Raw genomic sequence first — 56336 nt, 5'->3', positions numbered from 1 at the left:
CTGCAGCACGCCCGTCCCGGCGAAAAAGTAGAAATCGACGACACCCCTCTTCCCCTTGCCCAGGTCACCGGGCAGTAGGCAGGACGCAGACTTTATGCCGCAATTCTTTATCGACCGCCCGGTGTTCGCCTGGGTGGTCGCGCTGTTTATCCTGTTGGCCGGCGCGCTGGCCATCCCGCAGCTGCCCGTCGCGCAGTACCCTAACGTTGCCCCGCCGAAAGTCGAGATCTACGCGGTGTACCCGGGCGCCTCGGCGCAAACCATCGACGAAAGCGTGGTCAGCCTGATCGAGGGCGAGCTCAACGGCGCCGATCACCTGCTGTATTTCGAATCCCAGAGCAGCCTTGGCACCGCGACCATCACCGCCACTTTCCAGCCCGGCACCGATCCGGAAATGGCTCAGGTCGATGTGCAAAACCGGCTCAAGGTGATCGAGTCACGCCTGCCACAAGCGGTGACCCAACAAGGTTTGCAGGTCGAGAAAGTATCGGCCGGCTTCCTGCTGCTGATCACCCTGACCTCCAGTGACGGCAAGCTCAATGACGTGGCGCTCAGCGACTATCTGGCGCGCAACGTGATGAACGAGATCAAACGCCTGGACGGCGTCGGCAAGGCTCAGCTGTATGGCGCCGAGCGGGCCATGCGGATCTGGATCGACCCGCAGAAACTGATCGGTTTCAACCTGACCCCGGCCGACGTCAACGCGGCGATTGTCGCGCAGAACGCCCAGGTCTCGGCCGGCAGCATCGGCGACTTGCCGGCTCGCACCACCCAGGAAATCACCGCGACGGTGCTGGTGAAAGGTCAGTTGTCGACCCCCGAAGAGTTCGCCGACATTGTGCTGCGGGCCAATCCCGACGGTTCCACGGTGCGCGTGGGTGATGTGGCGCGGGTCGAAATCGGCAGCCAGGAATACCAGTTCTCGACCCGCCTCAACGGCAAGCCGTCGACAGCGGTCAGCGTGCAGCTGTCGCCCGGCGCCAACGCCTTGAGCACCGCAACGCTGGTGCGCGAGAAGATGGACGAGCTGGCGCGCTACTTCCCGGCCGGTGTGGAATACAAGATTCCGTACGACACCTCGCCGTTCGTCAAAGTCTCGATCACCAAAGTGGTTTACACCCTCGGCGAGGCGATGCTGCTGGTGTTCGCGGTGATGTTCCTGTTCCTGCAGAACATCCGTTACACGCTGATCCCGACGTTGGTGGTGCCCGTGGCATTGATGGGCACTTTTGCGACCATGATGGCGCTGGGTTTCTCGATCAACGTACTGACCATGTTCGGCATGGTGCTGGCGATCGGCATTCTGGTCGATGACGCCATCGTCGTGGTCGAGAACGTCGAGCGGATCATGGTCAACGAAGGTCTGTCGCCCAAAGAAGCAACGCGCAAAGCCATGAGCCAGATCACCGGGGCGATCATCGGTATTACCCTGGTGCTGGTGGCGGTGTTTATCCCGATGGCGTTCATGCCGGGCTCGGTCGGGGTGATCTACCAGCAGTTCTCGCTGTCGATGGCCACATCGATTCTGTTTTCGGCGTTCCTCGCCCTGACACTCACCCCGGCACTCTGCGCCACGCTGCTGAAACCGATCGCCAAAGGTGAACATCATGCCAAGGGTGGTTTCTTCGGCTGGTTCAACCAGCGCTTCGAGCAGATGACCGAGGGTTATCAGCGCTGGGTGGTCTACGCCCTGAAACGCAGTGGTCGTTATCTGCTGGTCTACGGCGTGCTGTTGATCGGCCTGGTGTATTGCTTCAGCCGCCTGCCCTCGTCCTTCCTGCCGGTCGAAGACCAGGGCTACACCATCACCGACATTCAACTGCCACCGGGCGCCAGCAAAAACCGTACGGTGCAGGTGGTCGAGCAGATCGAAGCGCACAACGCCACTGAACCCGGTGTCGGCGACAGCACGGTGATTCTCGGCTTCAGCTTCTCCGGCAGCGGCCAGAACGCAGCCCTGGCGTTTACCACGCTGAAGGATTGGTCGGAGCGCGGCAGCGATGACTCGGCGGCCTCGATTGCCAATCGCGCCAACGGTGCCTTGAGTCAGATCAAGGATGCCGTGGCTTTCTCGATACTGCCGCCTCCGGTTGACGGCCTCGGTACGTCGAGCGGTTTCGAGTTTCGCCTGCAAGACCGCGGTGGCCTGGGTCATGCGGCGCTGATGCAAGCGCGCAGTGCCTTGCTGGCGGCTGCCGAGAAAAGCCCGATCCTGATGAACGTGCGCGAAAGTGCCCTGGCGGAAGCGCCGCAAGTGCAACTGATCGTGGACCGCAAACAGGCCAATGCCTTGGGCGTTTCCTTCGCCGATGTCGGCAATGTGCTGTCCACCGCCGTCGGCTCGGCGTATATCAACGACTTCCCGAATCAGGGGCGAATGCAGCGGGTGGTGGTTCAGGCTGAAGGCGATCAACGCAGTCAGGTTGATGACTTGCTGAAGATCCACGTGCGCAACAATGCCGACAAAATGGTGCCGCTGTCGGCGTTCGTCCAGGCCACATGGACTCAGGGCCCGGCACAGTTGACACGCTACAACGGTTACCCGGCGATCAGCATTTCCGGTGAACCGGCACCCGGTCACAGCACCGGCGAAGCCATGGCGGAAATCGAGCGCCTGGTCGCCCAAGGCCCGGCGGGGTTGGGTCAGGAGTGGACCGGGTTGTCGTTGCAAGAGCGCTTGTCCGGCAGCCAGGCACCGATGCTGCTTGGCTTGTCGTTGCTGATCGTGTTCCTGTGTCTGGCGGCGCTGTACGAGAGCTGGTCGATTCCGACTTCGGTGCTGCTGGTGGTGCCGCTGGGGGTACTCGGCGCAGTGCTGGCGGTGACCTTGCGCGGGATGCCCAACGACGTGTTCTTCAAGGTCGGGCTGATCACCATCATCGGGCTGTCGGCGAAAAACGCGATCCTGATCATCGAGTTCGCCAAGAGCCTGTACGACGAAGGCCATGACCTGATCGACGCCACGGTGCAAGCCGCACGCTTGCGTCTGCGGCCAATCATCATGACCTCGCTGGCGTTCATCCTTGGCGTGGTACCGCTGGCGATTGCCACCGGCGCCAGCTCGGCGAGCCAGCAAGCGATCGGCACGGGGGTGATCGGCGGGATGATCACCGCGACCATGGCGGTGGTGTTTGTGCCGGTGTTTTTTGTGGTGGTGATGAGGTTGGTGCGCAAGCGACATAAGAACATCCAGGCGACAACACCAACCTAATGTGGGAGCGAGCCTGCTCGCGATAGCGGCGTAAAAGCCAACATGGATGTTGGATGTCACGGCCTCATCGCGAGCAGGCTCGCTCCCACAGGGGTTATCGTCCGCCTGTTGACTGTGGTCACAACAGACCGTGCTGGGCTAAGGTGTTGCAAAGCCCTGACGTATCGAGCCTCCATGCCACACCTCCTGCGCACCCACCCTCGCCTGACCGCCGCCGCCCTGCTGGGGGTAGCGGTCAGCCTCCTGGTTCCGGCCAATTCCGTCACCAGCAAGATTCTGATCGGCTGGAATGCCGGCGTCTGGACCTACCTGATGCTGATGTTCTGGCTGACCATCCGCTCACGGGCCGATGATGTAAAACGCATCGCCGAAGTCGAAGATGAAAACGCCGGCATGGTGCTGTTCATCGTCTGTATCGCGGCGATTGCCAGCCTCGCCACCATCACCCTGGAACTGGTCGGCAGCAAGGACCTGGAGACCAGCCGACGGCTATTGCACTACGGCTTCACCGGGATGACGGTAATCGGTTCGTGGTTGTTGGTCGGGGTGATCTTCAGCGTGCATTATGCCCGGCTGTTCTACACTTGGGATGGCCAGGAGCCCGCGCTGCGTTTTGCCGAAGGCTTGAAAAACCCCAACTATTGGGACTTCCTGTATTTCTCGTTCACCATCGGCGTGGCCGTGCAAACCGCCGATGTCGGGGTGGCCACACGCAGTTTGCGCAAGATCGTGCTGGCCCAGTCACTGATCGGTTTTCTGTTCAACACGGCCATCCTTGGCTTTTCGATCAATATCGCTGCGGGGTTGTTCAGTTGATGAAAACCGGGGGAAGTCATAATGACTTTCAACTAGCGGTTATAGGCTTTTGAAATAACACTTCATACGCATAAAACCTCTTGATAACAACCCACACAAAACACCCACTGTAAACTGGTATATCTGACAGTTTACAGAATGACGCTACTGAGCTCTGATGAGTTAATCCATGAGTTAGCGATGGTTACCTATTTGTGGATTCTTTGTTAATTGCCAGGGAGAAAGCGATCATGAGCGTAGCCGCAAAAAAAACCAGCACAGAAGATTACTTCGACGTCACGCTGGAGAATGCCCCCACATTCAAGTCCAGCGTGACAGCACTGCGCAGCAGCACAAGCCCGAACCGGGGTGAAACCTGGGTGGTAGAAGCCACTGAAAAAGACAGCGATGAAAAGCGCTTGAGGGTGTTTCTGATCGTGTTCTCCAAGACACTTTCAGACGGGAGTCATCAAGTTGGTGAAGACAAACCGGGCTTCGTCACCATTGAACTCGTTGATTATACAGACCCACAAAATCCTACCAGTAGGTTAGCAACATCAGGGAATACAAACTTCCAACTCGATGTCGCAAAGAGCACATTCTCAGGCGACTTTAACGTGCAGATCGAAGTGAAAGGCGTCAGTACTCTCTCCATCACGGCTGATGGAAAATTCGATACTTTGTTAACCAGCGCAAACCGCTGAGCACAAAAAAGCCCTGTCTCGATAGAGACAGGGCTTTACGATAGGGACGGCGATAAATAAATACCCGCCCTATTAGAACTTGACCTGAAAGCCCACCGTCCCGCCAATCGGCATTTCGATGCTCTTGCCTTTCATGTACTCGACCTCGGCGTGTGCACTCCAGCGATCCGACAGTTTCATGGCAACCCCCGTTCCCACTTCAAAGCGCGAACCGGAGAGATTACGGCTGAACGCATTATCGTTGACCTTGAACTCATCGCTTTTGGAAAACTCGTGGGCCAGCGCCGCCCGGACATAAGGCTTCAGCGTGCCACCGCTGGCCATCGGCATGTCACGACCTGCGGTCAGCCCGGCCTTACCCACGAATGACCAGGTCCGGTCGCCCTTGGCTTGCATGCCGTTCTCAAGTTCATAATCCTGGCCCTGAATGTATGCGGTCGACCAGCGAGTGAAGGGCTCGATGAAATAGCCAGACTTGAGTTTGATGTTACGGCCGAACTCCACGGAGCCGCTCACCCCGGTGTTGCCATAATCACCCTTGGCCTTCGTACCATCACTCATCGCAACGTCCGCCTTGTTCTCGAAGCGGTTCAGCTTAAGGGTGCTATCGACGTAATACCCGAGTTCACTCAACCAGGTCAGGTAGCTGCCCAGGGAGTAGCTGTCGACAGTGCCGGAACTGCCGTGGTTCAAAGAGAGGTTCGACTGGCTATAACCGGCCATCACCCCCAGCAACCACTGACCGTCGCCCAACGGCGTATCGACACCCAACGCGAAGCCTTGCTGCGTTTGCCGATAACTATCGCCGAATGCCCCACCGACGTTGTACTTGCTGCCAAAAGCGCGGCTCCAGGCCCCCGACTTGCCGGGGTTGAAGCGCACTTCGCCCATGCGTGTACGCAACAAGGCTTCTTCGCCATACAAAACGGTGCGTGGCGCGCCAAACAAGGCACTGACGACCTGAGTGGAAGGACTGACGCTACGCTTGCTCGGATCGAGGAACCAATCGTTGCCCGAGGCACTTTTACTCAAGCCATAGGAATAGGTCCCCAGATCGACCTCATTGTTGGCATTGGCCAGCGAAAATCGCGCATCGCCACCTTGTTGTGTGCGCACCACGGTGATCGGCTCACCACTGGCCGGATCGACACCGCTGCTGGTGATCAGCAGTCGATGATCGCCGGTAGCGGTGCCCATGACCTTCAACAGATCGGTCTCACCCGTAGTGAAGTGGGTGCGCATGATAAACAGGCCGCGGCCCGACAGATTGGTGACATCCAGTTGTTTGTAGTCATTGCCATTATCGGCACCAAACCTGACAGTGCCCTCGGTGTGCAGGTCGCCGACCTGGCTGTTGCCGGTCATGGCCCATTCGGATTGATGATCGATGCCGAGCGTGGCGACGTTCTCCAGGCGCCCGGTCAACAGCGAACCTTGCTGCAACTGCACATTAGCGGTGCTGCCCGCCTCGGCGATCACATCACCCGTCAGCGAGGCCTGGTTGAAGTTCAGGTTGGCGGTGCTGTTACCGGCCACCTGAACATTGCCTTCCAGTGCACTGCTGCCAACATTCATGTTGACCGACGCCGCTCCCGCCACTTCAAGAATAGTGCCGTTGCCGCCCTTGAGGGTCGAACCGTTAATGACATGAATGTCAGTAATGGTGTTCGTTGCCCCGGCATTGTCCACAACGATCGCAGAACCGGTTTTGCCTTCCGCGCTTGAATTGTCCAGCACCAGTTGGCTGCCTTCGCCCGGGACTTCAACCTTGACCGTCACACCGTTATGGCCACCGATGATGTGAGTACTGTTGCTGGCTGAAGCGGAACCGCTGAAAAGACTCAGCCCGGTACTCGTAGCCCCGGCTCCTTCAACCGTCGAGTTCGAAAGCGTGAGCGTGCTGAAGGCGGTGACTCGCGCCCCGAGTGTCTGCCCGATAATGCGGCTACCCGTGACCGTGGCGGTAGAGCCTGTAGGAGTGCCTTGCTCGTGTGCGACTTGCAGGCCTGTATTGACGCTGGAGACAGTGCTGTCGGTAATGGTCGCGGTGCTGTTGACCAGCTCCACGCCCCCCCGACCGCCATTACCGTTTACCGAAGCTTTGTCCAGGTTTACGTGAGAACCGTCCTCAGCAGAAATTTGCCGGGTGACTCCCCCGTTGACATTGACAGTCGATTGCAAGGCGTTGATGTCAAGCGCCTCGGTACCCTTGATGACGTTCAATACCGAGTTACTTGCCAGCGACCACGCTTGCGCACCCTCTGACGGAATGACGGTCCAGCTCTCGTCCACCAGATCCCGAGCATCAGCCTCGAAGGCTACAAGCGAAATCATGGCCAGCGAAGGCGCACCCAATGCAATGGCAATGGGCCTCAAATTGAACCGATACTTCATGAAATATCCACCTGATATATTTTCAAATCCTACGATTGAATGATGTCGGCGGGAGAGCCCACCGCAAGAGGAGGCAGAGACTACGGATACAATCGCCAATCGTATGTAGGAATAATCTTTTTCCTATATGGAATTCGTCTTACTCATTTTGAAAAAAAGGGCGGATGTATCCGCCCCCAAAGGTATTGATTCAATCAGCGGCGACGATTGGGAGTCCCTTCGCAATAGTTCTCATCAGAGAGCAGCGTTACCTTCTTCCGGTTCCTGTCAGAAGGTACCGGTTCGCCAGCCACAGGCACTTCGAACCAGACGGTGAGAGAACCGGATGGCAGTCCGGATGCTTGCGTTGGTTGAATGGGCTTGATGTATTTCAAGTACGGAATATTGATCACAAACTCTCCACCCGGTTCACTGCCTTGAATCTGGTACGGCATCTTAAACTCGGTTCCTGGTATTACGTCTGTCCCATCCAGTTCTTTTGCACCATAAGAATGAACAGTAACAATAGTACCTGCTGGCATATAAGCGGAAATGATTTTAACCGTCACAGGCAGCCAAATATCCGAGGTACCTTCATTACCGTCAAAACTCAGGCAATTGACATCACCTTTAGCATTGAGCGGGAATGTAGGTTGAAGGAACGTAATACGTTCTTTTTCGACTTCAACCTCTTGCGGCTCCGACGACATCGTATTTCGGCCATCGACATACTGAATGTCCCACGACGCGTTGTGAAATCCAGGACCGACACTTTCAATGATTGAAGCGGGAATTTGCCGCTTGATTTCAGTCTCCCCACCCCTCAGTAAGATAGGTCCTATCTTGTGCCCTGCGTAGATTAAAAAGCACTGTTCATTCGCCTCTGGCTCCCAAGTGTCACCCGTTGCTCTCATCGGGGTACTGATCCAGACGGGGCCTTTCAGATCTTCTGCCGTGATTTTGTTGGGGGTCAGGGAATCCCCCATAACGGTCACTTTGGCCATTTGTTTGCTGACCAGATCTGGAAGTTCATCACCCTTATCCGGTCCGGCAGTAACGAAGTCAATGATAGCGTGGGTATCCATTGAAGTACGTGGAGGAGCACCGCGACGTATGAACTCGTAATACGCCCTCACCTCTACTTCGATATCAGAAGTACCAAACAAGGGTTTAAGGTGTTCGTGGTAGTACAGTTCGAACTGTAGCCGCGACTGGCCACCCAAATCCTGTTCACCGACAAAGATCGGGATCCCCCCCGTCATGGGCGCAAGATAGAGTTTGATTATATCGGTATTCAGGCCATTATCCGGGCGCGGCACCTCGGCATAGACACGCCCCGCGAGGTCTTTCAGGTCAAGTGCATCCGGTTTGATTGCAGTCGGAATCTCGACGGGTTTAAGCACGGCATCAGGCTGGATTCTTACCGTGATTGTACGTTCAAGAGAAACCAGACTGAAATTCCCAACAAGGTCTTTCAATCGGTAGAACAGATACCACGTGCCATTAGTCAGAGGAACGGGAATGTCTGCTACCGGAAATCGTACCTGGCCGCTAGGAGGCAATGGAATCTTGATGACTTCCTTCGGAGGTGCTGTTTGTGAATAGGTATCATCGAACCAGACTTCGACTTCATCATCCTGTCTATAATAGCTAAAGGCCGTTGAAATATTACATTCGACGTGAGTGTTGCGAAGTAACCAGTCGCTGTCCAGGTCCTTGCCGGGCGCAGGGTTTGTAAACGTGGCCCTTACAGGGTTGCTTACGACACCTGTTTGCTTGTTCTTATAGGGTTGGAATCTGTCAACCTTTATCGATAGATACTGCGGGGTCGTTGGGTTTAGAGTGTCCCCGTTTATAACTCTGATGCCTATTTCCCAATCCGTGGCCGACTTACTGGCATCGTCGTCCAGCAACTCACTGGAAAGAAATTTGACCTCTAACGGCCATTTACGATCAGCAATTGGCCCAAGATTGCCAGTGCCCACAGTCTTCGTCGTACCCGTACGCGGGTTACGCAAGCGAATTTGATAGGAGTCGGCAGTATGGGGTGTAGTAGAGTCATATGACTCCAGCTGGACAAGAATATCCGTCAGATCGAACAATGCTTTCGGTACATGATTTTCGAGCAGCAGACCATCCATAAGCGTCTTGCCTGCGAGCGTACCGGGATCATCCAATCTTAAAAACCGAAGTTCATCTCGAGATTTTTCCGCCAGTTCCCGTTTACCAAGGCTCAACAGGCCCAGATTTTCTTTAGCCGTCATTTCATGTACTCCATCACTGATTAGCTAATTTTTTGCGCTCAAGCCAATTCATGCCCAAGAACACATTACCGTTGCCCCGCTATTTCATTGCCGGCGCAATACCGAAGCGGGTCTCCACGTTCGCAAGACTTCTGGAGTCGTGACTCACCAAGCGTTGTTCAAAATTAAACGCCCTATCCCCGACACCGGCTACTGTCAGATCTGACAGGTCTAACGACCGTCTGTCGGTATAATCCGACTTTTCCTACAATTTCCTTCGTCGATGAGCTTGACGTTCACGTGCGCCTGGTGTCTTCTGAAACCGGTTTCAGCGCCAGCCACAACAACTCAAACAACAAGGCTTCATACCGTGACTACTTTTTCCGCCGCCCAGCGCGGTCGCGTCACCATGCTCGATGTTGCCGAACACGCCAGGGTCTCGAAGGCCAGCGTGTCGCGCTTTATTGGCGAAGACCGGGCCTTGCTGTCCGAGGCCACTGCCAAACGCATCGAGCAAGCGATCAGTGAACTTGGCTATCGCCCGAACCAGATGGCGCGTGGTTTGAAGCGTGGGCGTACCCGTCTGATCGGCATGCTGGTGGCCGATATCCGCAACCCCTATTCGATTGCCGTGATGCATGGCGTGGAAACCGCCTGCCGTCAGCACGGCTACAGCCTGGTGGTGTGCAACACCGACCGCGACGATGAACAGGAACGCCAGCATCTGGCGGCACTGCGCTCGTACAACATCGAAGGCTTGATCGTGAACACCCTTGGCCATCACCTGGATGAGCTGCGCGAGTTGCACCGTGAACTGCCGATGGTGCTGGTGGATCGCAAGGTCGATCTGCTGGACAGCGACCTGGTCGGGCTGGACAACCCGGCGGCGGTCGAGATGGCCCTGGATCATCTTGAAGCACGCGGCTATCGCGACATTGTGTTGGTCAGCGAACCCTACGACGGCACCAGTTCACGGATTGAGCGGGTCAACAGTTTCAAGGCGCAGCTCGAGCAGCGCACGCGGCTGAGCGGTGCGGTGGTTGAGACCGGCAACGAGCTGAGCGCACGGCTTAAATCCTTCCTGGCCACACCCGGCCCCGGTCCGAAAGCGCTGTTTTGCGCCAACGGTATTGCCGCGTTGGCCGGCACCCATGCCTTGCGCGAGTTGGGTTGCAGGTTGTTTGAAGACATCGGCTTGATCGCCCTCGACGACCTCGACTGGTACCCGCTGGTGGGCAACGGTATTACCGCCCTCGCCCAGCCAACGGCAGAGATTGGTGCGAGCGCATTCGAATGTTTGCTCAAGCGCTTGCGCGGTGATGACGGGCCGGCGCGAACGCTGGATTTTGCGGCGCGGTTGATTGAGCGTGGGTCGACGCGACTGAACCTGGCGTGATGCTTCTGGCCCCATCGCGAGCAGGCTCGCTCCCACAAGAGCACCACCGCGATTCCATGTGGGAACGAGCCTGCTCGCGATGGGGCCCTCAAGATCCCCCCATAAATCAACGATCAGCTATTTTTTTGAACAAAAATGAAACCGGTTTCAGAGGTGCAAAACAATGAATGAATCACCCGTTTCCATCAGCCTTTCCAGCTACGGCGCCGAACTGGTACGCCAGCGTGGGCAGTTGGGTTTTGTCGAGTTGCTGGCCGCTGCCGGCGCTGATCGCATAGAGCTGCGTGAAGAACTGCTCACCGATGAAGTGCCGTCGCAAGTGGCTGCGGCCATCGAATACCACGGCTTGGGTTGCGTGTTTTCTTCACCGCTGGAACTGTGGCTGACAGGACAGGAGCAGCCCCATCCAGAATTGCCGGAAACCTTAAGGCGAGCCCGGGCATTTGGCGCCAAGTGGCTGAAGGTCTCGCTGGGGCACTTCACCGACACTCACTCCCTGTCGGCGCTGGCTTCCTGCCTGTCCCAGAGTCCGGTGCAGTTGCTGGTGGAAAACGACCAGACCTTGCAGGGCGGACGCATCGAGCCGTTCCAACGGTTTTTCAGCGCAATTGAAGCGCATGTGCTGCCAGTACAGATGACCTTCGATATCGGCAACTGGCAATGGCAGGACCAATCCGCCGCCAGCGCCGCGTGCCTGCTGGGCCGGCATGTCGGCTATGTGCATTGCAAAGCGGTCCACCGCCGTGCCGACGGCAAACGGGTCGCCATACCGCCCTCGCCCGGTGATTTGCAGGAATGGGAACAGCACCTGCAGCACATGCCCCAAGGGGTGATGCGGGCGGTGGAATATCCGCTGCAAGGTACAGACCTGGTGCAACTGACCGCCGAGCATGTCGCCACCCTCGCCCGCCTGGGTCAAGCACGGCTGGAGAGCGCTCATGTCTGAGATCGATATTCTGTCGTTTGGCGAAACCATGGCGATGTTTGTCGCCGAACAGAGCGGTGATCTGGCCGACGTTGCGCAGTTCCACAAACGCATCGCCGGTGCCGACAGCAATGTCGCGATCGGTCTGTCGCGACTGGGGTTCAAAGTGTCCTGGCTGAGCCGGGTCGGTGCGGATTCGCTGGGCCGGTTTGTAGTCGACACCCTGGAGCAGGAAGGTCTGGATTGCCGTTTCGTCGAGACCGACCCCGCGCACCCAACCGGTTTCCAGCTCAAGTCGCGTGCCGACGATGGCCGCGATCCTAGCGTCGAATACTTCCGCCGGGGTTCGGCGGCCAGTCTGCTGTCCGTGCAGTCGATCGTGCCTGAGCTGCTTGAAGCCCGGCATCTTCACGCCACCGGCATTGTGCCGGCGCTGTCCGGGTCGGCGCGCCAGATGTCCTTCGAATTGATGACGCGCATGCGCGAAGCCGGGCGCAGCGTCTCGTTCGACCCGAACCTGCGCCCGACACTGTGGGGCAGCGAACAGCAGATGATCGGCGAAATCAATCGCCTCGCCGCCTTGGCCCATTGGGTGTTGCCGGGCTTGAACGAGGGACGCTTGCTCACAGGTTTCGAGGCCCCGGCCGACATTGCGGCGTTTTATCTGGATCAGGGCGCCGAGGCGGTGGTGATCAAACTCGGCCCTGACGGCGCCTATTACCGTACCCGACATGATCAGGGTTTCGTACCGGGTGTGCCCGTGACCAACGTGGTGGACACGGTGGGTGCCGGCGATGGTTTTGCGGTCGGGATGATCAGCGCCTTGCTGGAGAATTTCAGCCTCCCCGATGCCGTGCGGCGGGCCAACTGGATTGGCAGCCGTGCGGTACAGAGCCGGGGGGATATGGAGGGTTTGCCTACTCGCGTTCAGTTATCCGCCGAGTTCGAGGCCGCCAATCGCGAGCAGGCTCGCTCCCACACTGGACCGCATGCACACACAGATTCTGTGAACACCACCGACCTACTGTGGGAAGAGCCGGGCGACGTTCGTCCGCTCGCGATGAGGCCCTGACTGTCACCGCATTACCTGAACCAGAACCGTTACCTGCTGCGACAAAAACAACAAGCTCAGGAGCACTGCCATGCAAACGCTGAACCTCGCCACCCGCCGCTGGTGGTACATCATGCCGATGGTGTTTATCACCTACAGCCTGGCGTATCTGGACCGCGCCAACTACGGTTTTGCCGCCGCCTCCGGGATGGCCGCCGACCTGATGATCACACCGGGGCTGTCCTCGCTGCTCGGTGCGCTGTTCTTTCTCGGGTACTTTTTCTTCCAGGTGCCGGGGGCGATCTACGCGCAAAAACACAGCGTGAAGAAACTGATCTTCGTCAGCCTGATCCTCTGGGGTGGCCTGGCCACATTGACCGGGATTGTCTCCAACGCCTACATGCTGGTTGCCATTCGCTTCCTGCTGGGCGTGGTCGAAGCAGCAGTGATGCCAGCGATGCTGGTTTACCTGTGCCACTGGTTCACCCGCGCCGAACGCTCGCGAGCCAATACCTTTCTGATCCTCGGCAACCCGGTGACCATGCTCTGGATGTCGGTGGTGTCGGGGTATCTGGTGCAGCATTTCAGCTGGCGCTGGATGTTTATCATCGAAGGGTTGCCGGCGGTGCTCTGGGCATTTATCTGGTGGCGCCTGGCCGATGATCGGCCTGCCGACGCCAAGTGGCTGAGCAACGAGCAGAAGCAAGACCTGCAAAGCGCGCTGGTCGCTGAACAGGTCGGAATCAAAGCGGTGAAGAATTACGCCGAAGCATTCCGCTCCCCCAAAGTGATCATCCTGGCCTTGCAGTTTTTCTGCTGGAGCATCGGTGTTTACGGGTTTGTGCTGTGGTTGCCGTCGATCCTCAAACACGGTGCGCAGATGAACATGATCGAAGCCGGCTGGCTGTCGGCGCTGCCGTATCTGGCGGCGGTGATTGCGATGCTCGGGGTGTCCTGGGGCTCGGACCGGATTCAGCGGCGCAAACGGTTTGTCTGGCCGCCGTTGTTGATCGCCTCGATCGCGTTTTACGCCTCCTATGCACTCGGCGCCGAGCACTTCTGGTGGTCTTACGCGCTGCTGGTGATTGCCGGCGCCTGCATGTACGCCCCGTATGGGCCGTTTTTTGCCATCGTCCCGGAGATCCTGCCGGTCAACGTCGCCGGCGGTGCCATGGCGCTGATCAACAGCATGGGCGCCCTCGGCTCGTTTGGCGGGTCATATCTGGTCGGCTATTTGAACAGCGCCACCGGCTCGCCCGGCGCCTCTTACCTGTTGATGAGCGCAGCCTTGATGCTCTCGGTGATCCTGACGATTTTCCTCAAGCCCGGTGCCAGCGACCGGGCCCAACCCTCGCGTGCGACGGCCCGGCCCGTAGCGGCACATTCCTGAATTGAACAAGAGACTGATCGGATGAAAAAGCAGGTCGTGCTGTACAAAAAACTCTCTGCGCCACTCATGGCCCGCTTGCATGAACAGGCCGAGGTGACGCTGATCGACAGCCTTGACGCCGAGGGCCTGAAGCGCTTGCGCGATGCGCTGCCCAGCGCTCACGGTCTGCTGGGCGCCAGCCTGAAGCTGGACGCCGAACTGCTCGACCTGGCGCCACGCTTGCGGGCCATCGCCAGTGTCTCGGTCGGCGTCGACAACTACGACATCGACTACCTGAACCGCCGACAGATCCTGCTCAGCAATACCCCGGACGTGTTGACCGAAACCACCGCCGACACCGGTTTCGCGCTGATTCTGGCGACGGCCCGGCGCGTGGTCGAGTTGGCCAATCTGGTGCGTGCCGGGCAATGGAACCGCAACATCGGCCCGGCGCATTTCGGCACCGATGTGCATGGCAAGACCTTGGGTATTATCGGCATGGGCCGCATCGGCGAGGCGTTGGCCCAGCGTGGGCATTTCGGTTTCGGGATGCCGATTCTCTATCACAGCCACAGCGCGAAACCTGCGGTGGAACAGCGTTTCAACGCGCAGTACCGCAGCCTTCCTGCGCTGCTGCAGCAGGCCGATTTTGTCTGCCTGACATTACCGCTGACCGCTGAAACCGAAGGATTGATCGGCGCCGGGCAGTTTGCGCTGATGCGCCCGGAGAGCATTTTTATCAATATCTCCCGAGGCAAAGTGGTCGATGAGGCGGCGTTGATCGAAGCGTTGCGCCAAGGGCAGATTCGTGCGGCTGGGCTGGATGTGTTCGAGCGTGAACCGCTGGTCTACGACTCGCCGTTGTTGCAGTTGAACAACGTGGTGGCGACCCCGCATATTGGCTCTGCAACCCACGAAACCCGCGAGGCCATGGCCTGCTGTGCGGTCGACAATTTGCTCGCGGCGCTGGCGGGTGAACGGCCGGCGAATCTGGTGAATGGTGTTGCGTGGAAAGCTTGAAGGTATTGGTGTTTGTTCGATAGCTATCGCGAGCAGGCTCGCTCCCACAGGGAATTTGTTTCGGGCATGAATTCTGTGCTCGACGCAAATAAAGTGTGGGAGCGAGCCTGCTCGCGAATAGGCCATCAAATCCAGCACACAGCTCCAGGCGGTTCAGGTCCGCCGGGCTTTCAACAGCTCCGTTGCACAGCGCACGATCCGGCGGCAGGCTTCGGCCAGCTGCTGTTGGTCGAGCACCAGGCCAATGCGGATATGCCCCGCCGCACTCGGCCCGAACGCTTCGCCGGCGAGCACCGACACGGCATAACCTTCCAGCAGTTTTTCGGCGAATGCCTGCGCACCGACCCCGGTCTGGCGTACATCGACCATCACGAACATCCCGCCGTCCGGAATCACCGGGCTGATGCCCGGGCAGTCGCCCAGGCGCGCGCACACCAGATCACGCCGCGCACGGTACTCGTTGCGCATCAGCGCAAGCTCCGGCAAATCAGCCTCCAGCGCCACACGCGCTGCGTTCTGCACAAAGTCGGGAATGCCAAAGAGCATGCACAGCGAAAGGTTCTCCAGGTGTTCAGTCAAGGGTTTCGGACCGATCACCCAACCAACTCGCCAGCCAGTCATGGCATGGGATTTCGACAGACTGTTCACGGTCGCCGTACGTTCGGCCATCCCCGGCAGGCTGGCCGGACTGATGTGCTCCCCCTCATATAACAGTTCGCTGTAGACCTCATCGCTGATCAGCCACAGGTCATGCTTGACGCACAAACGCGCCAAGGCCTGCCAGATAGGCAGCGACAGGCTTGCCCCGGAAGGATTGTTCGGACTGTTGAGCAAAATGGCGCGCGTCCTGGGAGTGATCCGTGCGGCGACGTCCGCCGGGTCAACGCGAAATCCGTTTTCCGGTCGCACCGCGATGGGCACCACCTTCGCCCCGCAGGCACCGAACACGCCTTCATAGGTCACGTACATCGGTTCGGCGACCAGCACTTCGTCACCTGGGTCGAGCAGGCATTGCACCACCGAATACACCGCACACTGCGCGCCCGGCAGCACCAGCACATGATCGGCATCGACCATCTGACCGCTGCGCCGGGTGTGACGACGGGCGATGCTGGTGCGCAGCGACCGCGTGCCGCGCACCTCCGAATAATGGGTATCGCCAGCCAGCAAGCTGTCGATGGCCGCCTGCACGATCGGCTTCGGCGTATCGAAATCCGGGTCGCCGACCGACAGCAGCAGGACATCGACGCCCTGCTCGCGCAACTCCAGCGCTCGGTAGTGAATCTGCCAGGCATCGGCTCCGTCGCCGGCGATTCGTTGGGTCAAGGCTGAATAGCGCATGTACATCTCCTGTCGCGCGAACTCCACATTCAACCCTATCTCAAATCACGAAACGCGCCACCATGGCATTCAAATCAACCGCCAGACGCGACAGCTCATGGCTGGCTGCGCTGGTCTGGTTGGCACCGGCGGCCGATTGCGTGGCCAGGTCGCGGATGTTCACCAGGTTGCGGTCCACTTCGCGTGATACCTGCGCCTGTTCTTCCGAGGCGCTGGCGATCACCAGGTTGCGCTCGTTGATCTGGTGGATCGACTGGGTGATTTGCTCCAGCGCCACGCCGGCCGCACGGGCCAGCTCCAATGTAGTGTGCGTACGCTGATTGCTTTGCTGCATGGAGTCGACTGCTTCGCCGGTACCGTTTTGAATCCCGGCGACCATTTTTTCGATTTCCTGGGTCGATTGCGCGGTGCGATGCGCCAAGGCGCGGACCTCGTCTGCCACCACCGCAAAACCGCGTCCGGCTTCACCGGCACGCGCCGCTTCGATGGCCGCGTTAAGTGCCAGCAGGTTGGTCTGCTCGGCAATCGCCCGGATCACATCCAGCACCTTGCCGATATCGCGGCCCTGCGTAGCCAGACCTTCAATCATCAGCGAGGTGCTTTGTACGTCATGGGTCATGGTCTGAATGGCGTTGACGGTTTCCACCACGCGGTCACGACCTTCACGGGCGGCCTGGGTCGATTGATTCGACGCCTCGGAGGTGGACACCGCGTTGCGTGCGACTTCTTCCACCGCGGCGGTCATTTCATTGACAGCGGTCGCGGCCTGTTCGATCTCGTTGTTTTGCTGTTGCAGACCGCGCGACGCTTCTTCGGTCACGGCGCTGAGTTCTTCTGCGGCAGCCCCCAACTGATTCGCGGAACCGGCGATCTGCTCGATGGTTTTGCGCAAGTTGGCCTGCATGGTCGACAAGGCACCGAGCAAACGCGCCGGTTCGTCCTTGCCGTCAATTACGATAGGTTTGGTGAGGTTACCGCCAGCAATCGACTCAGCTGCGGCGACCGCACGGTTCAGTGGTGTGACGATGCTGCGGGTCAGCAGCCAGGCCAGCAGCACCGTCACCAATGCGGCAAACACCGAAACCGCGATGATGCCGTTGGTAGCGAAAGAATATTGGTCGCCCGCTACAGCATCGGCCTCAGTTGCGCCCGCCTTGTTAATCGCGATCAATTTGTTCAGCTGCTCACCCATCAGATCGGTACCGTCCTTGATACGCGTATTGATCAGGTTGCGCAGTTCATCGAGTTTGTTCTGCCGCGACAGCTCCATCATCTGGCTTTGGGCTTGCAGGTAGCTGTCCAGGGTGGCAGCAAAGGTTTTATACAGCGCCGCTTCTTCCGGGCCGGCTGGCAGGGCTGCGTAGCTCTTTTGAGCTTGTCTGGCCTTGTCAGTGAGTACGTTGATGCGGGTTTCAGCGTCTTGCAGTCCGGCAGCGTCGCGGTTTACCAGCACGCGAAACGAGAGGATACGCAAGCGCAAGACGCTCTCGGTCATGTTCCCAAGGAAGGCGACGCTGGGCAGCTGATTGTTTTCCATGTCGATGGAGGCCTGGCGGATGATCGACATGCGGTTCACGGCAAAGATGCCAAGCACGATGACCAGCAATGCAATGAACGCAAAACCCAGGAACGCTCGAGGCGCGATATTCATATTACGTATGGACATAGGATGACTCTCGGGTGGTGAAGTCTTCGAGCATCCATGCAGTGAACGCTGGCAGGCAGAAAGTTGCGCCCAGCGTGCAGGTAGGCGACTTTTATTTGAGGGGTTATGCGCCTATACCCTGTATCGGCAGGGCTTTAGGTTTTATGGAGGGTTGAGCGAAATATATTTCTGGGCAGGAGAAGTGTTTCAGTGGTGAAACACTGCTCCTACCTGTGGCGAGGGAGCTTGCTCCCTCGCCACAAAGGACCGTGTTCAGTGCTTATGTACTGCCACGCGCCAGACGCGGGCGATGTCCCGGGCGCGATCCTGTAGCAGGCGCGGGGCGTCGGCGCAGGCTTGCTCCAGCGTCATCGGCCCGGACGCGAGGGCGAAGGCCGCGTCCACACCATGTTCGTACATCTGCTGGTAGCCCTCGCCAAGCGTGCCGGCAATCACGATCACCGGCACGCCCTGCTGCCGGGCGATACGCGCCACGCCAAACGGGGTTTTGCCGCGCAAGGTCTGGGCATCGAAGCGGCCCTCGCCGGTGATCACCAGGTCTGCATCGCGTACCGCCTCTTCCAGGCCGACCAGATCGGCAACCACTTCCACGCCAGCACGGAATTGCGCGCCAAGAAACGCCTTGGCCGCAAAACCCAGACCGCCCGCGGCGCCACTGCCCGATTCGTCACGCAGATCTTTTCCCAGCGCTTGGGCGCAGATCCCGGCGAAATGCCCAAGGGCCTGATCCAGTTGTTGAACCTGCTCGACCGATGCACCTTTCTGTGGACCGAATATCGCTGAGGCACCATGAGGACCGCACAGTGGATTGTTGACGTCGGCGGCGATCTCGAAGCGCACGCCGGCCAGACGCGGGTCCATTTCACTCAGGTCGATCCGTGCCAGTTGCGCCAATGCCAGCCCACCCGGTTTCAATATCTGCCCCTGAGCATCGAGCAGTCGTACACCCAGCGCCTGCAACGCACCGGCACCTGCGTCGTTGGTCGCACTGCCGCCAATGGCCAGGATGATCCGCTGAGCCCCTGCATCGAGTGCCGCGCGGATCAGTTCGCCCGTGCCGAAGGTGCTGCTGATGCACGCATCGCGTTGCCCCACCGGCACCAACTGCAGGCCGCTGGCTTCGGCCATTTCGATGATCGCAGTGTGATTGTGGGGCAGCCAGCCCCAGTGCGCGTCGACCTGTATACCGAGCGGACCCTGCACGCTGGCGCTGCGCAGCTCACCTTCGCAGGCAGCGAGAATCGACTCGACCGTGCCTTCGCCGCCATCAGCCATCGGGCACTTGACCAGCGTCGCGTCCGGCCAGACCTCGGCCAGGCCCAGCGCAATGGCAGTGGCCACGGCTTCGGCACTCAGGCTGTCCTTGAACGAATCGGGGGCGATGACGATTTTCATGTGAATTCTCCAGTTCCAATGGAGCCCATGCTGCCAGTTGATATGAACAATAACGCCGGTCCGCTGCACAAGTGCAACAGGGGTTTATTGTTCATTCTCACAAAACCCACAAGGATTGGCAGCGAAACAAAATGTTGTGAACTTTGCCGATCCATTGTGGGAGCGAGCCTGCTCGCGATGGCGATGTGTCAGTCGCCATGGATATTGGATGTGATGACCTCTTCGCGAGCAGGCTCGCTCCCACAGGGATTTATGTCGTTCACGGTTTGGCGTCTGTCTCGGGCAGCAGTTGCACGCCCAGGTACAGCGCGAGCATGCCGTCGAGGCGCAGCGGGTCAACGCCGCTGAGTTCGGCAATGCGCTCCATGCGGTAGCGTAGGCTGTTGCGGTGAACGCCCAATGCATCGGCACAGGCCTGGCTTTGGCCGTCGTGTTCGCACCAGCTTCGTAACGTCGCCAACAGTTGGCCGTTGCTGTCCTTGGCGATGACTTTGCGCAGCGGACTGAGCAACTCGTCCAAGGCATCGTCATTGCGATGACGCCAGAGCATGACCGGCAATCGATAGCGGTTCAGCATCAGCAACCGGGTTTTCGGCAGCACATCGCGCCCATAGGCCAGCAAGTCGCCGACCCGTCGATAGCAGCGGCGCAAGCCTTGCAAACCATCGGCCTGGCCACCCACGGCGACGCGCAGAATGTTCCAGCCCAGGCCTTCGAGTTTCTCCAGCAAGCGCTCGTTGTCCACTGCTTGCGTGGTCGGCCGGCACCACAGCAATGACGACTTGGCGGAACTCACGCACCAACTGTCGGGATAGCGTGAGATCAGCCAGGCACTCAAGGCCTCGGCGGTTTGCCCCGCTCCATGCTCCAGGCCCAGCTCGAACAAATAAGGCGTGCGCGACAGCTGCGGCTTGAGGCCCATTTGCTGAGCTTCGTCAATCAGCCGCGGCGAATCCCCGGCCTCGCTGAGCAGCAACGCCAGCAGGTCATCGCAACGCTGGCGACGCCATTGCTGTTCGGCCTGCTGGTTGCGCTGGCCGACCAGCATCTCGGCAGTCATGCGCACCAGTTCGGCATAGGTCCGCAGCTGCTCGGGTTCACCGGTAATACCCAACACGCCGATCAAACGCTGATCGAGCAGTAACGGCAGATTGATCCCCGGCTGCACGCCTTTGAGGTGCACAGCGGTCTGCGCGTCGATTTCCACCACCCGCCCATTCGCCAGCACCAGTTGCGCACCTTCGTGTCGGGTGTTGATCCGCTCCGGCTCGCCACTGCCGAGGATCAGCCCCTGGCTGTCCATGACATTGACGTTGTACGGCAGAATGGCCATCGCCCGGTCGACGATATCCTGCGCCAGGTCGTGATCGAGTTCGAACATGCGACGTAATCCTTGAAAACGTGCGGTGATTGATTGTTCACCCGCACAGGCTGTTGGCGCAAACCCTGTGCTCAGGCACAAAGACATCCGCGTAGGGGTGACCGAGACTCTCCAGACGACCAACGTTACCCTTGCCTCGCAAAAAATCATAATAAAGAGAGTCCCGCCATGTCACAGAGCGCCGCTGCCACCCTGGCCACCGATGACGATAAAAACGCCGTCTACAAGCGCGTTACCCTGCGCTTGATCCCCTTCATCTTTGTCTGCTACCTGTTCAACTACCTCGACCGGGTCAACGTTGGATTTGCCAAACTGCAGATGCTCGATGCGCTGAAATTCAGCGAAACCGTGTACGGCCTCGGGGCCGGGATTTTCTTCATCGGCTACGTGTTGTGTGGCGTGCCGAGCAACCTGGCGCTGAGCAAGTTCGGCCCACGGCGCTGGATCGCGCTGATGATGGTCACCTGGGGCATGCTGTCGACCTGCCTGCTGTTCGTCACCACGCCGACCGGGTTCTACACCCTGCGCCTGTTCACCGGTGCCGCCGAAGCCGGGTTCTTCCCGGGCGTGGTGCTGTACCTCTCGCAGTGGTTCCCGACCTTCCGCCGTGGCCGCATCATGGCGCTGTTCATGTCGGCGATTCCGGTGTCCGGCCTGCTCGGCAGCCCGTTCTCAGGCTGGATTCTCAACCACTTCGCCGCCGGTCAAGGTGGCCTCGCCGGCTGGCAGTGGATGTTCCTGCTGCAAGGCATTCCGACCATCACGCTGGGTGCGCTGGCGTTCTTCCTGCTCAGCGACAACTTCGCCAGCGCCAAATGGCTCAAGCCAGAAGAGCGTGCCGTGCTCGAGGCGGATCAAGCCATCGATTGGTCCAGCAAACCGAAAACCGCCACCGACTCGCTGCTGGCCGTGTTCAAGAACCCGGCAATCTGGGCGTTCGGCCTGATCTACTTCTGCATTCAAAGCGGTGTGTACGCGATCAACTTCTGGTTGCCGTCGATCATCAAGAACCTCGGTTTCGCCGATAACCTGGTGATCGGCTGGCTCAGTGCGATTCCGTACCTGCTGGCAGCCGTGTTCATGCTGATGGTCGGTCGCTCGGCGGACTTGCATAAAGAACGCCGCTGGCATTTGGTGGTGCCGATGTTGATGGGCGCGGTGGGTCTGTTGATCGCCGTGAACTTTGCGGCCAACCCGGCCATTGCGATTCTTGGCCTGACCATCGCCACCATGGGCGCCCTCACCGGCTTGCCGATGTTCTGGCCAGTGCCTACCGCCATGCTCAGCGCCGGCGCTGCTGCCGGTGGCCTGGCGTTGATCAACTCCATGGGCCAGATGGCCGGTTTCCTCAGCCCGTACCTGGTCGGTTGGGTCAAGGACAGCACCGGCTCGACCGATGCAGCGTTGTACCTGCTGGCGGGGGTGATTGTTTGCGGCAGCCTGTTGGCGCTGCGCATGACCCGCACCTTGCGCGCTTGATACCTGACAATCCCTGTGGGAGCGAGCCTGCTCGCGATAGCGGTGTAACAGTCCCCCTCAATGGTGAATGTTATGGCCTCATCGCGAGCAGGCTCGCTCCCACATTTGATCTGCGGTGTTCGATAATTCCGTTTGCCCCGTGCGGTTGTTCTGGTATTTGATTGAGCCTTTCCCACCGGTAAAAGGATTTCGCACATGACCTACCGCACACTGGGCCAATCCGGACTGCAAGTGTCCACCCTGACCCTGGGCACCATGATGTTTGGCGAGCAGACCAGCACCGAAGATTCGCTGCGGATCATCGAGAAGGCCTGGGATCAGGGCGTCAACTTCATCGATACGGCAGACGTCTACACCGGCGGCAGCTCCGAAGAGATCGTTGGCGAAGCGATTGCCGGCCACCGTCACGAATGGGTGGTGGCTTCCAAGGTCGGCTTCGGCCCGGTGGACGGTGTGCCGAATCGCAGCGGGCTGAGCCGCAAGCACCTGTTCAATGGCATCGATGCCAGCCTTTCCCGCCTGGGCACCGATTACCTGGACATCTATTACCTGCACCGCGAAGACCACAACACGCCGCTGGAGGTCACGGTGTCGGCCATCGGCGACCTGATTCGCCAAGGCAAGATCCGTTACTGGGGCTTGTCCAACTACCGTGGCTGGCGTATCGCCGAAGTAATCCGCGTCGCCGAGAAACTCGGTGTCGACAAACCGGTGATCAGCCAGCCGCTGTACAACATCGTCAATCGCCAGGCCGAAACCGAACAAATTACCGCCGCCAATGCCTACGGCCTCGGCGTGGTGCCTTACAGCCCGCTGGCCCGTGGCGTGTTGAGCGGCAAGTACGCGCCAGACGTCACCCCGGACGCCAACAGCCGCGCCGGGCGCCAGGACAAGCGCATCCTGGAAACCGAATGGCGGGTCGAGTCGCTGCGCATTGCCCAGCAGATTCAGGCATACACCCAAGAGCGCGGCGTCGGCATCGTCGAGTTCGCCATCGCCTGGGTGCTGAACAACTCTGCCGTCAGCTCGGCCATCGTCGGCCCGCGCACCGAAGCCCAATGGGATGCCTACACCAAGGCCCTGGCGGTGAAGATCACGGCTGAAGACGAAGCCTTCATCGACTCGCTGGTGACGCCGGGGCACTCGTCGACGCCAGGGTTCAATGACATGGGCCATTTCGTGTCTGGGCGTAAACCACGTTCCAACTAAATAAACACATACCCCTGTGGGAGCGAGCCTGCTCGCGATAGCGGTTTCACATTCAACATTGATGTTGGCTGGTAGACCGCCATCGCGAGCAGGCTCGCTCCCACAGTTGGTTTATGTTGATCATTCGGACAATATTCGGCTCTGAAACCACGTATCCTCTGCACCCGTTTCACGCTCACTCAATGTCTCGCGAGGACAGTTTGTCTAAAGGTATTGCTCTATCGGTGTCAGCCTCGGTGCTGTTCGCCGTCATGTATTTCTACACCTCGTTGCTGTCGCCCCTGAGCGGCGTGGAAATCTTCGGCTGGCGAATGCTGCTGACCGTGCCGTGCATGACCGTGTTCATGGTGGTTTCCGGCGAATGGCGGCGCGTGGTCGAGATCCTCCGTCGAGTGGGCAGCAAACCGGCATTGTTCGGTGGCCTGCTGGTTTCCTCGGCATTGCTCGGCGTGCAACTCTGGTTGTTCATGTGGGCGCCGCTGAACGGCCACAGCCTTGACGTTTCGCTGGGCTACTTCCTGTTGCCACTGACCATGGTGCTGACCGGGCGCATCGCCTATGGCGAACAGCTCTCGTACCTGCAAAAGATCGCCGCGTTTTTCGCCACCCTCGGCGTGCTCAACGAGTTGTATCAGGTGGGCAGTTTTTCCTGGGCGACTCTCTTGGTGGCCATCGGTTACCCGACCTATTTCGTGCTGCGCCGACGTCTGGCGTCGGACAACCTCGGCGGTTTGTGGCTGGACATGACGCTGATGCTGCCGGTGGCGTACGGGTTCGTGCACAGCGGTGAACAAGGCTTTGCCGTATTCGATCAACACCCGTGGTTGTCGCTGCTGATCCCCCTGCTCGGGGTGATCAGTGCTTCGGCACTGGTGGTGTACATCATTGCCAGCCGCTTGCTGCCATTCAGCCTGTTCGGGCTGCTGAGCTATGTCGAACCGGTGCTGTTGCTGGGGGTTGCATTGCTGCTGGGAGAAAGCATCAAGGCGGGAGAATGGCTGACCTACATCCCGATCTGGCTGGCGGTGCTGGTGTTGGTGTTTGAGGGCTTCAAGCATTTGATGCGGCATCGCCGCCCGTAAAGCACACAAAACAATGTGGGAGCGAGCCTGCTCGCGATGGCGTCTTCAGACTCAACATTGATGTTGGCTGACAGATCGCTATCGCGAGCAAGCCCGCTCCCACAGGTTTACCGTTGAGTCAGATTACTCAGTCGAGAGCACACCACGGCGAACCTGGTCGCGTTCGATGGATTCGAACAGTGCCTTGAAGTTGCCTTCGCCGAAGCCATCGTCGCCTTTACGCTGGATGAATTCGAAGAACACCGGGCCCATCAGGGTTTCCGAGAAGATTTGCAGCAACAGACGCTTGTCGCCCGCCTCGGACGAACCGTCCAGCAGAATCCCCCGCGCTTGGAGTTCGTTGACCGGTTCGCCGTGGTTTGGCAAACGGCCTTCGAGCATTTCGTAGTAGGTGTCTGGCGGCGCGGTCATGAAGCGCATGCCGATCTTTTTCAGGTGATCCCAGGTCTTGATCAGGTCATCGGAGAGGAAGGCAACGTGCTGGATACCCTCGCCGTTGAACTGCATCAGGAACTCTTCGATCTGCCCGGCGCCCTTGGACGACTCTTCGTTCAGCGGGATGCGGATCATGCCATCCGGGGCAGTCATGGCCTTGGAGGTCAGGCCGGTGTATTCGCCCTTGATGTCGAAGTAACGGATCTCGCGGAAGTTGAACAGCTTCTCATAGAAGTTCGCCCAATAGGCCATACGGCCGCGGTACACGTTATGGGTCAGGTGGTCGATGATCTTCAGGCCGGCCCCGACCGGGTGGCGGTCAACGCCTTCGATGAACACGAAGTCGATGTCGTAGATCGAGCTGCCTTCACCGAAACGGTCGATCAAGTACAGCGGCGCGCCGCCGATGCCTTTGATCGCCGGCAGGTTCAGTTCCATCGGGCCGGTTTCGATGTGGATCGGCTGGGCGCCGAGTTCCAGGGCGCGCTTGTAGGCCTTTTGCGAATCCTTGACCCGGAACGCCATACCGCATACCGACGGACCGTGTTCAGCCGCGAAATACGACGCCACGCTGTGGGGTTCGTTATTGAGGATCAGGTTGATCTGGCCCTGCCGATACAGGTGCACGTCTTTGGAGCGGTGGGTCGCGACCTTGGTGAAGCCCATGATCTCGAAGATCGGCTCAAGGGTGTTCGGGGTCGGCGATGCGAATTCGATGAACTCAAAGCCCATCAGGCCCATTGGGTTTTCGTATAAATCTGCCATGGTTGGCGCCTCATCATGATGCTTTTGGAATTAACGGAACGTTAGTTACAAGCACTGCTGAGAGCGGCGGGTGGCGCACAGGAGATACCTCGCACACTGCGGGCGAGAAAATCACCGTAGATCAATTGGAACCCAAATATCTTCATTGTCGACCCAAGGCTCTTGCGGGCGAGGCTTCTGCTGCCAGAAGACGTTATTCTTATATGCGTAACCGGATTCTACACAGCGTAACCTTGTTTGTCCGCCTTCTCTATAAAATCCCCCTTTTTGACGCCGGTGCAAGGGGTTTATTGCACAGGTAAATGCCCAGCAGAATCGCCCCGCCTCCCAGGTACATCGCCCCACTCGACTGCTCGCCCAGCAACAGCGCGCCAAGTATCACTGCCGTCAGCGGATTCAGGGCGATGAACACCCCCGAACGGGTAGCGCCGATTTTACGAATACCGTCGTAGTACCAAATGTAGGCCAGTGCCGAACCGAGTACCCCCAGGTACAACAGACTCAACAGCTGCGTCACCTGCAAATCGCCCAACACCTCAAGACTCACCTCGCCGCGTGCGGCGCTGGTCGTCCACAACATCAATGTGCCCAGCACAATCGAGTAGGTCACGGTGTGCAGCGGGCCCAACGCTTGGTTCAGGCCTTTGGAAAACAACGAATAGATGCCCCAACCCAACACGCAACCGAAAATCAGCAGATCACCGATCCAGCTGTTCGCGGCGCCGCCATCAAACACCGGCTGGTTGCGACTGAAAATGACCACCCCTGCCCCAGCGATGCAGATCGCGATGCCGCCAATTTTGACCCGACTCAAGCGCTCCTTGAACAGCAGCCACGACGCCAACCCGATGACCGCCGGATTCAGCGCCACGATCAGCGATGCCCGAGAGGCGTTGATGTAGTGCAAGCCGTAAAAGAAACACAGGTTGTAAAAGAAGATCCCGAAAAAACCCAGCACGCCCAACTGCAACCACTGCCTGAAGGTCGGACGCATCAAAGGGATGCGCGCCAGAGCCATAAACAGCAGCAAGGCCAGGCTCGCCAACAGAAAGCGCAGGCTCGCCGCGAATAACGGGCTGAGAGCGTCGGCGAGAAACCGGCCAGCCACGAAGGTCCCACCCCAGATCATCGTGACCGTGGCGAGTTTCAGGTAAACCGGAACATCTGAATCACGGGAGCCACTTTGGACAAGGCTTTTCATAAATTTCCACGCCGAGAAGGAAGTCGGATGACGTATTCTTTGCGTAATGCCTGATCATCGTAAAATGAGTAAATACTCATGACCCTGACCCAACTCGAGATTTTTTCGCTGGTGGCCGAGCTGCACGGTTTCACCAGTGCGGCCAACCGCCTGGGCATCACCCAGTCGGCGGTGTCCCATGCCATCAAGTCGCTGGAGCAGGAACTCGGTGTAGAGTTGCTCAGACGGCATCAGTCCCACATCGAGCTAAGCGATATCGGACAACAACTGCTGTTACGCGCCCGCGCCATGCTCGGGCTGGCCAGCACCTTGCGCCAGGAAGCAGCGGATGCTCGCGGAATGAAACGTGGCACGCTGCGTATCGGCTCATTCGGACCGACCTCGTCGATCAAACTGCTGCCGAAGATTTTGCAGCACTACCGTGCGGCGTATCCCGGAATCGAGATCCACGTTGACGAAGGCCCGGATCGGCAAGTGCTGCAATGGCTTGACGAGCGGCGTATCGATATCGGTTTTGTGGTGTTGCCCGAGGAACGCTTTGATACGTTTGCCCTGGTGGAAGACCAGATGGTCGCGCTGATACCGGCCACTCATGAACTCGCCCGACGCGACAGCCTGAGCTTGAGTGATCTGTGTCACGACCCGTTCATTCTCACTGAAGCCGGCTCTTCGGAGCTGGTTTCGCACCTGTTCAGCGCCGCCCGGCTGACTCCGGACATTCGCTATCGCAGCTCGCAGTTGCTCAGCACACTGGAAACCGTCAGCCGTGGCGACGCCTTGACACTGGTCGCCGAACTTTCGCTGCCGAACGCGGAACATGCGCGCTACGTGAAAAAGCCACTTTCACCGCCGGTCAAACGTCAGGTCGGCCTGGCAGTACTCGACCAGCGCCAGTCATCACCGGCGACCCTGGCGTTTATCAAGTTGGCCGCAAGCCTGGACTACCGTTGAAAAGCGCAAAGCCTTTACGCCATCTATCATGGCCCTTGTCTGTACTCTTTTTGAGAGGCAAGCCTGTGCCCTGCCTGCACTTGAGCTCCCTACTCCATCGTCGCAGGTTCCACACATGCCCTTGACCATCAAAGCCCGCCGCACGCCACGGACTCGCAACCTCATCACGCTGTTGATCGGCTTGGTGCCGGTGGTGCTGGGCTTCGTCATTCTGCATATGCAGGCCGGACGGGCGCTGGAGCAAAGCACCCACCAAACGGCCGAAGAAGCGGTGCGGCAATTCGATTTGATGCTCGATGACACCGCGCTGGCGGCACAAGAACTGCTGCCGCTGGCCGGACAGCCTTGCGCCGATGTCAAACTGGCCCTGCGCGAACAAGTCACGCGCCGGCCCTTCGTGCGTTCGACCAATCTTGTGTGGGACAACAACATATATTGCAGTTCACTATTTGGCGACTATCAGGCAGCGGTTGATCCTGGCGAGTACACACAAGGCAAGTTGTGGTTGATGAACGGCAACCCGGTCACACCCAATACCGCGGTGCTGGTGTATCGCCTCAGCGAAGGCAAGCAAGGCGCCCTGACCGCCCTTGACGGCTATCACCTGAGCAACGTCCTGCGGCTGATTGGTCGCCAGACTCTACTGTTACTGCAAGTCGGCCCCCACTGGTTATCTACCGATGGCCAGGTCCACGAGGGCACCTTGTCCGTATTGCCGGTAGCCCGAAGCAACCTTGCGTCTTCGCGGTATGCCTTTGAAGTAGAGGCCGGTTTTCCCGAGGGCGAAGTCTGGCGCTACATGAAAAGCGAATACCCGCCGTTGTTCAGCCTGCTGATCTTCTTTGGGGTGATCGCCGGGGCCGTTGGTCATTGGCTGCAGAAACGCTCGTCGTCACAGACTCATGAACTGCAACGGGCACTGGAAGCCAATGAGTTCATTCCTTACTTCCAGCCTGTGGTTCACGGTGATAGCAAAGAGTGGGCAGGCGTCGAGGTCCTGATGCGCTGGCAGCACCCAAAAGAAGGCCTGGTGCGTCCGGACCTGTTCATTCCATTCGCCGAGCATTCCGGATTGATCGTGCCGATGACCCGCTCGTTGATGCGCCAGACTGCCGCGTTGCTCGCCCCGCATGCGCCTATGTTCCATGAGCGCTTTCACATCGGCATCAACATCACCGCCAGCCACTGCCGTGACCTTGCGCTGGTAGACGATTGCCGCGAGTTTCTCGCCGCCTTCCCGCCCGGCAAGGTTGCGCTGGTTCTGGAGCTGACCGAGCGCGAGCTGATCGAACCCAACGCCATCACCCTTCAATTGTTCGAACAGTTACATGCGTTGGGGGTGATGATTGCGATCGATGATTTTGGCACCGGGCATTCAAGCCTGGGCTATTTGCGCCAGTTCAATGTGGACTTTCTGAAAATAGATCAGAGCTTTGTGGCGATGATCGGTGTTGATGCCTTGTCCCGCCACATACTCGACAGCATCATCGAACTCTCGGCCAAGCTGGACCTTGGTATCGTTGCCGAAGGTGTCGAAACCCTCGAACAGAGTGATTATCTTGCCCGTCACGGGGTGAACTTCCTGCAAGGCTACCTATTTGGGCGACCCATGCCGGCTACCGATTTCATTATTGCGTTGAACAGCCATTAATTAGCCACTTTGCGCGTTCCATGGACATCCTCAACAAAAGGATCCACGCCGCAAATTGCATCAAACAGCAACGCGCGTTACATCATGAAAAAGACGTGATTTACTCTGAGCAAATTAACTACTACAATTTTTCTTGCCTGCGCAAGATTGACAGGTGAGCCATTAACACCGAGTCGCTACAAGGCTCTTGGCTTATAGCTTTGTTGGCGGTTGGTATCAGCCAAACACACTATTGGAGTAAAGATATTGTCCAGACTCGCTGAATTTCGTGCCGCTGAAAAGGCCCTTCAAGAACAGCTCGCGCAGCTGGAATCGCTGAAGAACGACGCCGGGCTCAAGAAAGAAATCGAATTCGAAGAAAAGCTCCAGGGGCTGATGAAAACCTACGGCAAGAGCTTGCGCGACATCATCGCCATTCTCAACCCGAACCCAAAATCCGGCCTGCTGCAGGCCGCCGCACCGAAAACCCGCCGCGCCCGTGTGGTCAAGGTTTATCAAAACCCGCACACTGGTGAACTGATTGAAACCAAGGGCGGCAATCACCGTGGCCTGAAAGCCTGGAAGGAACAATATGGTGCAAGCACCGTTGACTCCTGGCTGCGCACTTAAGCTTTCCTGCGCCCCTCCAAAAGCCCTGCCTGTGCAGGGCTTTTTTATGCTCGCCTATACTTAATGCAACGATGATCGTCGATCTAGTTGGAAACGCCGGCCAAATACCACAGGCATCCGGTACAACTTTCTGCTTAATCCCTTTGGGTATTAAACAATATCCCTCGGCACGGCTAGCATGCAGACATCGCGCACTACTTAAGTCTCAAACTGTTTCGCGCATCGCGTATTTCATCCTGACTTGCGGCATAAGCCTCGGCTTGGCCTGCGTAGGAAAAAACATAGGCCTTATCGGCATCTAGCGCCGCGACTAATGTTTGCGACAACACATGTCGTCCATTCTGGGTGACCGTGCAGGTGGTTTCCAGCGCTTGCAGCCTGCTCAATGTAGCGGGATGAATTTTGTTGCAAACACTTTGATAACCGCCCCGAAAAAAATCCTTTTGCACGGACTTGCGCATTTCCAGCAGCACGCCTTGCAAATTGACTTCATGCCCCGGCTCAACCTGGCTCATGGTCAACTCCATGACCAGCACCGGATCACCGTTTTCATCGTTTTTCACCGCCCGCTGCCTTGTAACCTTCGCCGCCGTCTGAACGGCCACACCCTCTTGCGGCAATACCTGCACCTCCCAGCCACTGGGCCAGGTAATTTCAGGAAGCACAGTCTCGGCGCGGGCAACAGCCGACAACAGGCAGGTCAAAACAATCAAATAGCGATACGGTCGAAACATTGCACTCAACACTGACGGGGCGAGCGTTAAAGTCTGAGCCCCGCCACGCCGCCAGGCAATAGCTGAAGGTTTTGCTTTGGTGCAATACACAGCCTTGCGTATTATTGGCGTACTGCAAGCAAGTCCCATCAACGGCAAGCCAAGGGACAGCTCTTGTCTTGAGCGCCGTTTGCCCCACTTTTTTCCGGAGGGCCCATGAGCCTGCACGAACTGAACACCTTCCCCGGCGTTACCGCCCAACCTGACACTGCCACGCAGCAATTCGTCTTCAACCACACCATGTTGCGGGTCAAGGACATCACCAAATCGCTGGATTTCTACACGCGCATCCTCGGCTTTACACTGGTGGAAAAGCGCGATTTCCCGGAAGCCGAGTTCAGCCTGTATTTCCTGGCGCTGGTCGATAAGAACCTGATACCGGCCGACGCCGCTGCACGTACCCAGTGGATGAAATCGATTCCCGGCATTCTTGAGCTGACTCACAACCACGGCACCGAGAACAATGCGGATTTCGCCTACCACAATGGCAACACCGACCCTCGCGGTTTCGGCCACATCTGCATTTCGGTGCCAGACATTCGCGCGGCTTGCGAGCGCTTCGAAGCACTGGGCTGTGATTTCCAGAAACGCCTGAATGACGGCCGCATGAAGAGCCTGGCGTTCATCAAGGACCCGGACGCGTACTGGGTTGAGATCATTCAGCCGGCGCCGCTGTAAAACTCACTGAAAATCCAATGTGGGAACGTCGCACGGCCCTTCCCACACTTGAAATGCGCAAGACACAAAAAAACCCCATGATCACTCATGGGGTTTTGTGTTTTCAGCGTTGGCGTTTATGCCGGGGCAGACGTGCGGATCAGGTGATCGAAGGCACTCAGCGATGCCTTGGCACCCTCGCCGACCGCAATCACGATCTGCTTGTACGGCACGGTTGTTACATCGCCTGCAGCGAACACACCCGGTATCGAGGTCTCGCCACGGTTATCGACGATGATCTCGCCGCGCGGCGACAGCTCGACGGTGCCCTTGAGCCAATCGGTGTTCGGCAACAAACCGATCTGCACGAAGATCCCTTCCAACTCGACGCTCAATACTTCGCCTGACTGACGATCCTTGTAACGCAAGCCATTGACCTTCTGCCCGTCGCCGGTCACTTCAGTGGTTTGCGCACTGGTGATCACGGTCACGTTCGGCAGGCTGTGCAACTTGCGCTGCAACACCGCATCGGCACGCAACTGCACGTCGAACTCCAGCAGCGTGACATGAGCAACGATACCGGCCAGGTCGATAGCCGCCTCAACACCCGAGTTACCGCCACCAATCACCGCAACGCGCTTGCCTTTGAACAGCGGGCCGTCGCAGTGCGGGCAGTACGCCACGCCTTTGTTGCGATATTGCTGCTCGCCCGGAACGTTCATTTCACGCCAGCGCGCACCGGTCGCGAGGATGACGGTCCTGGCTTTCAGTGAAGCACCGCTGGCGAACTGGATCTGGTGCAGCTCGCCGTTTTTGCCCGGCAGCAGCTTGTCGGCGCGTTGCAGGTTCATGATGTCGACGTCGTATTGCTTGACGTGTTCTTCCAGCGCAACGGCAAGCTTCGGCCCTTCCGTCTCCTGTACCGAGATGAAGTTTTCGATTGCCATGGTGTCCAGCACCTGACCACCAAAACGCTCGGCTGCAACGCCGGTACGAATGCCTTTACGGGCGGCGTAGATTGCTGCCGAAGCACCGGCCGGCCCACCGCCGACGACCAGTACGTCGAAGGCGTCTTTGGCGCTGATCTTCTCGGCCTGACGCTCGATGGCGCTGGTGTCGATCTTGGCGATGATTTCTTCCAGGCCCATGCGACCTTGACCGAAATTCACGCCGTTCAGATAAATGCTGGGCACGGCCATGATCTGCCGTTCAGTGACTTCGTCCTGGAACAGCGCGCCGTCGATGGCGACGTGACGGATGTTCGGGTTCAGCACCGCCATCAGGTTCAGCGCCTGGACCACGTCCGGGCAGTTCTGGCACGACAGCGAGAAATAGGTCTCGAAGTTGAACTCGCCTTTGAGCGAGCGGATCTGTTCGATCACCTCGATACTGGCCTTCGAAGGGTGACCGCCGACTTGCAGCAAGGCCAGCACCAGCGAAGTGAATTCGTGGCCCATGGGGATACCGGCGAAACGCAGGTTGATATCGCTTCCTGGGCGGTTCAACGAGAACGATGGCTTGCGCGCATCGGTACCGTTGTCGAGCAGGGTAATTTGCTGGGAAAGACTGGCTACGTCTTTGAGTAAGGCGAGCATTTCCTGGGATTTCGCACCGTCGTCGAGGGAGGCGACGATCTCGATCGGCTGGGTGACCCGTTCCAGGTATGACTTCAACTGAGCTTTAAGATTGGCGTCCAACATACGGGCGATTTCCATTTTGTATACGGTAGAAAAAACAACGCCCGGGCAGATTCGCCCAGGCGTTTTTTGGGGCGATGCGGTTTACGTGTTTAAGAGCTCATCGCCCTCAATCGACTCACAGACTCAGATCTTGCCGACCAGGTCCAGGGACGGAGCCAGGGTGGCCTCGCCTTCTTTCCACTTGGCTGGGCAGACTTCGCCCGGGTGAGCGGCAACGTACTGGGCAGCCTTGATTTTGCGCAGCAGCTCGGAAGCATCACGGCCAACGCCGCCGTCGTTCAGTTCGACGATTTTGATCTGGCCTTCAGGGTTGATCACGAAGGTGCCACGGTCGGCCAGGCCGACTTCTTCGATCAGCACGTCGAAGTTGCGGGAGATCACGTGGGTCGGGTCGCCAATCATGGTGTACTTGATTTTTTCGATCGCAGGCGAAGTGTTGTGCCAGGCGGCGTGGGCAAAGTGGGTGTCGGTCGACACGCTGTAGATTTCTACGCCAAGCTTCTGGAATGCATCGTAGTTGTCAGCCAGGTCTTCCAGCTCGGTTGGGCAAACGAAGGTGAAGTCGGCCGGGTAGAAGAACACGACGGACCATTTGCCTTTCAGATCGGCGTCCGACACTTCGACGAATGCGCCGTTTTTGAATGCGGTAGCGTTGAACGGTTTTACGTGGCTGTTGATGATAGGCATCGTTGACTCTCCGTCAGGGTTGAGAAGTTGATGGAGTGAATCCTACGCACTCAACCGACGGATGGCTCATTGGCAAACCTGATGCTGGTAATTGGTTTTCGCTATTAGTCTGCACTATCAATAGAAGAAAACCATATCCATTCGCCAACAGCCTTTTCAGCGATCCGGAGCCCAAGTCGCATTGTGGGAGCGAGCCTGCTCCGGGCGGCGCTCCGACGATAGCGGTGTAACAGTCACCCACAATGGTGAATGTTATGGCCTCATCGCGAGCAGACGGAACGCCGCCCGGCTGCTCCCACATTTGATCTGAGACGATTAGCCGGCTACCGGTGTGCGCATGGTGACGAACTCTTCGGCAGCGGTAGGATGCACGCCGATGGTTTCGTCGAAATCGCGTTTGGTGGCGCCAGCCTTCAAGGCAATCGCCAGGCCCTGAACGATCTCGCCCGCTTCCGGGCCGACCATGTGGCAACCCAGAACCTTATCGGTCTTGGCGTCCACCACCAATTTCATCAACGTGCGCTCCTGGCACTCGGTCATGGTCAGTTTCATCGGCCGGAAACGGCTTTCGAAAATCTGCACCTCATAACCCTCATCCCTCGCCTGCTCTTCACTCAGGCCAACGGTGCCAATGTTCGGCAAGCTGAATACGGCCGTGGGAATCATCTTGTAGTCGACCAGACGATACTGCTCAGGCTTGAACAGCCGACGAGCCACCGCCATGCCTTCCGCCAGTGCTACCGGCGTCAGTTGCACGCGACCGATCACATCGCCAATCGCCAGAATGGAGGGCTCAGCGGTTTGATACTGCTCGTCGACTTCGACAAAGCCCTTCTTGTCGAGCGTGACCTTGGTGTTCTCCAACCCCAGGTTGTCGACCATCGGACGACGCCCCGTGGCGTAGAACACGCAGTCCGCCTGCAACTCGCGACCATCCTTGAGGGTTACGTTCAAACTGCCGTCGGCCTGTTTTTCGATGCGCTCGATGTCGGCATTGAATTGCAGGTTCATCCCGCGCTTGGTCAGTTCCTCCTGCAAATGCTTACGCACCGAGCCGTCGAAGCCACGCAGGAACAGTTCACCGCGATACAGCAAGGTGGTTTCGGCGCCCAGCCCGTGAAAAATCCCGGCGAACTCTACGGCAATATAGCCGCCACCGACCACCAGAACGCGCTTGGGCAGCGCTTTGAGGAAAAACGCCTGGTTGGAACTGATAGCGTGCTCATGCCCCGGAATCTCGGGGATCTGCGGCCAACCACCGGTGGCAATCAGAATATGCTTGGCGGTATGCCGCTCGCCGTTAATCTCGACCTCATGCGGGCCAACGATTTTGGCGTGGCCTTCATGCAAGGTTACGCCGCTGCCGACCAGCAGATTGCGGTAGATACCGTTCAGCCGATTGATTTCGCGATCCTTGTTGGCGATCAGCGTTGCCCAATCGAAATTCGCCTCGCCCAACGACCAGCCAAAGCCCTGCGACTGCTCGAAGTCTTCGGCAATATGCGCCCCGTAAACCAACAACTTCTTCGGCACGCAGCCAACGTTGACGCAGGTTCCGCCTAGATAGCGGCTCTCGGCCACAGCGACTTTCGCGCCAAAACCTGCAGCGAAGCGCGCTGCTCGTACACCGCCGGAACCGGCGCCAATCACATAAAGGTCAAAATCGTAGGCCATTTTCAATCTCCTCGGCAGGCCACAAGCATACCCGCTGCAGCTTTCTCGGTCAGCGCTGCGATTGACATGGGGCCGAAAAACGAAAAAGCCACCCGAAGGTGGCTTTTCAGAACAAAACAGCGAAGCGCTTTTAGTAAGCCTTACCCGTCTTGTAGAAGTGTTCGAAGCAGAAGTTGGTCGCTTCGATGTAGCCTTCAGCGCCACCGCAGTCGAAACGCGTGCCTTTGAACTTGTAGGCAATCACGCAACCGTCTTGCGCCTGTTTCATCAGCGCGTCGGTGATCTGGATCTCGCCGCCTTTGCCTGGCTCGGTTTCTTCGATCAATTTGAAGATGTCCGGAGTCAGGATGTAACGACCGATGATTGCCAGGTTGGATGGAGCATCTTCCGGCTTTGGCTTCTCGACCATGTTGCGGACGCGGTACAGGTCATCGCCGATCAAGTCGCCAGCGATCACGCCGTATTTGTGGGTTTCCTGAGGGTCGACTTCCTGGATCGCAACGATGGTGCAACGGTACTGTTTGTACAGTTTGACCATCTGGGTCAGTACGCCGTCGCCGTCCAGGTTGACGCACAAGTCGTCCGCCAGCACGACCGCGAACGGTTCGTCGCCGATCAATGGACGGCCGGTCAGAATCGCGTGACCCAGACCTTTCATTTCGGTTTGACGGGTGTAGGAGAACGAGCACTCGTCGAGCAGTTTGCGGATGCCGACCAGGTACTTCTCTTTATCAGTACCTTTGATCTGGTTTTCCAGCTCGTAGCTGATGTCGAAGTGGTCTTCCAGGGCGCGTTTGCCACGACCGGTCACGATGGAGATTTCTGTCAAACCAGCGTCCAGCGCTTCTTCAACGCCGTACTGGATCAGTGGCTTGTTCACCACCGGCAGCATTTCTTTAGGCATGGCTTTAGTCGCTGGCAGGAAGCGAGTACCGTAACCGGCTGCTGGGAACAAGCATTTCTTGATCATAAAAGTCCTTAAAAGGGCTGTGTGTACGAGTTTCGGCGCAGTCTAATCAGCCGGCGAGCACCTTACAATGCCCCACACTGGCTAACCGATGCCATCATAGAGAAATATTCCGGCGGATAGTTCCGCAACAACGCAGATTAGCCTCCAGGCCAAGACGGACGGAACAACGCAAAGACTTCACTTTAGACCAGTGAACGCACCGGGGGGCTTTTCCAGTTATCATTGCGCGATTGAACCAGCCAACGAGGCAGATAGATGTCGGCAGCAAAAAGCGTAAACGGTTACCTGATCAATCAAGCCAAAGATGGCCAGTGGTGGGTCGACAGCGTCAGCGGCGAAAACATCGCTGGGCCTTTCCCCACAGAGGCATTGGCGATTGAAGTGGCCTCGGTGCTGCAAGACACCCCGCCTGCCCCCAAGCGGCGCGGCGCCAAGTCTGAGTAACACCGCCGCTCGAAAGAGCCCTGCAAACGCGCAGGGCTTTTTTGTGTTTGTCTGTACCGCAATGGTTGTTCGCTATAGCATCTCGCTGCAGGGCGACTCACGCCCTTACACACTGTTCACTCGATGACGACCCTCACATGAAAAAATATCTGGCTCTGATTGCGGTGTTGGCCTTGAGCGGTTGCGCCACTGCGTCCAAAACCTATCTGAATAACGGCGAGCAAGGCCTGTCGATCGACTGCTCGGGTGAAGCCAACTCCTGGGCCAAATGTTATCAAATGGCTGAAGATTCCTGCGCTGGAACCGGCTATCGGATCATTGGCACCGGTGGCACGCCAGCCACCAAGGAAAGCGACAAGACCCTGGGCGTCGACGTTGGCAACTACAAGAGCCGCAGCGTTGTAGTGGTGTGCAAGTAACCGGCAAGACGCTATGGCCGTTACATGTGAATTTCGGCGAATTTGATCCCGAGCCCGCGTACGGTCTCGATCAGATCATCCAGCCGAGCGAATGATTCGACCTCATCATTTTCATCCACCAGGAAATAGCTGCGCCCTGCACTTTTCTTGAAGAACACAATCCATTCCCCGGAGTTTGCCGGGTTTTGAATCACATGCGTCGCAGAAATGAGCCCCTCTGCATGCCGCTCTCTTACTTGCTCTCGCTTCATTGACCACTCCAGAAATGACAGTGCCGTCCAAGCCCGAGGCTGGACGGCACTCCTGCTGATTGGCGACAGTTTATCGGACGATACGGTCAATCAGCCAATTTCAAATTCAGCGAGCGAGAGGGAATCGCCAAAAAACTATGAGCCAGAAATGCATTTGTTGGCCGCATCCTGCACATCTCCGGGCCGAATTGGCACATTGGACATGCTTTCGTGGAGCTTGATGCTACTCCCGCTGGATCGTTCTTCGATGTCAAACACCGCAGACGGACTCGCAGACAGTTTTCCTGGAACAATGACCCGGACGCCGTCCTTGTTGTAGGGCTCCATTTGCACAGCCCCTCGGGTACTGGCCAAATGCTTGGCCACGCAGTCGGCGTACGCTTGAGGTTTTTTCCCCGAGATCACATTCATGGTCGGCAGCGTCTGACTAATGTCCGAGACAGTCGCGCAACCACTCATCGCCAACACCAGTACCAAAACACCCCGCTTCATACGAATCCTCCCTTAAAGACCCTCCGACAGCGCAAATACTGTTTTTCTCCGGAGACCGCTGCTTTATCACCCATAAAAACCTGAATAGCTGTTTTTAATTGTCAAAGCACCTCGCGGTAGCCCGATAATAAACCGTTCGGGCTGATAAACTGCGCCATCGCCCATGCTATCGTTTTGATTTTGTAGAAAAAGCCCTTCTGGAGGCGCCCCCATGAAATTTATCCACCAGCGCGAGCACCTCAATGAAGATGACATCGTCGTCATTCAATGCTCCCAAATGTGCAACATCCGCCTGATGAACGACGCCAATTTTCGCAGCTTCAAGAATGGCGGCCGCCACACCTACCACGGCGGCGCGTTCGACACCTTCCCGGCGAAAATCACCGCGCCAAGCACCGGTTTCTGGAACATCACCATCGACACCGTCAACCGCCGGCCGATCAGCGTGACCCGCAAACCGACCCTGACCCACTCGATCAAAATCATCCGCCGGTCCAGCTCGAAACTCAGCTGAGACCTCGGCCCGCACTGCGACAGACAGGTACGACCGTGGCCCAAACGACTAAATACGTCATCAAATACAAGCTTAACGAAGAACGCCGCTTCGAGTTCGCCCAGCTTGAAACCGGCACCGAAGAAGAAGCCAGAGCGGCACTTCAAGCGATTCACGGCGACTTGTCCGGGATCAGCGATATAAAGGTCAGCAAAGCGCTGTAACCCCTGGCACAACCACTCCGGAGTTAGACCGCAAGCACCGGAGTGTCGCCCGCCTTCGTACTCCCCAGACTGGCACACCTCAACCTTGAGTTCAGGAGCCGGACATGTCCATTTCTTTGCCGCACAACACCTCAGTAGCGCGTTATATCGACGGTGTCCGTGCAATGGGCGAACAGCCTCTGGCCTCGCGCATCAATGCACTGGATTGGCCTTCCCTGGAGCAAGACCTCGACCGGGACGGCTGCGCGACAATCAAAGGACTGCTCAACCCCGAGCAATGCGCAGACCTCAGCGCGCTCTACGCTCAGCCTGCGCTTTTCCGCTCGCACGTGATAATGGCCCGGCATGGTTTCGGGCGCGGCGAGTACCGGTATTTCAGGTACCCGCTGCCGGATATCGTTGCTTGCCTGCGCGGCACGCTCTACTCAAGGCTTGTCCCGCTGGCCAATCGCTGGAATGAACGGATGGGCTTGCCCGGCCGCTTTCCCACGGAACACGCAGCCTTCCTGCAACGTTGTCATGACGCGGGACAGGAGCGCCCTACGCCGCTGTTGCTGCAATATGGTCCGCAGGACTACAACTGTTTGCATCAGGATCTGTATGGCGAGCATGTGTTCCCGCTGCAAGTGGCGATTCTGCTGTCCGCTCCCGGCGAAGACTTTACCGGCGGCGAGTTCGTGCTCACCGAGCAGCGCCCACGGATGCAATCACGGCCCATGGTGATGAGCCTCGATAAAGGCGATGCGCTGATTTTTGCCGTGCATCAGCGCCCGGTCAAAGGTGTTCGCGGCGATTACCGGGTGAACCTGCGCCACGGTGTCAGTCGCCTGCACAGCGGCAAACGGCATACCCTTGGAGTGATCTTTCACGATGCGCAGTAAAGCGATGCCTCCAACCACCTTCGAGCTGTTTGCCGATGAAGACCGGCAACCGGCCAGGACCGAGCAAATCGGCGAACAGTCTTTCGTACTCCGGGGTTTTGCCCTGCCCTGGGTGGAGCAATTGTTGCCGCTGCTGGAGAAGATTCTACGGGCCGCACCGTTTCGGCAGATGGTCACCCCCGGCGGTTTCACCATGTCGGTCGGCTTGAGCAGTTGTGGCACGCTGGGCTGGACCACCGATCGCAGTGGCTATCGCTACACTCGCATCGATCCCGTCAGCGGCCAGCCCTGGCCGGAGATGCCCGAGATCTTTCGGGAAATGGCACAGGTTGCCGCACGAGCAGCCGGTTTCCATCACTTTGAGCCCGATGCCTGCCTGATCAACCGATACCTGCCGGGCGCCAAGATGTCGCTGCATCAGGACAAGGATGAACGGTCCTACGATCCGCCGATTGTTTCGGTGTCCCTCGGTCTGCCGGCGATGTTCCTGTTCGGCGGCTTCAAGCGCGGCGACACACACCTGCGAGTGCCGCTGTTTCACGGTGACATCGTGGTCTGGGGCGGCGTGGATCGCTTGCGTTATCACGGCGTGCTGCCGCTCAAGGACGGTCATCACCCACGACTGGGCGGACAGCGGATCAACTTCACGTTCCGCACGGCGGGATAAAACCCGGAATTTGACCGCAAGCGCCGGAGTGTCCTCACCGCCCACACTCGCTAGGCTCCGTATGAATAAACCTTCTACCGGTATCCCCCATGACCACTGCCAAACCCACCACAGAACAAGATCCCCGTTGGTCCGCGGTGCTGGCGCGCGACCCGCGCGCTGACGGTCAGTTTGTCTACGCGGTGAAAACCACCGGGATCTACTGCCGCCCCAGCAGCCTGGCGCGATTGCCGAAACCGGAAAACGTCGAGTTTTTCGACAACGAGGAACAGGCTCAGGCGGCCGGTTATCGCCCGAGCAAACGCGCGGCAACAGACCAGACTCATCTCGCCGAGCAACACGCCGCACTGGTCGCCGCAGCCTGTCGGCAAATCGAGGCTGCCGAGACATTGCCCAGCCTGAACGAACTGGCAGAGACCGCGCGAATGAGCGCTTTCCACTTTCACCGGGTGTTCAAGGCTGTCACTGGCCTGACGCCCAAGGGATATGCCACTGCACAACGTTCACGCAGGGTTCGTGAACGCCTGGAGGTCGCCGGTTCGGTGACCGACGCGCTGTATGAGGCAGGTTTCAATTCCAACAGTCGCTTTTACGAGTCCGCCGATCACCTGCTCGGCATGAAGCCCAGCGACTATCGCGCCGCGGGCCAGAACACCGACATCAGGTTTGCCGTTGGCCAATGTTCATTAGGGGCGATTCTGGTGGCGCAGAGTCAACGCGGGGTGTGCGCGATCCTCTTGGGGGATGATCCCCATGCGCTGGTCTGCGACCTGCAAGACCGGTTCCGTCAGGCCAACCTGATTGGCGCCGACCATGAGTTCGAGCAGTTGATTGCCAAGGTGGTGGGTTTCATCGAAGCCCCGGCGCTTGGCCTGGACCTGCCGCTGGATGTGCGCGGCACGGCGTTTCAGGAGCGGGTGTGGATGGCGCTACGCGATATTCCGGCGGGCAGCACCGCCAGCTACGCCGAAATTGCCCAGCGCATCGGCGCGCCAAAAGCCTTCCGTGCCGTGGCCCAGGCTTGCGGTGCCAACAACCTCGCGGTGGCCATTCCCTGCCATCGGGTGGTACGCAGCGATGGCGATGTCTCGGGCTACCGCTGGGGGGTGGAACGCAAGCGTCAACTGCTTGCGCGTGAAACCCAATCTCAGAAAATGCCGATATACACGGCCACTGACTCAGGGCCGGTATAGGCCTCGAAGTCGGTGGCAAATCGGCGTTTGACCTGCGGGTTGGCCTCAAAGTACGCCCAGACCCTGCCCCACGCCTCGATGACACTGCCGGGCATCGCCCCCTTCGCTTCGAAAACCAGGTACTGGCCGCCCTGCACCTCAATGGTTTCATAACCGGGAGCAGCTTCATTGACCGCCACCCCGGCTGTCACGTCGAAAGCCCCCGAGGCATCGGACTCATAGTGGGAGTACACCCCGTAAGCCGGTGAGTCCGGCTTCTTATTGGCAATCTTGTCAAACAGCCCTTCGGCAAAAAATCGCTGCCACATCGGACCGATTCTGGCGGTAGCTGCCTGCTGCTCGGCGCTGTTAAACGTACGTACACGCAATCCTGATACGCGGAATGGTGAAACCTCAAGTTGCTTCAAATCCATGGAACAGTTCCTCCGTCGTTAACGATTAACATCCACTACAAGCGGCCACAATGCATTGGCCCGAGCGCCGGCACAACCGGAGGCTACGCTTTATTGCACTCGGCATCTGCGCCTAATGGCCACTGGTCTTTTGACGCTGACTCCTGCTACATAACCGACTCTTGTCATGAGGAAGACGTTGCGATGAACCAGTGGCCTGACACCCGTATTCTTGATCTGCTCGGCATCGAATTACCGATTATCCAGGCTCCCATGGCCGGCGCTACCGGATCGGCCATGGTCATTGCGGCCAGCAACGCCGGCGCCCTGGGCTCAATGCCCGCGGCCATGCTCAGCGTCCAACAGTTGCGCGAAGAACTGAAGGCGATCCGGCAACACAGCGAGCGCCCATTCAACGTGAATTTTTTCTGTCATCAACCACCGGTGGCCGACGAGCAACGCGCTCAGCAATGGAAAAACCTGCTGGAGCCCTATTACCGCGAGTTGGGCGCTGACTTCGACGCACCGACACCGGTTTCCAATCGTGCACCGTTCGATGCCGCCGCCTGCGCGGTGGTCGAAGAGTTCCGTCCGCAGGTGGTGAGTTTTCACTTCGGCCTACCGGAAAAGTCCCTGCTCGATCGGGTCAAAGCCACTGGCGCGAAGGTCCTGTCCTCGGCGACCACCGTCGATGAGGCGATCTGGCTGGAACAGCATGGCTGCGATGCGATTATCGCCATGGGTTACGAGGCCGGAGGCCATCGCGGGATGTTTCTCAGTGATGACCTGAACAGTCAGGTCGGCACCTTTGCGCTGGTGCCACAGATCGTCGATGCCGTCAGCGTACCGGTGATCGCCGCAGGCGGGATCGGCGATGCGCGCGGAATCGTCGCCGCCTTCGCCTTGGGTGCCTCGGCGGTGCAACTGGGCACTGCCTACCTGTTTACTCCAGAAGCCAAGGTCAGCGCCTCCCATCACAGGGCCTTGCGCAGCGCCAAGGAAAGCGAGACGGCGCTGACCAATATTTTCACCGGGCGGGCTGCACGGGGGATTCTCAATCGGGTCATGCGCGAACTCGGCCCGATCAGCCCGCAAGCTCCGGCCTTCCCGCTGGCGGGCGGTGCACTGATGCCGCTACGCGCCAAGGATGAGGCGGACTTCAGCAACCTCTGGGCCGGACAAGCGCTGCGGCTTGGGATTGAATTACCGACCGCTGAGTTGACCCGGCGTCTGGCGGACGAGGCGCTGGCCTTGATGGCGCGTCGCTAAACACCATTTGATCGTTCCCATGCTTTGCGTGGTAACGATCAAAAAGCCCGTAGCTGCCGAGCCCGCGAGGCTGCGTTCGGCCCCGTAGCAGCTGTCGAGCCTGCGAGGCTGCGTTCGGCTGCGCAGCAGTCGCTGAATCAGGCCATGCGTTCTTTCAGGCAAACCGCGTTTGCAGGATTTGCGAGGACTTCGTCCGAACGCGGCCCGCCTCGAACGTAGCCTCGCAGGCTCGGCAGCTGCTACGAGGTACGGGGTACGAGGTAACGGGGGTAACGGGGGTAACGGGGGTAACGGGGGTAACGGGGGTAACGGGGGGCCGAGTGCGTATCGGCTCATTGCGTGGTATTTGATACGTTCCGTTTGTCGGCAATTCGCTATATATTCACCTATATAGCGTTTCATCCTTTCGCACCGGTGCAGTCCACTCCCCAATAAAAACTGCCCACTGCACCTGCCAACCCCGGAGCCGCTTCATGTCTATTCGTGCCTCACGTTTTGCCCCCACTTGCCTGGCATCCTTGCTCGCCGTGTTCGTGCTTGGCTCAGCCCACGCCGATGAAGTCCAGGTTGCGGTCGCGGCCAATTTCACCGCACCGATCCAGGCGATTGCCGCCGACTTCGAAAAAGACACCGGGCACAAACTGGTCGCCGCCTATGGCGCCACGGGCCAGTTCTACACCCAGATCAAAAACGGTGCGCCGTTCGAAGTGCTCCTGTCGGCTGACGACAGCACCCCGCAAAAACTCGAGAGCGAAGGCGACACGGTCAAAGGTTCGCGTTTCACCTACGCCATCGGCACCCTGGCACTGTGGTCGGCCAAGGACGGTTACGTTGACGCCAAAGGCAAAGTGCTCAGCGACAACACCTATCAGCACCTGTCGATCGCCAACCCGAAAGCCGCCCCTTACGGTCTCGCGGCCACCCAGGTATTGGCTAAACTGGGCCTGACCGACAAGGTCAAGGGCAAGATCGTCGAAGGCCAGAACATCACGCAGGCCTACCAGTTCGTCTCCACCGGCAATGCGGAAATAGGTTTCGTCGCCTTGTCGCAGATCTATAAAGACGGCAAAGTCACCGGCGGTTCGGCGTGGATCGTTCCAGCCGACATGCACGACCCGATCAAACAAGACGCAGTGATCCTCAACAGAGGCAAAGACAACCCTGCCGCCAAGGCACTGGTTGCTTACCTCAAAGGGCCTAAAGCCGCTGCCGTCATCAAGTCCTACGGTTACCAACTCTAAATGACGCTATCGAGTGCCGACCTTTCCGCCATCTGGCTGACCCTCAAGCTGGCGTCCCTGACGACGGCCATCCTGCTGGTTATCGGCACTCCGATTGCGTTGTGGCTGTCGCGTACCCGCTCCTGGCTGCGCGGGCCCATCGGCGCTATCGTCGCCCTGCCCCTGGTGCTGCCGCCGACGGTGATCGGCTTCTATTTACTGATGACCCTCGGCCCTAACGGGGTCATCGGCCAGTTCACCCAAGCACTGGGGCTGGGCACGCTGACGTTCAGTTTTGCAGGGCTGGTGATCGGTTCGGTTATCTACTCGATGCCCTTTGTCGTCCAGCCACTGCAGAACGCCTTCTCGGCGATTGGCCCGCGTCCGCTGGAGGTGGCCGCCACCTTGCGCGCCAACCCCTGGGACACTTTTTTCAACGTGATCTTGCCGCTGGCCAGGCCAGGCTTTATCACTGCGGCCATTCTCGGCTTCGCCCACACTGTGGGTGAGTTCGGCGTGGTGCTGATGATCGGTGGCAATATCCCGGACAGAACCCGCGTGGTGTCGGTGCAGATCTACGATCATGTCGAAGCCATGGAATATGCCCAGGCCCATTGGCTGGCCGGGGCGATGCTGGTGTTCTCGTTTTTGGTATTGCTGGCGCTGTACTCCAGCCGCAAAACCAAAGCCGGCTGGAGCTGATCGATGACCTCAACGATTCACGCTCGGCTGAAACTGAGCTACCCGGATTTTTCCCTGGACGTCGACCTGCACCTGCCCGGTCGCGGCGTGACGGCGCTGTACGGTCATTCCGGCTCGGGTAAAACCACCTGCCTGCGCTGCATCGCCGGCCTGGAAAAGGCCGAGCAAGGCTTTATCCAGATCAATGACGAAGTCTGGCAGGACAGCAGCAAAAAGCTCTTTGTCGCCCCGCACAAACGGGCACTGGGTTATGTTTTTCAGGAGGCCAGCCTGTTTCCCCATCTGTCGGTGCTGGCCAACCTGGAGTTTGGCCTGCGGCGCATTCCACACAAGCAACGCCGGGTCGACATGGCCCACGCCACCGAACTGCTGGGAATCAGCCACTTGCTCGACCGTCATCCACAACACCTCTCGGGCGGCGAGCGCCAACGGGTCGGCATCGCCCGGGCGTTGCTCACCAGCCCGAAACTGCTGTTGATGGACGAACCACTGGCAGCGCTGGACTCACAGCGCAAAAGCGAAATCCTGCCGTACCTCGAACGGCTGCACGACGAACTGGAAATCCCGGTGTTGTACGTCAGTCATTCGCAGGATGAAGTCGCTCGGCTGGCTGACCACATTGTCCTGCTGAGCTACGGCAAAGCCCTGGCGAGCGGGCCCATCGGCGAAACGCTGGCGCGGCTCGACCTGCCGCTGGCCTTGGGCGACGATGCCGGCGTGGTGATCGAGGGTCAGGTGACAGACTACGACGCCCATTATCAACTGCTGACCCTGCAACTGCCCCACAGCCAATTGAATGTGCGGGTCGCGCATTCACCTATGGCCGTTGGCAAGTTGTTGCGCGTCAAAGTCCAGGCTCGCGATGTCAGCCTGAGTCTTCAGGGCGGTGAACTCAGCAGCATCCTCAACCGCTTGCCAGTGACGGTGACCAGCGAAATTTCCGCGGACAACGCCGCCCATGTGCTGGTACGCCTGGACGCTGCCGGAACACCGTTACTCGCGCGCATCACCCGCTATTCCCGCGATCACTTGCAACTGCACCCCGGCCAGCAGTTGTGGGCGCAAATCAAGGCGGTGGCGGTCCTCGCGTAAGGCGACGAACAGCACAGACCGCTTTTGCACCTTTTCAACTTGCTTCTATAGTTGATGTGTACACAACTGGAGCGTCGGTGACGCCATGGAAGACATATTCGTTGTGAAACGTTGCAACAAGACCACCGCTCAGGGTCGCCGTGCGGGTGAAGTGTCTCATCAGCAGACGATAGCGGCGGTCTGGTACCGGATCGCCGATACGCGCACCGGCGGTGGTTTTATCGGTGACGGTTATGAGCGTATGGAAGATGCCATGAAGGAGTGCCGACGGCTCAATGCCGCCAGCTCGCGGGTCTCGCGCAAAGTCTGAAACCCAGGCTGCACGCGGCTCCGCTGCCATTGGCATTGCGGGTCTATACTGATTCCAGCTGAAGGATCGGCACCCCCATCGGCAAACGCTCGCGCCCGGCGAGCGTTTTGTTGCTCGATCAAAAGCTTCTCTGATACGGAGGTGTTTCTCATGTCCGAAAAAGAGTCCATCACTACCTTGCTGACCCTGCTCGACTCACGTCAGGCGCGTCTGGCGGCTGCCTGCAAGGAAATCGCCGACTGGGTCGACATCCATGGCGGCCACCCCACCGCGATGAAAATTCGCGACCGTCTGCAAGACATCGAGAAAGATGCCCCGCTGATTCAGAACGCGCTGACATCACTCAAACCTGTCGACCGGCCACTGCCTCGATTCCGCTAAGCAAGTCCCGGCTCATACGCTGAAGCCGGGACTCGCCAGGGATCGGCAGCACGCCGACACGCTGTTTTTCAGAGTTGATCCCGAGCGATACCGCTGCGAATACGCAGGATATCGGCGAGCACTGCCAAGGCGATTTCCGCGGGTGTCTTGCTGCCCAGATTGAGCCCGATCGGCGCGTGAATACGCGCCAGTTCAGCCTCTCCCAAACCACCGATACGCCGTAAACGCTCAAAGCGCTTTTGCGAGGTTTGCATCGAGCCCATCACACCGATGTAAAACGCCTCGGTGCGCACCGCTTCCATCATGGCCAGGTCGTCGATGCGCGGATCGTGGGTCAGCGCCACCACGGCGGTATCGCTGTGGCAACCACCCTTGGCGATGAACATCGACGGCAACTCGCGACGAATTTCGACGTTCTCAAGGACCACCCCTTCGAGGACCTCATCACGCGGATCACACAGAATCACTTCGAAACCCAGCCCCACCGCAAACTCGGCACACGCTTGGGACACGCTGGAATAACCGGCGAGCAACAAGCGTTGGGCCGCACCGACACGCACACGCACCCGGTCGATTTCCCGTTCGATACGCGGCCCGTGTTCACGGTCAACCAGTAGACTGCGTGCACCGCTGGCMAGATTCACTTCGCGAATCAAACGGCGCTGCCCCAGCAACGCGGACTCCAGTTCGCGCAGATGGGCTTGCACCTCGCACTCGGGCTCAAGCTTTTCCACCAGCACGTCGAGTAACCCGCCGCAGGGCAGTTTTATCGTGGAACGCGGATCATCGCCCTCGCCGTAACGCACCACCGAAACGGCGTCGAGAAACGCCCCTTCGGCCATGCGCGCCAGAAAGTCGTCCTCGACGCAGCCGCCCGACAACGAGCCAATCCATTGCCCGCTGGCGTTGACCGCCAACATCGAGCCTGGCGCACGAGGCGCCGAGCCGTAGGTGCCGAGCACGCTGCAGAGCCATACACGCTGGCCAGCGCTGGACCAGGCCAACGCTCGCCGAACCACTTGCAGGTCAAGATGCTGCATATCAGTGTGCCTTGTGCTCAATGGGAGCATCTGCCTTCAATTGCTCGATCTGGCCGATCAGCAGATCAGCCGGTTGACCGCCCCAAGCCTGACGCAAATAGCTGATCAGGTCCGTCATTTGTTGATTGCTCAACTTGTCGGCAAAACCCGGCATCGGTTGCATGCGCTCGAAGCCGGCAAATTTTTGCTCGCCAATTCCGTCTTCAATCACCCGCAACAGGTTGCGCGGATCTTCCAGGCGCAACGTGGTGTTGCCTTGCATCGCCACCGCGATGTGCGGCTTGCCCTCGCCGTTGACGCCATGGCAACCGGCGCAAACGTTCAGGTAATCCTGACGGCCGCGCCGGGCGCTTTCGGTCATTTTGTCCAACGGCACTTCGCTCAACACCCGCACTTGCGGTGGCGGGTCGCCGAGCAGGAAAGTCGCCATGGACGCCAGGTCCGGGTCATTGAGGTTCTGGGTGCTGTTATGGAACACCGGGAACATCTCGTTGAACATCGTACCCTGAGCGCTCATGCCGTGCTTGAGGAAAGAACTCAGGTCCTGATGCGTCCAGCCGCGTGCCGCCAGATCGTTGGCGAGCAAGCTGGGCGCCAGGTAGCCATTGAGCAGGCCACCCGTCATGCGCTTGTCCTGTTGCATCGCGCCGGGCAAACCACGCGGCGTATGGCATTCGCCACAGTGGCCGAGCACGTCGACCAGGTACTGGCCGCGTTTCCACTCCTCACTTTTGCCGTCAGCCGGCGCCAGCTTCACGTCCTTGCCGTAGAGCATGTTCCAGCCCATCAACCCCAAACGTACGTTGAACGGAAAGCTCAGGCGGGTGACCGGTGCAGCACGGTTGATCGGCGCGACCGTCTGCAGGTACGCGTGAATGGCGTCGGAGTCTTCACGCGGCATCAGGTGATACGAGGTGTACGGCATCGCCGGGTACAGGTTGGCGCCATCACGACGCTTGCCTTCGGTCAGCGCAGCGAAGAATTCGTCGTCGCTGTACAGACCGATCCCGTGGTCCTTGTCCGGGGTGATATTGGTGCCATATATGGTGCCGAACGGTGACACGATCGGCAGGCCGCCCGCATAAGGCGCGCCACCGGGCGCGGTGTGGCAAGCCATGCAGTCCGCCGCCCGCGCCAGGTATTCACCGCGCTTGATCTGCTGCTGATCGGCCGCCTGGGCCTGCTGGATCGCCATCAGCGAAACAGCCAGGCCAACCGCCGTGCCAAGGCTGGAAAGTAGTCGCTTCATGCTCAACCCTCCTTGACCAGGCCGAGATCGGTCAGCACGTTGCGCGTGGCGCTGTAATAGCGCACGTAGCCGGTGCAGCGACAAATGTGGTGGCCGAGGCTGTCTTCGATGACCGCTTCCAGTTGGCTTTTGCTGATCGGCTGACGCTGGAGTTTTTCCACCAGTACGGTCGCAGCGTTGACGAAGCCCGGGGCGCAATAGCTGCACTGGAAGGCGAACTCGTCGACGAAGCGTTGCTGAATCGGGGTCAGCTCGGTGACCTTGCCGCTTTCATCGCGGCTCGCATGGCCTTCGATGGTGCGGACTTTCTTGCCCTCGAAGTAATGCGCGCCGGTAATGCAGGTGCGTACTTCCTCGCTAGTGCCGTCGGGGTTGTCGACAATCACCACGCAGGCGTGACAAATGCCCTGGCCGCAGCCCAGGCGCGAGCCGGTGAGGTTTCGGTATTCGTGCAGATAATCGATCATCGGCAGATCATCAGGGACCTCGACGGGACCGACGGATTGACCGTTGAGGGTCATTTGAAGCGGACGGTTAGCCATTGAGGGCCTCCTTGATGCGCGCTGGAGTGATAGGCAGGTCACGGACCCGTTTGCCAATTGCATGGGCCACGGCGTTGGCGATGGCGCCCACCACCGGAATCATCACCACTTCGGCAATGCCCTTGGACGGGTCGCTCGGCGACAATGGCGGGAGGATTTCCGCGGTCTGCGTCCAGACCGCGACGTCCTTGGCGCGCGGCAAACGGTAACGGTTGAAGTTCCAGTCACCCTCCCCCGGTCCACCTTCGTACAGCGGCATCTCTTCCAGCAGCGCGTGGCCGATGCCCATGGCGATCCCGCCCTCGATCTGGCCCTTGACCAGTTCTGGCACCAACACCCGGCCACATTCAAGCCAGGAGTGATGGTTGAGGACCTTCACCTCGCCCGAGCCCTTGTTCACTTTCAGTTCAACCAGCGTCGCCACGGGGCTGTAATAGGTCACCGCCGCGTTGTTCAACTGGGTCGCCGGGTAGGCAATGTTCTGCCGATCCAGCAGGTGGAAACCGGCGCTGTTCATCTGCGCCTTGATCGCGTTCGGCGCACCGTCGCCATACTTCACGGCGAGTCCATCGAGCGGCAACCGCTCGCGCACGCCATTGATGCTGTACTCGGCCTCGGCCCAGCTCCAGCGGTTGAAACCGTGCACCGTCGCGCCAGTCACCAGACCACGCTCGTGGGCACGTTTGGCGAGCACCGCAAATGGTAGCGGTTCCATGCCGTTGGCGGTCAGTTTGCCGTCCACCCAATGGGCATCTTCGCGGCGCACTACATACGGGTTGGCCTGACCACCGAACGGCCCCTGACGCCAGATTTCGACGGCGGCCGGCCACAGGCCGTGATTGAACAACACTCGCGCCGCTTCACGGGTCGCATGGCTGAAGTAATAGGCAGAGTTGGTCGCCGATGATGCCGAGGCGATCTTGCCGACCCAGCGCGGGTTGCGCAGCATCGCATCCTGCTCGGCCTGGCTCATGAGGTAGGGGTTGCCGCTGCTGGTCAGCTGCAGCTCTTTCCATTCGGTTTCGCCGGTCTTCACTTCACTGGCCGGGTTGCCGAGGAAATCGGCGACCACCAAGGCCTGGGAAGTGGACATGCCGGTGCCAATCTCGATGCCGATATGGCGCAGCGTGATATGCCCGTCAGCGGTGAATTCGATACTGGCCATTGGTGCTTCGGAACCGGTGCCGAAGTCTTTCTGGCAAATGGCGAAGCCGATCCCGTACCAGTTGTCCGGGTCCTTGGCGTCCTCTTGTTTTTTCAACCCGTGACGGTTTTTCCAGAGCTCGTTGCCAGCCGCTTTTTCGAGAATTTCATGCAGGCGCAACGCACCGGCCGGCACCGCGCCCTGGGTGTTTTTCATCCCGGACAGCAGCACGTTTTTCTTGCGCAGGTCGATGGCATCAATGCCCAGACGATCGGCAATTTCGTCCACCATCATTTCGGTGGCGGCCATGCTTTGCAGGGTGCCGTAACCCCGCATGGAGCCGGCTTCAACACCACGCGAATGGTACGCGGTCACTTGCAGGTCGTTCTGCGGCATGTAGTAAATCGACTGTGCGGCTGTCGCACCGACCGCCGCCACCGAAGGGCTGTAGTTGATCCGCCCACCACCGTCGACGCTCATGTCCGCGCGGAAAATCTTGAAAGTGTGATCCTGCTTATCGACGGCCAACTGGTAGCGAATGTCGAACGGATGACGCTTGATACCACTCTGGAACTGCTCGTAACGGTCGTTGGCCAGACGCACCGGCATACCGCCGCCATACAACGCCGCCAAAGCCGCATAGTAGACAAAGATGTTGTGGTCTTTGGAGCCGTAGCCGACGGTGTAGCCAGGGTGCATGTTCAGCGTGCTCAAGCCAAACCGCGACGGCGCGATCATCTTCGCGGTTTCGGTCGCAGCCTCCAGCGGACACTGGGTCGCGACGACAAAATGCAGGGTCCTGGTCGCCGGGTCGTACCAACCGTTGCCGTTGTCCGGTTCCATTGCAGCCGGTTCAATCGACGGCGTCTTGTAGCGCTCGTCGAAAACCATCCAGCCTTCTGGCGGGTTTTCCAGTTGCTGCTTCATGCGATCGGCGTAAAACAGACCGCGCTCGGTCAGGTTGCCATGCAGGTTCGGCTGGGCGTTCCACACCGGACGCCGTTCGCGAATCATCGGGAACAGGATCGAGTCCTTCAGGCTGGCGAATTCATCTTCATCTGCCGAGGTCGCCCCACCGACCCGCACGTAACGGAAACTGCCATAAGGATCGCGCGTGTAAAACGGCGCCTTGGCGCCATAGCGAATCGCTTTGTCGTTGAACTTGAGCATGTTCTTGGCCTGGCGGAAACGCTCGAAGTCGTTCCAGATCAGGATCGCTACCGGGTGGCCGATGAACATCGGCACCTTGCCGGTTGGCAGCAGCGGATCGGGCGCGTGGTCTTCAGGGAAAACGATGCCGTCCTTGTCCAGGTCTTCAGCGGTGACGATGCGATCAGGCTGCAATTCGGCACCCAGCAACGACAGGTCGAATCCGTCATAAATGCGGTCGGCGCGAATGGTTTTGAGCAGCATCGCGTGGCCTTGTTGCTGCGGCCAGCCCGGCATGTCCTTGGCCCGGATGTCGCGGGCAAATACCTTGCTGCCGCAGACCTTGGACAATGAGTCATTGCGCATGCGTGCCTTGCCGTTGTTGCCGAGCCATTGCTCGGACGGCACGGTCACGCTGTTTTCCATCAAGGCAGCCAGCGCCTGGGAGCTGAGCGGGGTCAGCGTCACACTGACGCCAGCGATCAACCCGCCCTGCAGGAAGGAGCGCCGGGATATATCACGGTTGGACATGGATCATCCTCTGGACGGTTATGAATTCCGCCCATGTCGTTATGGTGTACAGGGAAATCTCTGGTCTCAGGAGCCCTCCTGACGATACGAAGGGCTGAAAAGCCGAAAAGCTGACCTAATGGTTAACTTTATCGAATTTGTCAGGCCTCGGCAAAAGTAATAAATAGAGACTCATTGGAGAGCCTGTCGACGAATGGACAATATTGAGGACGAAAAAAAGCCCGCATGCGGGCGGGCTTGAAGGGGATATCTCAAAGGAGTCAGGTCAATCTAGGCTGGTAAGGGTGAAGACTTCGTGAAAGGGTTGTCATGGTTACGGAAATATCATAGCCCCCACGGAAGCCAGCACCTTATCAACGCCCCCTCATACTCCCGTGCTGTATCTTTTTCCGCTCCCCTCCTTTGCTCCATTTTTTACTGACCGACTTGCGAATGGGTTCAAGAAGAAAGAACAGTACATAGCCCGAGAGGACGAGCGCGAGATCGATCAATGATTCAGCAATGGGGCCTACGAAGTATTCAATGCAGTATTTAGCAACGAACAGCAACGAAATGCCACCAATTGCCATTAACGTGACAACTGCAAGACTTGATAACCTTTCCTTCAACTGGGTATATCTCCCGACTCTGTGCGGCAACCTCATGTGAGACGCCTGGAAATCTCCATTGTTCCGAAAAATCTGCAATGCTGCCGCAGAGCCAAACTGGCAGCCCTGAGCGAGCTGCAATGGCGGCCCAGGCTTATTCAAGGTGTATACGATGAGCCTTCACTTCGCTCGCGTAGAGGGCCAGCCGTTCTTCGGCGGTCTCCAACACCTGACACGTCTTCAGCAGTGACTGGGCATCGACCTCATTACCTGTCTGTCTCAGCCGCTCGGCTATGGCTTTGAGCTCCACTGCCGACCATCGCATATCAGATGCAAGGTTCTGGAAATCGCTGCGCAGTTCGTGCTCGGGTTTGTTGAGTAACATGGCAATTCCCTCCGCGTCATGCATCACTCGATGCGACGCTCTGAAAATCGTTTCCACTGCAAAAGACTTGATAACCCTCTTGTGCACTGGATGCAACTCCCAGATTTGCCACCTCGCTTGCGCGGCGAATCGAACCTGCCGCCAGATCATTCGGCAGAAGTCCAATCATCGGACTGCGACTTGACCTGATCGCGGGATCAGCCTGCGAACGCTCTGCGCCCGGCTTCCAATTCAGTACGCAGCTCACCGATAAAGTTGGCGATCTCCCGGACGCTGGACAGCGTCGATGTCGACACGCCAGCGATCAGTAGTTTAACGCGTCCGGATTCGGGATCGACAATCTTGACCCTCAACGATCCGTCGGGATCCACCGTGCAGGTGCATGAGAGTGGATAGAAACCGGACTCCACAATCTGGCAAAGCTCGAGAAGAGGAAACATGGCATTCCGTCCATGGGGAGATAGTGTGCGGGAGTGTTACCTAACCTTTACAGGTTAGCTGCCCCCTGCAAAAGCGAACGGATTAATCTCAAAGTGCTAGGTGTTTCGCACGTTGTAATCGCGCCCCCCCCTGAAACGGGCTCCGGCAAACCATCTAGACTCCAACGCAGAAGTGCTGAAGGTTCCCGGAAGTATTAGCCCTTGATAGCGAGCCACTCCCACCCAAATACCGAGTACACAAACCATGTGTGAATCCTGTGATTCAAGCTCCGCGCCGGAGGCAGACGGACGGCGTCGTTTTCTCCGGCTTGCAGGACTAGGCGCCAGCGCCCTGCTGCTTGCCGGTGTGCTGCCTGACAGCATCGCCCAGGCCGCCGAGAAAAAGGCCTCGCCTCCAAAACCACAAAATGCGATCAGCCCCGACAAGGCCCTTCAACGACTGATCAACGGTAACAAGCGATATATCAACGGCACCTCAAAGACGCACGACTTCAAGGCCGAGCGTGAAGCCTTGGTCACCGGCCAGAACCCGTTCGTAGCAGTCTTGAGTTGCGCTGATTCACGCATCGCCCCCGAATATGCGTTCGACACGGCCCGCGGCGACCTTTTTGCGGTGCGTGTCGCGGGCAACTTCGTCACAGAGGAAGGCATGGCAAGCCTGGAATATTCGGTCCTGGTGCTCGGCGCACCACTGATTCTGGTGCTGGGGCATGAAGACTGCGGCGCCCTCAATGCGGGCATCAAGGCAGCAAAGGACAACGCGGTTTTCCCCGGCCAAATCCAGAAACTGACTGACGCACTCAGGCCCTCTATCGAGAAGGTACTCAAGGATCCGGGAAATCTTCTCGAGAACGCGACGGTGCAAAACGTCAAAGACGCGGTAAACAACCTCAAGAAAGCCTCACCCGTACTGACTGAAGCGCTGAGCAAGGGCACATTGAAAATCGTCGGGGGCGTCTATCGCCTGGCCAGCGGTAAAGTAGATCTGATTGCCTGATGCACAAGCCATGCATCTCACCCGACGGTGAGATGCATGGCTTGTACTCGCTGGCGAGCCCACTTAGAGGGGCCTGGCTTTATCGTGCAGTGTTTCCAGCTCGCTCTCGACCGCGCTTTGAACATCCTTCCACTTTTTCGGATTATCTGGTTGGGGCTCGTTGCGGTCCTGGCGTGCTTCACTCGAGCGGCTCGGCTCAGCTGGTTTTCTAGTACCTGGTGCTTGCGGATCGGTCTTCATGGCTCACCTCTCGTACGCCCTGCGGTCGATACGTATTAGAAGTTTAGAAACGCTCCATGTTCAAAACCAGTACCCGCCAGCGACAAATTTCAGGCAAAAAAAAGCCCAAGCAGCTGATGGACGCTTGGGGCTTAAAAATGCGTAAACCGTGGTAGGTGAACACGGACGCGATAATAGCCCACCACTGGACATGTAACAAGATATTTACATCTTTTTTTTACACAAATAATCCCCTAAGCCCTTAAATAACCACACTTTTTTAAAGGTCGCATCTTGTATTCCACTACTTCAGCGAGAGCTTGGCGCTATTGAAATGCCCTCGCTCGCATCACCGTAAATTCGAAAATGCCTGACCTCTCCGGCATCCATGGTCGTTACCACCTCGCGTAAGGAAATGCCTAACGAACACAGGCCGTTACCCTTCAGGTCTTCTCCTGCGCCGACAAAGACTTCCCCGGGCTTGGTGAAAAATCTTGCTCCTTCGCCGGGCCCCACTCTCGCAACAAAATCACCGTTCACGTAAACACCGATGTAGCAGGCCGAACCTAGCAAGCCACCATCACGCGTCACAAAAATAGTCCCGCTATCTCCCCCGATGGGTTGCTGAAATGCAAAAACCCGATCACCTGGAACCTGAGCGGCTTTTTCCGCTGGAACTGGAGAAGTCATGCACCCTGAAATGAATAAAAAGGCTGCAACCCCTATCAAAATCCGCATGTTGAGCCCTCGTAAATCCAGGCCAAGGCTTTATCACCAGCGAGTGAACAGAACAGGTCCCGGGATCGGGATCCCATGGCTGAATGCATGACAAAGAGTATAGATGTCAGGGATGAGGACCTGACCGACTGCCGTGGCTGGCCAGGAATATTTCTACGCCGTTTATCGCCCG

The 56336-nt window shown here is 58.5% G+C and carries 56 protein-coding genes and 1 pseudogene (2 of these 57 cut by a window edge); 30 read left to right on the top strand and 27 right to left on the bottom strand.

Annotated features, from left to right (window positions below):
• The 4 genes from AC1DHT_RS18810 to AC1DHT_RS18795 form a co-directional block, all read left to right on the top strand.
• Positions 1-78 carry the end of an efflux RND transporter periplasmic adaptor subunit gene (locus AC1DHT_RS18810; RefSeq protein WP_427537005.1) on the top strand. The gene continues 1080 nt to the left of window position 1, outside the view, so only the last 78 of its 1158 coding nucleotides appear in the window; the start codon falls outside the window, past its left edge; the stop codon is at positions 76-78.
• A 16-nt stretch (positions 79-94) separates the two neighbouring features.
• Positions 95-3211 (top strand): multidrug efflux RND transporter permease subunit, encoded by a 3117-nt coding sequence (locus AC1DHT_RS18805; RefSeq protein ID WP_427537007.1) that lies wholly within the window; start codon positions 95-97, stop codon positions 3209-3211.
• A gap of 174 nt (positions 3212-3385) precedes the next feature.
• Positions 3386-4027 (top strand): DUF1345 domain-containing protein, encoded by a 642-nt coding sequence (locus AC1DHT_RS18800; protein ID WP_427537009.1) that lies wholly within the window; start codon positions 3386-3388, stop codon positions 4025-4027.
• Positions 4028-4257: 230 nt separating this feature from the next.
• A complete protein-coding gene (locus AC1DHT_RS18795; RefSeq protein ID WP_427537011.1) occupies positions 4258-4710 on the top strand; it encodes a hypothetical protein in 453 nt (150 codons plus the stop codon).
• A 72-nt stretch (positions 4711-4782) separates the two neighbouring features.
• Here the strand turns inward: AC1DHT_RS18795 and AC1DHT_RS18790 are convergent, their stop codons facing one another.
• A complete protein-coding gene (locus AC1DHT_RS18790) occupies positions 4783-7104 on the bottom strand; it encodes an autotransporter outer membrane beta-barrel domain-containing protein (protein WP_427537013.1) in 2322 nt (773 codons plus the stop codon).
• Positions 7105-7298: 194 nt separating this feature from the next.
• Complete coding sequence (locus AC1DHT_RS18785) at positions 7299-9347, bottom strand: hypothetical protein (protein WP_442114576.1); 2049 nt, start codon at positions 9345-9347, stop codon at positions 7299-7301.
• Positions 9348-9696: 349 nt separating this feature from the next.
• Between AC1DHT_RS18785 and AC1DHT_RS18780 the strand changes: the two genes are divergently transcribed.
• From AC1DHT_RS18780 to AC1DHT_RS18760, 5 genes are all read left to right on the top strand, one after another.
• A complete protein-coding gene (locus AC1DHT_RS18780) occupies positions 9697-10722 on the top strand; it encodes a LacI family DNA-binding transcriptional regulator (protein WP_427537017.1) in 1026 nt (341 codons plus the stop codon).
• A 163-nt stretch (positions 10723-10885) separates the two neighbouring features.
• Positions 10886-11668 carry a sugar phosphate isomerase/epimerase family protein gene (locus AC1DHT_RS18775; protein ID WP_427537019.1) on the top strand — a complete coding sequence of 261 codons (783 nt, stop codon included), beginning with the start codon at positions 10886-10888 and terminating at the stop codon, positions 11666-11668.
• A complete protein-coding gene (locus AC1DHT_RS18770; RefSeq protein ID WP_427537021.1) occupies positions 11661-12719 on the top strand; it encodes a sugar kinase in 1059 nt (352 codons plus the stop codon). The genes AC1DHT_RS18775 and AC1DHT_RS18770 overlap by 8 nt, the downstream gene beginning before the upstream one ends.
• 70 nt (positions 12720-12789) lie before the next feature.
• Positions 12790-14088 (top strand): MFS transporter, encoded by a 1299-nt coding sequence (locus tag AC1DHT_RS18765; RefSeq protein ID WP_427537023.1) that lies wholly within the window; start codon positions 12790-12792, stop codon positions 14086-14088.
• Between the two features lie 21 nt (positions 14089-14109).
• A complete protein-coding gene (locus tag AC1DHT_RS18760; RefSeq protein WP_427537025.1) occupies positions 14110-15087 on the top strand; it encodes an NAD(P)-dependent oxidoreductase in 978 nt (325 codons plus the stop codon).
• Between the two features lie 153 nt (positions 15088-15240).
• Here the strand turns inward: AC1DHT_RS18760 and AC1DHT_RS18755 are convergent, their stop codons facing one another.
• The 5 genes and pseudogenes from AC1DHT_RS18755 to AC1DHT_RS18735 all read right to left on the bottom strand — a co-directional run bounded on the left by AC1DHT_RS18755 (position 15241) and on the right by AC1DHT_RS18735 (position 20870).
• Complete coding sequence (locus AC1DHT_RS18755) at positions 15241-16428, bottom strand: pyridoxal phosphate-dependent aminotransferase (RefSeq protein ID WP_427537027.1); 1188 nt, start codon at positions 16426-16428, stop codon at positions 15241-15243.
• Between the two features lie 40 nt (positions 16429-16468).
• Positions 16469-17332 carry a methyl-accepting chemotaxis protein gene (locus AC1DHT_RS18750; RefSeq protein WP_371917664.1) on the bottom strand — a complete coding sequence of 288 codons (864 nt, stop codon included), beginning with the start codon at positions 17330-17332 and terminating at the stop codon, positions 16469-16471.
• A pseudogene (locus AC1DHT_RS18745) lies at positions 17327-18079 on the bottom strand (MCP four helix bundle domain-containing protein); the annotation flags it as partial. The gene AC1DHT_RS18750 and the pseudogene AC1DHT_RS18745, both read right to left, overlap by 6 nt.
• 267 nt (positions 18080-18346) lie before the next feature.
• Positions 18347-19489, bottom strand: a complete 1143-nt coding sequence (locus tag AC1DHT_RS18740) for a glycerate kinase (RefSeq protein ID WP_427537029.1) — start codon at positions 19487-19489, stop codon at positions 18347-18349.
• Between the two features lie 259 nt (positions 19490-19748).
• The gene (locus AC1DHT_RS18735; RefSeq protein WP_427537031.1) at positions 19749-20870 is read right to left on the bottom strand and encodes a sugar diacid recognition domain-containing protein; all 1122 of its coding nucleotides are present in this window, start codon (positions 20868-20870) and stop codon (positions 19749-19751) included.
• 168 nt (positions 20871-21038) lie between these two features.
• Here AC1DHT_RS18735 and AC1DHT_RS18730 point away from each other — a divergent pair, with 168 nt between their 5' ends.
• From AC1DHT_RS18730 to rarD, 3 genes are all read left to right on the top strand, one after another.
• Entirely contained in the window at positions 21039-22349 is a 1311-nt protein-coding gene (locus AC1DHT_RS18730; RefSeq protein WP_427537033.1) for an MFS transporter, read from the top strand.
• Between the two features lie 195 nt (positions 22350-22544).
• Positions 22545-23558, top strand: coding sequence for an aldo/keto reductase (locus tag AC1DHT_RS18725; RefSeq protein ID WP_427537035.1), 1014 nt, complete (start codon positions 22545-22547; stop codon positions 23556-23558).
• Between the two features lie 200 nt (positions 23559-23758).
• Positions 23759-24640: an EamA family transporter RarD gene (gene rarD, locus AC1DHT_RS18720; RefSeq protein WP_427537037.1), complete on the top strand. Its 882-nt coding sequence runs from the start codon at positions 23759-23761 to the stop codon at positions 24638-24640.
• 123 nt (positions 24641-24763) lie between these two features.
• On the opposite strand, the gene hppD is transcribed toward rarD, so the two are convergent.
• Together hppD and AC1DHT_RS18710 are read right to left on the bottom strand one after the other, a co-directional pair.
• Positions 24764-25840 (bottom strand): 4-hydroxyphenylpyruvate dioxygenase, encoded by a 1077-nt coding sequence (hppD, locus tag AC1DHT_RS18715; protein WP_427532360.1) that lies wholly within the window; start codon positions 25838-25840, stop codon positions 24764-24766.
• Between the two features lie 250 nt (positions 25841-26090).
• Positions 26091-27041: a DMT family transporter gene (locus tag AC1DHT_RS18710; RefSeq protein WP_427537039.1), complete on the bottom strand. Its 951-nt coding sequence runs from the start codon at positions 27039-27041 to the stop codon at positions 26091-26093.
• Between the two features lie 78 nt (positions 27042-27119).
• Between AC1DHT_RS18710 and AC1DHT_RS18705 the strand changes: the two genes are divergently transcribed.
• From AC1DHT_RS18705 to AC1DHT_RS18695, 3 genes are all read left to right on the top strand, one after another.
• On the top strand, positions 27120-27992 hold the full coding sequence (locus AC1DHT_RS18705; RefSeq protein ID WP_427537041.1) for a LysR family transcriptional regulator: 873 nt from the start codon (positions 27120-27122) through the stop codon (positions 27990-27992).
• A gap of 115 nt (positions 27993-28107) precedes the next feature.
• Positions 28108-29643 (top strand): EAL domain-containing protein, encoded by a 1536-nt coding sequence (locus AC1DHT_RS18700; RefSeq protein ID WP_427537043.1) that lies wholly within the window; start codon positions 28108-28110, stop codon positions 29641-29643.
• 246 nt (positions 29644-29889) lie between these two features.
• Positions 29890-30252 carry a histone-like nucleoid-structuring protein, MvaT/MvaU family gene (locus AC1DHT_RS18695; RefSeq protein WP_054597718.1) on the top strand — a complete coding sequence of 121 codons (363 nt, stop codon included), beginning with the start codon at positions 29890-29892 and terminating at the stop codon, positions 30250-30252.
• A 194-nt stretch (positions 30253-30446) separates the two neighbouring features.
• Here the strand turns inward: AC1DHT_RS18695 and AC1DHT_RS18690 are convergent, their stop codons facing one another.
• Complete coding sequence (locus AC1DHT_RS18690; RefSeq protein ID WP_427537045.1) at positions 30447-30986, bottom strand: DUF4946 domain-containing protein; 540 nt, start codon at positions 30984-30986, stop codon at positions 30447-30449.
• A gap of 195 nt (positions 30987-31181) precedes the next feature.
• Here AC1DHT_RS18690 and gloA point away from each other — a divergent pair, with 195 nt between their 5' ends.
• Complete coding sequence (gene gloA / locus AC1DHT_RS18685) at positions 31182-31703, top strand: lactoylglutathione lyase (protein WP_427537047.1); 522 nt, start codon at positions 31182-31184, stop codon at positions 31701-31703.
• A 116-nt stretch (positions 31704-31819) separates the two neighbouring features.
• Here gloA and ahpF read toward each other — a convergent pair whose 3' ends face one another.
• From ahpF to galU, 4 genes are all read right to left on the bottom strand, one after another.
• Positions 31820-33382, bottom strand: a complete 1563-nt coding sequence (gene ahpF / locus AC1DHT_RS18680; protein ID WP_427537049.1) for an alkyl hydroperoxide reductase subunit F — start codon at positions 33380-33382, stop codon at positions 31820-31822.
• Positions 33383-33505: 123 nt separating this feature from the next.
• Positions 33506-34069 (bottom strand): alkyl hydroperoxide reductase subunit C, encoded by a 564-nt coding sequence (gene ahpC / locus AC1DHT_RS18675; protein WP_054597722.1) that lies wholly within the window; start codon positions 34067-34069, stop codon positions 33506-33508.
• A 315-nt stretch (positions 34070-34384) separates the two neighbouring features.
• Positions 34385-35743 carry a glutathione-disulfide reductase gene (gene gorA, locus AC1DHT_RS18670; protein WP_442114575.1) on the bottom strand — a complete coding sequence of 453 codons (1359 nt, stop codon included), beginning with the start codon at positions 35741-35743 and terminating at the stop codon, positions 34385-34387.
• A gap of 130 nt (positions 35744-35873) precedes the next feature.
• Positions 35874-36713 carry a UTP--glucose-1-phosphate uridylyltransferase GalU gene (galU, locus tag AC1DHT_RS18665; RefSeq protein ID WP_019690034.1) on the bottom strand — a complete coding sequence of 280 codons (840 nt, stop codon included), beginning with the start codon at positions 36711-36713 and terminating at the stop codon, positions 35874-35876.
• A 255-nt stretch (positions 36714-36968) separates the two neighbouring features.
• Here galU and AC1DHT_RS18660 point away from each other — a divergent pair, with 255 nt between their 5' ends.
• Together AC1DHT_RS18660 and AC1DHT_RS18655 are read left to right on the top strand one after the other, a co-directional pair.
• The gene (locus AC1DHT_RS18660) at positions 36969-37157 is read left to right on the top strand and encodes a hypothetical protein (RefSeq protein ID WP_427537053.1); all 189 of its coding nucleotides are present in this window, start codon (positions 36969-36971) and stop codon (positions 37155-37157) included.
• 137 nt (positions 37158-37294) lie between these two features.
• A complete protein-coding gene (locus AC1DHT_RS18655; RefSeq protein ID WP_427532375.1) occupies positions 37295-37576 on the top strand; it encodes a hypothetical protein in 282 nt (93 codons plus the stop codon).
• A 20-nt stretch (positions 37577-37596) separates the two neighbouring features.
• On the opposite strand, the gene AC1DHT_RS18650 is transcribed toward AC1DHT_RS18655, so the two are convergent.
• Together AC1DHT_RS18650 and AC1DHT_RS18645 are read right to left on the bottom strand one after the other, a co-directional pair.
• Complete coding sequence (locus AC1DHT_RS18650) at positions 37597-37827, bottom strand: hypothetical protein (RefSeq protein WP_123583481.1); 231 nt, start codon at positions 37825-37827, stop codon at positions 37597-37599.
• A gap of 135 nt (positions 37828-37962) precedes the next feature.
• Positions 37963-38319 (bottom strand): hypothetical protein, encoded by a 357-nt coding sequence (locus AC1DHT_RS18645; protein WP_427537055.1) that lies wholly within the window; start codon positions 38317-38319, stop codon positions 37963-37965.
• A 211-nt stretch (positions 38320-38530) separates the two neighbouring features.
• Here AC1DHT_RS18645 and AC1DHT_RS18640 point away from each other — a divergent pair, with 211 nt between their 5' ends.
• The 5 genes from AC1DHT_RS18640 to ada all read left to right on the top strand — a co-directional run bounded on the left by AC1DHT_RS18640 (position 38531) and on the right by ada (position 41777).
• A complete protein-coding gene (locus AC1DHT_RS18640; RefSeq protein ID WP_019690029.1) occupies positions 38531-38833 on the top strand; it encodes a DUF1883 domain-containing protein in 303 nt (100 codons plus the stop codon).
• A gap of 35 nt (positions 38834-38868) precedes the next feature.
• Positions 38869-39036 (top strand): hypothetical protein, encoded by a 168-nt coding sequence (locus AC1DHT_RS18635; RefSeq protein WP_427537057.1) that lies wholly within the window; start codon positions 38869-38871, stop codon positions 39034-39036.
• A 164-nt stretch (positions 39037-39200) separates the two neighbouring features.
• A complete protein-coding gene (locus AC1DHT_RS18630; protein ID WP_427537211.1) occupies positions 39201-39917 on the top strand; it encodes a 2OG-Fe(II) oxygenase in 717 nt (238 codons plus the stop codon).
• A complete protein-coding gene (gene alkB, locus AC1DHT_RS18625; RefSeq protein ID WP_427537059.1) occupies positions 39907-40584 on the top strand; it encodes a DNA oxidative demethylase AlkB in 678 nt (225 codons plus the stop codon). Before AC1DHT_RS18630 ends, alkB begins: the two co-directional genes overlap by 11 nt.
• 89 nt (positions 40585-40673) lie before the next feature.
• A complete protein-coding gene (gene ada / locus AC1DHT_RS18620) occupies positions 40674-41777 on the top strand; it encodes a bifunctional DNA-binding transcriptional regulator/O6-methylguanine-DNA methyltransferase Ada (protein ID WP_427537061.1) in 1104 nt (367 codons plus the stop codon).
• On the opposite strand, the gene AC1DHT_RS18615 is transcribed toward ada, so the two are convergent.
• Positions 41732-42190: a GyrI-like domain-containing protein gene (locus AC1DHT_RS18615; protein WP_427537063.1), complete on the bottom strand. Its 459-nt coding sequence runs from the start codon at positions 42188-42190 to the stop codon at positions 41732-41734. The two genes, ada and AC1DHT_RS18615, sit on opposite strands and share 46 nt — an antisense overlap.
• Positions 42191-42373: 183 nt before the next feature.
• Here AC1DHT_RS18615 and AC1DHT_RS18610 point away from each other — a divergent pair, with 183 nt between their 5' ends.
• From AC1DHT_RS18610 to AC1DHT_RS18585, 6 genes are all read left to right on the top strand, one after another.
• Complete coding sequence (locus tag AC1DHT_RS18610) at positions 42374-43438, top strand: NAD(P)H-dependent flavin oxidoreductase (RefSeq protein ID WP_427537065.1); 1065 nt, start codon at positions 42374-42376, stop codon at positions 43436-43438.
• Between the two features lie 473 nt (positions 43439-43911).
• Positions 43912-44679, top strand: a complete 768-nt coding sequence (modA, locus tag AC1DHT_RS18605) for a molybdate ABC transporter substrate-binding protein (RefSeq protein ID WP_427537067.1) — start codon at positions 43912-43914, stop codon at positions 44677-44679.
• Positions 44680-45360: a molybdate ABC transporter permease subunit gene (gene modB, locus AC1DHT_RS18600; RefSeq protein WP_427537069.1), complete on the top strand. Its 681-nt coding sequence runs from the start codon at positions 44680-44682 to the stop codon at positions 45358-45360. It begins immediately after the preceding gene.
• A gap of 3 nt (positions 45361-45363) precedes the next feature.
• The gene (gene modC / locus AC1DHT_RS18595) at positions 45364-46452 is read left to right on the top strand and encodes a molybdenum ABC transporter ATP-binding protein (RefSeq protein ID WP_427537071.1); all 1089 of its coding nucleotides are present in this window, start codon (positions 45364-45366) and stop codon (positions 46450-46452) included.
• A gap of 85 nt (positions 46453-46537) precedes the next feature.
• Positions 46538-46762 (top strand): hypothetical protein, encoded by a 225-nt coding sequence (locus AC1DHT_RS18590; protein WP_427537073.1) that lies wholly within the window; start codon positions 46538-46540, stop codon positions 46760-46762.
• Positions 46763-46912: 150 nt separating this feature from the next.
• Complete coding sequence (locus tag AC1DHT_RS18585) at positions 46913-47143, top strand: hypothetical protein (RefSeq protein WP_054597737.1); 231 nt, start codon at positions 46913-46915, stop codon at positions 47141-47143.
• 68 nt (positions 47144-47211) lie between these two features.
• On the opposite strand, the gene AC1DHT_RS18580 is transcribed toward AC1DHT_RS18585, so the two are convergent.
• From AC1DHT_RS18580 to AC1DHT_RS18550, 7 genes are all read right to left on the bottom strand, one after another.
• Positions 47212-48183 (bottom strand): XdhC family protein, encoded by a 972-nt coding sequence (locus tag AC1DHT_RS18580; RefSeq protein ID WP_427537075.1) that lies wholly within the window; start codon positions 48181-48183, stop codon positions 47212-47214.
• 1 nt (position 48184) lies between these two features.
• Positions 48185-49432, bottom strand: a complete 1248-nt coding sequence (locus tag AC1DHT_RS18575; protein ID WP_427537077.1) for a cytochrome c — start codon at positions 49430-49432, stop codon at positions 48185-48187.
• Positions 49433-49434: 2 nt separating this feature from the next.
• A complete protein-coding gene (locus AC1DHT_RS18570) occupies positions 49435-49974 on the bottom strand; it encodes a (2Fe-2S)-binding protein (RefSeq protein ID WP_427537079.1) in 540 nt (179 codons plus the stop codon).
• Positions 49967-52798: a xanthine dehydrogenase family protein molybdopterin-binding subunit gene (locus AC1DHT_RS18565; RefSeq protein WP_427537081.1), complete on the bottom strand. Its 2832-nt coding sequence runs from the start codon at positions 52796-52798 to the stop codon at positions 49967-49969. The genes AC1DHT_RS18570 and AC1DHT_RS18565 overlap by 8 nt, the downstream gene beginning before the upstream one ends.
• 353 nt (positions 52799-53151) lie before the next feature.
• Positions 53152-53442, bottom strand: coding sequence for a hypothetical protein (locus AC1DHT_RS18560; RefSeq protein WP_427537083.1), 291 nt, complete (start codon positions 53440-53442; stop codon positions 53152-53154).
• A 97-nt stretch (positions 53443-53539) separates the two neighbouring features.
• A complete protein-coding gene (locus tag AC1DHT_RS18555; RefSeq protein WP_427532402.1) occupies positions 53540-53770 on the bottom strand; it encodes a hypothetical protein in 231 nt (76 codons plus the stop codon).
• 197 nt (positions 53771-53967) lie between these two features.
• Positions 53968-54210, bottom strand: a complete 243-nt coding sequence (locus AC1DHT_RS18550; protein WP_427537085.1) for a DUF1652 domain-containing protein — start codon at positions 54208-54210, stop codon at positions 53968-53970.
• Between the two features lie 244 nt (positions 54211-54454).
• Here AC1DHT_RS18550 and AC1DHT_RS18545 point away from each other — a divergent pair, with 244 nt between their 5' ends.
• Entirely contained in the window at positions 54455-55207 is a 753-nt protein-coding gene (locus AC1DHT_RS18545) for a carbonic anhydrase (protein ID WP_427537087.1), read from the top strand.
• Between the two features lie 63 nt (positions 55208-55270).
• Here the strand turns inward: AC1DHT_RS18545 and AC1DHT_RS18540 are convergent, their stop codons facing one another.
• The 3 genes from AC1DHT_RS18540 to AC1DHT_RS18530 all read right to left on the bottom strand — a co-directional run.
• The gene (locus tag AC1DHT_RS18540) at positions 55271-55447 is read right to left on the bottom strand and encodes a hypothetical protein (protein ID WP_477761427.1); all 177 of its coding nucleotides are present in this window, start codon (positions 55445-55447) and stop codon (positions 55271-55273) included.
• Positions 55448-55735: 288 nt separating this feature from the next.
• The gene (locus AC1DHT_RS18535; protein ID WP_427532409.1) at positions 55736-56164 is read right to left on the bottom strand and encodes a hypothetical protein; all 429 of its coding nucleotides are present in this window, start codon (positions 56162-56164) and stop codon (positions 55736-55738) included.
• A gap of 162 nt (positions 56165-56326) precedes the next feature.
• Positions 56327-56336 carry the 3' portion of an EAL domain-containing protein gene (locus AC1DHT_RS18530; RefSeq protein WP_442114573.1) on the bottom strand. Its footprint extends 2558 nt past the window's final position, so 10 of the gene's 2568 nt are visible here — the last part of the coding sequence; the start codon falls outside the window, past its right edge — the gene reads right to left on this strand; the stop codon is at positions 56327-56329.

Source organism: Pseudomonas sp. 05N432 (genome assembly GCF_056396945.1).
Note: the sequence above shows the minus strand (reverse complement) of the source record. Positions and strands in the feature narration are given on the sequence as shown.

Excerpts from the sequence above, each read along its gene's own strand:
- AC1DHT_RS18805 (WP_427537007.1), top strand. The coding sequence starts at position 95 with ATGCCGCAATTCTTTATCGACCGCCCGGTGTTCGCCTGGGTGGTCGCG.
- AC1DHT_RS18800 (WP_427537009.1), top strand. The coding sequence starts at position 3,386 with ATGCCACACCTCCTGCGCACCCACCCTCGCCTGACCGCCGCCGCCCTG.
- AC1DHT_RS18795 (WP_427537011.1), top strand. The coding sequence starts at position 4,258 with ATGAGCGTAGCCGCAAAAAAAACCAGCACAGAAGATTACTTCGACGTC.
- AC1DHT_RS18790 (WP_427537013.1), bottom strand. The coding sequence starts at position 7,104 with ATGAAGTATCGGTTCAATTTGAGGCCCATTGCCATTGCATTGGGTGCG.
- AC1DHT_RS18785 (WP_442114576.1), bottom strand. The coding sequence starts at position 9,347 with ATGACGGCTAAAGAAAATCTGGGCCTGTTGAGCCTTGGTAAACGGGAA.
- AC1DHT_RS18775 (WP_427537019.1), top strand. The coding sequence starts at position 10,886 with ATGAATGAATCACCCGTTTCCATCAGCCTTTCCAGCTACGGCGCCGAA.
- AC1DHT_RS18770 (WP_427537021.1), top strand. The coding sequence starts at position 11,661 with ATGTCTGAGATCGATATTCTGTCGTTTGGCGAAACCATGGCGATGTTT.
- AC1DHT_RS18765 (WP_427537023.1), top strand. The coding sequence starts at position 12,790 with ATGCAAACGCTGAACCTCGCCACCCGCCGCTGGTGGTACATCATGCCG.
- AC1DHT_RS18760 (WP_427537025.1), top strand. The coding sequence starts at position 14,110 with ATGAAAAAGCAGGTCGTGCTGTACAAAAAACTCTCTGCGCCACTCATG.
- AC1DHT_RS18755 (WP_427537027.1), bottom strand. The coding sequence starts at position 16,428 with ATGCGCTATTCAGCCTTGACCCAACGAATCGCCGGCGACGGAGCCGAT.
- AC1DHT_RS18750 (WP_371917664.1), bottom strand. The coding sequence starts at position 17,332 with ATGCAGGCCAACTTGCGCAAAACCATCGAGCAGATCGCCGGTTCCGCG.
- AC1DHT_RS18740 (WP_427537029.1), bottom strand. The coding sequence starts at position 19,489 with ATGAAAATCGTCATCGCCCCCGATTCGTTCAAGGACAGCCTGAGTGCC.
- AC1DHT_RS18735 (WP_427537031.1), bottom strand. The coding sequence starts at position 20,870 with ATGTTCGAACTCGATCACGACCTGGCGCAGGATATCGTCGACCGGGCG.
- AC1DHT_RS18730 (WP_427537033.1), top strand. The coding sequence starts at position 21,039 with ATGTCACAGAGCGCCGCTGCCACCCTGGCCACCGATGACGATAAAAAC.
- AC1DHT_RS18725 (WP_427537035.1), top strand. The coding sequence starts at position 22,545 with ATGACCTACCGCACACTGGGCCAATCCGGACTGCAAGTGTCCACCCTG.
- hppD (WP_427532360.1), bottom strand. The coding sequence starts at position 25,840 with ATGGCAGATTTATACGAAAACCCAATGGGCCTGATGGGCTTTGAGTTC.
- AC1DHT_RS18710 (WP_427537039.1), bottom strand. The coding sequence starts at position 27,041 with ATGAAAAGCCTTGTCCAAAGTGGCTCCCGTGATTCAGATGTTCCGGTT.
- AC1DHT_RS18705 (WP_427537041.1), top strand. The coding sequence starts at position 27,120 with ATGACCCTGACCCAACTCGAGATTTTTTCGCTGGTGGCCGAGCTGCAC.
- AC1DHT_RS18700 (WP_427537043.1), top strand. The coding sequence starts at position 28,108 with ATGCCCTTGACCATCAAAGCCCGCCGCACGCCACGGACTCGCAACCTC.
- AC1DHT_RS18690 (WP_427537045.1), bottom strand. The coding sequence starts at position 30,986 with ATGTTTCGACCGTATCGCTATTTGATTGTTTTGACCTGCCTGTTGTCG.
- gloA (WP_427537047.1), top strand. The coding sequence starts at position 31,182 with ATGAGCCTGCACGAACTGAACACCTTCCCCGGCGTTACCGCCCAACCT.
- ahpF (WP_427537049.1), bottom strand. The coding sequence starts at position 33,382 with ATGTTGGACGCCAATCTTAAAGCTCAGTTGAAGTCATACCTGGAACGG.
- ahpC (WP_054597722.1), bottom strand. The coding sequence starts at position 34,069 with ATGCCTATCATCAACAGCCACGTAAAACCGTTCAACGCTACCGCATTC.
- gorA (WP_442114575.1), bottom strand. The coding sequence starts at position 35,743 with ATGGCCTACGATTTTGACCTTTATGTGATTGGCGCCGGTTCCGGCGGT.
- galU (WP_019690034.1), bottom strand. The coding sequence starts at position 36,713 with ATGATCAAGAAATGCTTGTTCCCAGCAGCCGGTTACGGTACTCGCTTC.
- AC1DHT_RS18660 (WP_427537053.1), top strand. The coding sequence starts at position 36,969 with ATGTCGGCAGCAAAAAGCGTAAACGGTTACCTGATCAATCAAGCCAAA.
- AC1DHT_RS18655 (WP_427532375.1), top strand. The coding sequence starts at position 37,295 with ATGAAAAAATATCTGGCTCTGATTGCGGTGTTGGCCTTGAGCGGTTGC.
- AC1DHT_RS18650 (WP_123583481.1), bottom strand. The coding sequence starts at position 37,827 with ATGAAGCGAGAGCAAGTAAGAGAGCGGCATGCAGAGGGGCTCATTTCT.
- AC1DHT_RS18645 (WP_427537055.1), bottom strand. The coding sequence starts at position 38,319 with ATGAAGCGGGGTGTTTTGGTACTGGTGTTGGCGATGAGTGGTTGCGCG.
- AC1DHT_RS18640 (WP_019690029.1), top strand. The coding sequence starts at position 38,531 with ATGAAATTTATCCACCAGCGCGAGCACCTCAATGAAGATGACATCGTC.
- AC1DHT_RS18630 (WP_427537211.1), top strand. The coding sequence starts at position 39,201 with ATGGGCGAACAGCCTCTGGCCTCGCGCATCAATGCACTGGATTGGCCT.
- alkB (WP_427537059.1), top strand. The coding sequence starts at position 39,907 with ATGCGCAGTAAAGCGATGCCTCCAACCACCTTCGAGCTGTTTGCCGAT.
- ada (WP_427537061.1), top strand. The coding sequence starts at position 40,674 with ATGACCACTGCCAAACCCACCACAGAACAAGATCCCCGTTGGTCCGCG.
- AC1DHT_RS18615 (WP_427537063.1), bottom strand. The coding sequence starts at position 42,190 with ATGGATTTGAAGCAACTTGAGGTTTCACCATTCCGCGTATCAGGATTG.
- AC1DHT_RS18610 (WP_427537065.1), top strand. The coding sequence starts at position 42,374 with ATGAACCAGTGGCCTGACACCCGTATTCTTGATCTGCTCGGCATCGAA.
- modA (WP_427537067.1), top strand. The coding sequence starts at position 43,912 with ATGTCTATTCGTGCCTCACGTTTTGCCCCCACTTGCCTGGCATCCTTG.
- modB (WP_427537069.1), top strand. The coding sequence starts at position 44,680 with ATGACGCTATCGAGTGCCGACCTTTCCGCCATCTGGCTGACCCTCAAG.
- modC (WP_427537071.1), top strand. The coding sequence starts at position 45,364 with ATGACCTCAACGATTCACGCTCGGCTGAAACTGAGCTACCCGGATTTT.
- AC1DHT_RS18590 (WP_427537073.1), top strand. The coding sequence starts at position 46,538 with ATGGAAGACATATTCGTTGTGAAACGTTGCAACAAGACCACCGCTCAG.
- AC1DHT_RS18585 (WP_054597737.1), top strand. The coding sequence starts at position 46,913 with ATGTCCGAAAAAGAGTCCATCACTACCTTGCTGACCCTGCTCGACTCA.
- AC1DHT_RS18575 (WP_427537077.1), bottom strand. The coding sequence starts at position 49,432 with ATGAAGCGACTACTTTCCAGCCTTGGCACGGCGGTTGGCCTGGCTGTT.
- AC1DHT_RS18570 (WP_427537079.1), bottom strand. The coding sequence starts at position 49,974 with ATGGCTAACCGTCCGCTTCAAATGACCCTCAACGGTCAATCCGTCGGT.
- AC1DHT_RS18565 (WP_427537081.1), bottom strand. The coding sequence starts at position 52,798 with ATGTCCAACCGTGATATATCCCGGCGCTCCTTCCTGCAGGGCGGGTTG.
- AC1DHT_RS18560 (WP_427537083.1), bottom strand. The coding sequence starts at position 53,442 with ATGAGGTTGCCGCACAGAGTCGGGAGATATACCCAGTTGAAGGAAAGG.
- AC1DHT_RS18555 (WP_427532402.1), bottom strand. The coding sequence starts at position 53,770 with ATGTTACTCAACAAACCCGAGCACGAACTGCGCAGCGATTTCCAGAAC.
- AC1DHT_RS18550 (WP_427537085.1), bottom strand. The coding sequence starts at position 54,210 with ATGTTTCCTCTTCTCGAGCTTTGCCAGATTGTGGAGTCCGGTTTCTAT.
- AC1DHT_RS18545 (WP_427537087.1), top strand. The coding sequence starts at position 54,455 with ATGTGTGAATCCTGTGATTCAAGCTCCGCGCCGGAGGCAGACGGACGG.
- AC1DHT_RS18540 (WP_477761427.1), bottom strand. The coding sequence starts at position 55,447 with ATGAAGACCGATCCGCAAGCACCAGGTACTAGAAAACCAGCTGAGCCG.
- AC1DHT_RS18535 (WP_427532409.1), bottom strand. The coding sequence starts at position 56,164 with ATGCGGATTTTGATAGGGGTTGCAGCCTTTTTATTCATTTCAGGGTGC.